Annotated in this window: 49 protein-coding genes and 3 pseudogenes (1 of these 52 running past the window's edge); 15 read left to right on the top strand and 37 right to left on the bottom strand. The window is 61.2% G+C overall.

What is annotated here, in order from left to right; translation table 11 throughout:
• A partial coding sequence (locus tag LB538_RS24390) for an ABC transporter ATP-binding protein (RefSeq protein WP_224532839.1) occupies window positions 1–1,158 on the top strand: 1,158 nt, incomplete at its 5' end.
• Window positions 1,159–1,341: 183 nt separating this feature from the next.
• Here LB538_RS24390 and LB538_RS24395 read toward each other — a convergent pair.
• On the bottom strand, window positions 1,342–1,818 hold the full coding sequence (locus LB538_RS24395; protein WP_140541160.1) for an Lrp/AsnC family transcriptional regulator: 477 nt from the start codon (window positions 1,816–1,818) through the stop codon (window positions 1,342–1,344).
• 224 nt (window positions 1,819–2,042) lie between these two features.
• Between LB538_RS24395 and LB538_RS24400 the strand changes: the two genes are divergently transcribed.
• Window positions 2,043–3,368 carry an NAD(P)/FAD-dependent oxidoreductase gene (locus LB538_RS24400; RefSeq protein WP_224543070.1) on the top strand — a complete coding sequence of 442 codons (1,326 nt, stop codon included), beginning with the start codon at window positions 2,043–2,045 and terminating at the stop codon, window positions 3,366–3,368.
• A 26-nt stretch (window positions 3,369–3,394) separates the two neighbouring features.
• Here LB538_RS24400 and LB538_RS24405 read toward each other — a convergent pair whose 3' ends face one another.
• From LB538_RS24405 to LB538_RS24425, 5 genes are all read right to left on the bottom strand, one after another.
• Complete coding sequence (locus LB538_RS24405; protein WP_224532830.1) at window positions 3,395–4,762, bottom strand: NAD(P)/FAD-dependent oxidoreductase; 1,368 nt, start codon at window positions 4,760–4,762, stop codon at window positions 3,395–3,397.
• A complete protein-coding gene (locus tag LB538_RS24410) occupies window positions 4,759–5,061 on the bottom strand; it encodes a (2Fe-2S)-binding protein (RefSeq protein WP_224532832.1) in 303 nt (100 codons plus the stop codon). The genes LB538_RS24405 and LB538_RS24410 overlap by 4 nt, the downstream gene beginning before the upstream one ends.
• Entirely contained in the window at window positions 5,058–7,043 is a 1,986-nt protein-coding gene (locus LB538_RS24415; RefSeq protein WP_224551618.1) for a hydantoinase B/oxoprolinase family protein, read from the bottom strand. Before LB538_RS24415 ends, LB538_RS24410 begins: the two co-directional genes overlap by 4 nt.
• A gap of 4 nt (window positions 7,044–7,047) precedes the next feature.
• Window positions 7,048–9,126 (bottom strand): hydantoinase/oxoprolinase family protein, encoded by a 2,079-nt coding sequence (locus LB538_RS24420; protein WP_224685867.1) that lies wholly within the window; start codon window positions 9,124–9,126, stop codon window positions 7,048–7,050.
• A gap of 89 nt (window positions 9,127–9,215) precedes the next feature.
• Window positions 9,216–10,121: a LysR family transcriptional regulator gene (locus LB538_RS24425; protein ID WP_224551614.1), complete on the bottom strand. Its 906-nt coding sequence runs from the start codon at window positions 10,119–10,121 to the stop codon at window positions 9,216–9,218.
• A 118-nt stretch (window positions 10,122–10,239) separates the two neighbouring features.
• Here LB538_RS24425 and LB538_RS24430 point away from each other — a divergent pair, with 118 nt between their 5' ends.
• Window positions 10,240–11,358: an NAD(P)/FAD-dependent oxidoreductase gene (locus LB538_RS24430; RefSeq protein WP_224551612.1), complete on the top strand. Its 1,119-nt coding sequence runs from the start codon at window positions 10,240–10,242 to the stop codon at window positions 11,356–11,358.
• Between the two features lie 334 nt (window positions 11,359–11,692).
• Here the strand turns inward: LB538_RS24430 and LB538_RS24435 are convergent, their stop codons facing one another.
• The 3 genes from LB538_RS24435 to LB538_RS24445 form a co-directional block, all read right to left on the bottom strand.
• Window positions 11,693–13,369, bottom strand: a complete 1,677-nt coding sequence (locus LB538_RS24435; RefSeq protein ID WP_224530523.1) for a recombinase family protein — start codon at window positions 13,367–13,369, stop codon at window positions 11,693–11,695.
• On the bottom strand, window positions 13,366–13,641 hold the full coding sequence (locus LB538_RS24440) for a hypothetical protein (protein WP_224530518.1): 276 nt from the start codon (window positions 13,639–13,641) through the stop codon (window positions 13,366–13,368). The genes LB538_RS24435 and LB538_RS24440 overlap by 4 nt, the downstream gene beginning before the upstream one ends.
• A gap of 168 nt (window positions 13,642–13,809) precedes the next feature.
• Entirely contained in the window at window positions 13,810–14,247 is a 438-nt protein-coding gene (locus LB538_RS24445) for a hypothetical protein (protein ID WP_224530516.1), read from the bottom strand.
• A gap of 484 nt (window positions 14,248–14,731) precedes the next feature.
• Here LB538_RS24445 and LB538_RS24450 point away from each other — a divergent pair.
• Window positions 14,732–14,900 (top strand): annotated as a pseudogene (locus tag LB538_RS24450) (helix-turn-helix domain-containing protein).
• Window positions 14,901–14,990: 90 nt separating this feature from the next.
• Here LB538_RS24450 and LB538_RS24455 read toward each other — a convergent pair.
• The 7 genes from LB538_RS24455 to LB538_RS24485 form a co-directional block, all read right to left on the bottom strand.
• Window positions 14,991–15,320, bottom strand: a complete 330-nt coding sequence (locus LB538_RS24455) for a hypothetical protein (RefSeq protein WP_224530515.1) — start codon at window positions 15,318–15,320, stop codon at window positions 14,991–14,993.
• Between the two features lie 25 nt (window positions 15,321–15,345).
• Entirely contained in the window at window positions 15,346–15,879 is a 534-nt protein-coding gene (locus tag LB538_RS24460) for a hypothetical protein (RefSeq protein WP_224530514.1), read from the bottom strand.
• A 560-nt stretch (window positions 15,880–16,439) separates the two neighbouring features.
• Window positions 16,440–16,895 carry a VOC family protein gene (locus LB538_RS24465; protein ID WP_224530513.1) on the bottom strand — a complete coding sequence of 152 codons (456 nt, stop codon included), beginning with the start codon at window positions 16,893–16,895 and terminating at the stop codon, window positions 16,440–16,442.
• A 215-nt stretch (window positions 16,896–17,110) separates the two neighbouring features.
• A complete protein-coding gene (locus LB538_RS24470) occupies window positions 17,111–18,175 on the bottom strand; it encodes a dicarboxylate transporter/tellurite-resistance protein TehA (RefSeq protein WP_140502873.1) in 1,065 nt (354 codons plus the stop codon).
• Window positions 18,176–18,273: 98 nt separating this feature from the next.
• Window positions 18,274–18,984: a sensor histidine kinase gene (locus tag LB538_RS24475; protein ID WP_224530512.1), complete on the bottom strand. Its 711-nt coding sequence runs from the start codon at window positions 18,982–18,984 to the stop codon at window positions 18,274–18,276.
• Window positions 18,985–19,117: 133 nt separating this feature from the next.
• Window positions 19,118–19,699, bottom strand: a complete 582-nt coding sequence (locus LB538_RS24480; protein WP_140502870.1) for a HupE/UreJ family protein — start codon at window positions 19,697–19,699, stop codon at window positions 19,118–19,120.
• An 80-nt stretch (window positions 19,700–19,779) separates the two neighbouring features.
• A complete protein-coding gene (locus LB538_RS24485) occupies window positions 19,780–20,706 on the bottom strand; it encodes a DUF4331 family protein (protein WP_411909055.1) in 927 nt (308 codons plus the stop codon).
• Window positions 20,707–21,046: 340 nt separating this feature from the next.
• Between LB538_RS24485 and LB538_RS24490 the strand changes: the two genes are divergently transcribed.
• Complete coding sequence (locus LB538_RS24490) at window positions 21,047–22,807, top strand: MOSC and FAD-binding oxidoreductase domain-containing protein (RefSeq protein ID WP_224530509.1); 1,761 nt, start codon at window positions 21,047–21,049, stop codon at window positions 22,805–22,807.
• A 72-nt stretch (window positions 22,808–22,879) separates the two neighbouring features.
• Here LB538_RS24490 and LB538_RS24495 read toward each other — a convergent pair.
• Window positions 22,880–23,517, bottom strand: a pseudogene (locus tag LB538_RS24495) (VOC family protein); the annotation flags it as partial.
• 640 nt (window positions 23,518–24,157) lie between these two features.
• Between LB538_RS24495 and LB538_RS24500 the strand changes: the two are divergent.
• A complete protein-coding gene (locus LB538_RS24500) occupies window positions 24,158–24,454 on the top strand; it encodes a hypothetical protein (protein ID WP_224530507.1) in 297 nt (98 codons plus the stop codon).
• A 220-nt stretch (window positions 24,455–24,674) separates the two neighbouring features.
• On the opposite strand, the gene LB538_RS24505 is transcribed toward LB538_RS24500, so the two are convergent.
• The 4 genes from LB538_RS24505 to LB538_RS24520 form a co-directional block, all read right to left on the bottom strand.
• Complete coding sequence (locus LB538_RS24505; RefSeq protein WP_140503445.1) at window positions 24,675–25,292, bottom strand: response regulator transcription factor; 618 nt, start codon at window positions 25,290–25,292, stop codon at window positions 24,675–24,677.
• 92 nt (window positions 25,293–25,384) lie between these two features.
• The gene (locus LB538_RS24510; RefSeq protein ID WP_224530503.1) at window positions 25,385–25,759 is read right to left on the bottom strand and encodes a response regulator; all 375 of its coding nucleotides are present in this window, start codon (window positions 25,757–25,759) and stop codon (window positions 25,385–25,387) included.
• Window positions 25,756–28,815, bottom strand: a complete 3,060-nt coding sequence (locus LB538_RS24515) for a PAS domain-containing protein (RefSeq protein WP_224530499.1) — start codon at window positions 28,813–28,815, stop codon at window positions 25,756–25,758. The genes LB538_RS24510 and LB538_RS24515 overlap by 4 nt, the downstream gene beginning before the upstream one ends.
• Before the next feature lies 1 nt (window position 28,816).
• Complete coding sequence (locus LB538_RS24520) at window positions 28,817–29,473, bottom strand: MEDS domain-containing protein (RefSeq protein ID WP_224530498.1); 657 nt, start codon at window positions 29,471–29,473, stop codon at window positions 28,817–28,819.
• A 246-nt stretch (window positions 29,474–29,719) separates the two neighbouring features.
• Here LB538_RS24520 and LB538_RS24525 point away from each other — a divergent pair, with 246 nt between their 5' ends.
• Window positions 29,720–30,313, top strand: coding sequence for a redoxin domain-containing protein (locus tag LB538_RS24525; protein WP_224530539.1), 594 nt, complete (start codon window positions 29,720–29,722; stop codon window positions 30,311–30,313).
• A gap of 161 nt (window positions 30,314–30,474) precedes the next feature.
• Here the strand turns inward: LB538_RS24525 and LB538_RS24530 are convergent.
• Window positions 30,475–30,748 (bottom strand): annotated as a pseudogene (locus LB538_RS24530) (hypothetical protein); the annotation flags it as partial.
• 727 nt (window positions 30,749–31,475) lie between these two features.
• On the opposite strand from LB538_RS24530, the gene LB538_RS24535 reads away from it, so the two are divergent.
• Both LB538_RS24535 and LB538_RS24540 read left to right on the top strand, forming a co-directional pair.
• Window positions 31,476–34,280: a PAS domain-containing sensor histidine kinase gene (locus LB538_RS24535; protein WP_224530487.1), complete on the top strand. Its 2,805-nt coding sequence runs from the start codon at window positions 31,476–31,478 to the stop codon at window positions 34,278–34,280.
• A complete protein-coding gene (locus LB538_RS24540; protein WP_224530479.1) occupies window positions 34,277–34,651 on the top strand; it encodes a response regulator in 375 nt (124 codons plus the stop codon). The genes LB538_RS24535 and LB538_RS24540 overlap by 4 nt, the downstream gene beginning before the upstream one ends.
• A 235-nt stretch (window positions 34,652–34,886) precedes the next feature.
• Here LB538_RS24540 and LB538_RS29390 read toward each other — a convergent pair whose 3' ends face one another.
• The 5 genes from LB538_RS29390 to LB538_RS24565 form a co-directional block, all read right to left on the bottom strand.
• On the bottom strand, window positions 34,887–35,375 hold the full coding sequence (locus LB538_RS29390; RefSeq protein ID WP_411909058.1) for an alpha/beta fold hydrolase: 489 nt from the start codon (window positions 35,373–35,375) through the stop codon (window positions 34,887–34,889).
• Window positions 35,376–35,503: 128 nt separating this feature from the next.
• A complete protein-coding gene (locus tag LB538_RS24550) occupies window positions 35,504–36,502 on the bottom strand; it encodes an alpha/beta fold hydrolase (RefSeq protein WP_411909056.1) in 999 nt (332 codons plus the stop codon).
• Between the two features lie 180 nt (window positions 36,503–36,682).
• Window positions 36,683–37,459: an alpha/beta fold hydrolase gene (locus LB538_RS24555; RefSeq protein WP_224530469.1), complete on the bottom strand. Its 777-nt coding sequence runs from the start codon at window positions 37,457–37,459 to the stop codon at window positions 36,683–36,685.
• Between the two features lie 109 nt (window positions 37,460–37,568).
• Window positions 37,569–38,210 (bottom strand): VOC family protein, encoded by a 642-nt coding sequence (locus tag LB538_RS24560; protein ID WP_224530538.1) that lies wholly within the window; start codon window positions 38,208–38,210, stop codon window positions 37,569–37,571.
• A gap of 162 nt (window positions 38,211–38,372) precedes the next feature.
• Window positions 38,373–39,647, bottom strand: coding sequence for an epoxide hydrolase family protein (locus tag LB538_RS24565; RefSeq protein WP_224530467.1), 1,275 nt, complete (start codon window positions 39,645–39,647; stop codon window positions 38,373–38,375).
• 1,298 nt (window positions 39,648–40,945) lie between these two features.
• Between LB538_RS24565 and LB538_RS24570 the strand changes: the two genes are divergently transcribed.
• From LB538_RS24570 to LB538_RS24585, 4 genes are all read left to right on the top strand, one after another.
• Complete coding sequence (locus LB538_RS24570) at window positions 40,946–41,782, top strand: enoyl-CoA hydratase/isomerase family protein (RefSeq protein ID WP_224530464.1); 837 nt, start codon at window positions 40,946–40,948, stop codon at window positions 41,780–41,782.
• Between the two features lie 33 nt (window positions 41,783–41,815).
• Entirely contained in the window at window positions 41,816–42,226 is a 411-nt protein-coding gene (locus LB538_RS24575) for a GlcG/HbpS family heme-binding protein (RefSeq protein WP_140502839.1), read from the top strand.
• A gap of 252 nt (window positions 42,227–42,478) precedes the next feature.
• Entirely contained in the window at window positions 42,479–43,573 is a 1,095-nt protein-coding gene (locus tag LB538_RS24580) for an HlyD family secretion protein (RefSeq protein ID WP_224530461.1), read from the top strand.
• Window positions 43,570–45,189, top strand: coding sequence for an MFS transporter (locus LB538_RS24585; protein WP_224530457.1), 1,620 nt, complete (start codon window positions 43,570–43,572; stop codon window positions 45,187–45,189). The genes LB538_RS24580 and LB538_RS24585 overlap by 4 nt, the downstream gene beginning before the upstream one ends.
• Window positions 45,190–45,343: 154 nt before the next feature.
• Here the strand turns inward: LB538_RS24585 and LB538_RS24590 are convergent, their stop codons facing one another.
• The 5 genes from LB538_RS24590 to LB538_RS24610 form a co-directional block, all read right to left on the bottom strand.
• Complete coding sequence (locus tag LB538_RS24590; RefSeq protein ID WP_318012332.1) at window positions 45,344–45,493, bottom strand: hypothetical protein; 150 nt, start codon at window positions 45,491–45,493, stop codon at window positions 45,344–45,346.
• A gap of 162 nt (window positions 45,494–45,655) precedes the next feature.
• Window positions 45,656–48,064, bottom strand: a complete 2,409-nt coding sequence (locus LB538_RS24595) for a PAS domain-containing protein (RefSeq protein WP_224530455.1) — start codon at window positions 48,062–48,064, stop codon at window positions 45,656–45,658.
• Between the two features lie 440 nt (window positions 48,065–48,504).
• Window positions 48,505–49,032 (bottom strand): beta-class carbonic anhydrase, encoded by a 528-nt coding sequence (locus LB538_RS24600; protein WP_224530453.1) that lies wholly within the window; start codon window positions 49,030–49,032, stop codon window positions 48,505–48,507.
• Between the two features lie 311 nt (window positions 49,033–49,343).
• Window positions 49,344–49,748, bottom strand: coding sequence for a hypothetical protein (locus tag LB538_RS24605; RefSeq protein WP_224530448.1), 405 nt, complete (start codon window positions 49,746–49,748; stop codon window positions 49,344–49,346).
• A 3-nt stretch (window positions 49,749–49,751) separates the two neighbouring features.
• Complete coding sequence (locus tag LB538_RS24610) at window positions 49,752–50,588, bottom strand: tyrosine-type recombinase/integrase (protein WP_263482542.1); 837 nt, start codon at window positions 50,586–50,588, stop codon at window positions 49,752–49,754.
• 251 nt (window positions 50,589–50,839) lie between these two features.
• On the opposite strand from LB538_RS24610, the gene LB538_RS24615 reads away from it, so the two are divergent.
• Together LB538_RS24615 and LB538_RS24620 are read left to right on the top strand one after the other, a co-directional pair.
• Window positions 50,840–51,472: a tyrosine-type recombinase/integrase gene (locus tag LB538_RS24615; RefSeq protein WP_224530445.1), complete on the top strand. Its 633-nt coding sequence runs from the start codon at window positions 50,840–50,842 to the stop codon at window positions 51,470–51,472.
• A gap of 386 nt (window positions 51,473–51,858) precedes the next feature.
• A complete protein-coding gene (locus LB538_RS24620; RefSeq protein WP_224530442.1) occupies window positions 51,859–53,040 on the top strand; it encodes a DUF3800 domain-containing protein in 1,182 nt (393 codons plus the stop codon).
• 427 nt (window positions 53,041–53,467) lie between these two features.
• Here LB538_RS24620 and LB538_RS24625 read toward each other — a convergent pair whose 3' ends face one another.
• The 5 genes in view from LB538_RS24625 to LB538_RS24645 are tightly spaced (at most 17 nt apart) and all read right to left on the bottom strand, a layout consistent with a single transcriptional unit that may run on beyond the window.
• Window positions 53,468–54,466, bottom strand: a complete 999-nt coding sequence (locus LB538_RS24625; RefSeq protein ID WP_224530439.1) for an SIS domain-containing protein — start codon at window positions 54,464–54,466, stop codon at window positions 53,468–53,470.
• A gap of 17 nt (window positions 54,467–54,483) precedes the next feature.
• Window positions 54,484–55,440, bottom strand: coding sequence for an N-acetylglucosamine kinase (locus LB538_RS24630; RefSeq protein WP_224530437.1), 957 nt, complete (start codon window positions 55,438–55,440; stop codon window positions 54,484–54,486).
• Window positions 55,437–56,543, bottom strand: coding sequence for an ABC transporter ATP-binding protein (locus tag LB538_RS24635; RefSeq protein ID WP_224530434.1), 1,107 nt, complete (start codon window positions 56,541–56,543; stop codon window positions 55,437–55,439). The genes LB538_RS24630 and LB538_RS24635 overlap by 4 nt, the downstream gene beginning before the upstream one ends.
• A 14-nt stretch (window positions 56,544–56,557) precedes the next feature.
• Complete coding sequence (locus LB538_RS24640) at window positions 56,558–57,406, bottom strand: carbohydrate ABC transporter permease (protein ID WP_224530431.1); 849 nt, start codon at window positions 57,404–57,406, stop codon at window positions 56,558–56,560.
• Window positions 57,403–57,671, bottom strand: the final stretch of a protein-coding gene (locus LB538_RS24645; RefSeq protein ID WP_224530427.1) for a carbohydrate ABC transporter permease. 619 nt of this gene lie beyond the right edge of the window; the window shows 269 of its 888 coding nt (coding positions 620–888); the start codon falls outside the window, past its right edge; the stop codon is at window positions 57,403–57,405. The genes LB538_RS24640 and LB538_RS24645 overlap by 4 nt, the downstream gene beginning before the upstream one ends.

The raw sequence follows: 57,671 nt of genomic DNA on the forward strand, positions 1-57,671 counted from the left end.
GCCATGGCGCTTATCGGCGATCCCAAGCTGGTCATCTTCGACGAGCCGACGACGGCCCTCGATGTGACGACGCAGATCGACGTGCTGAAGGCGTTCAAGTCGGTGATGCGGGCTGGCGGGATAGCAGGCGTGTATGTTTCCCACGATCTCGCCGTCGTCGCCCAGATCGCCGACCACATCGTGGTGCTGAAGGGCGGCGAAGTGCAGGAGACCGGCAGCACGCCTCAGATTCTTTCGGCCGCGCAGCATCCTTACACGCGTGAACTGCTGGCTGCCTTCGAGCCGAAGCCGCGGCAAGCGCATGCGGACGCAGATGCCGGCGCGAAGCCGTTGCTGCGCATCGACAATGTGACGGCCGGCTATGGCGCTTTGCGGGACGATGGACTGCCGCTTATCCGGGCCGTCGATACCGTCAGCCTGGTCGTCGAGAAAGGGCGCAATCTCGGCGTCATCGGAGAATCCGGCTGCGGAAAATCGACGCTCGCGCGCGTCATCGCCGGCATCCATCCGGCGGCGGCCGGCGACATCGTCTTCGAAGGCAAGCAACTGGAGCGCGCCGCAAGCAAACGCAGCCAGGACCAGTTGCGCGAGATGCAGATCGTTTTCCAGTATGCCGATACCGCGCTCAATCCGGCCAAGCCGGTGGAGGACATCATCTCCCGCCCGCTGGCCTTCTATCACCGGCTGAACCGGCAGGCGCGCTCGAAGCGCGTCGACGAACTGCTCGACATGGTCCGCCTACCGAGAGCACTGCGCTATCGTCGTCCGTCGGAACTTTCGGGCGGCCAGAAGCAGCGGGTGAACTTTGCGCGTGCCTTGGCGGCCGGACCCAAGCTCATCATCTGCGATGAAATCACCTCGGCGCTCGACACGGTCGTGGCAGCGGCGGTGATCGAACTGCTCAAGGAGCTGCAGCGCGAGCTTGGCCTTTCCTATATCTTCATCAGCCACGACCTCTCCGTCGTCGAGGCAATCTGCGACGAGATCATGGTGATGTACAATGGCGAGCGGGTGGAGCAGATCACGCCCGACAAGCTGAAGGCGCCCACCCACCCCTATTCGAAGCTTCTGTTCTCCTCCGTGCCGAAGCTCGATCCGACCTGGCTCGACGGGCTCGTCCGAGACCCCGAGCTGGTCAGTCAGTACGGCCACCGCTAAGAGCAAATTCTAGAGCATGATCCCGAAAGGTGGAACCGGTTCGGAGAAGATCATGCTCCAATAAAAAGTTAGATCAGATCAGGATGGCGATTCAACCAAACGTCATCCTGATGTTGGAAGCCTGCAACGCTTTTTGCATCCGGAATGCTTGAAACGAACGCGTAGAGCGACGAAGCGCGGAGCCTACATCGGAAACAGGCTGGGCAGCGGCATGTGCGCCTTGACGATCGGCGACTTCAGCACCACGAAACTGAAATACTTGTCGATGCCGATGTCCATGTCGGTCAGCCGTTCCATGATCGTCTGATACTCGCTGATGCCGGCGGTCATGAATTTCATCAGATAGTCGTAGCCGCCTGAGACAAGGTGGCATTCTATGACCTGGTCGATCTTCTCCACCACGGCGAGAAAGCGGGCGAAGTCGACCTGGCGGTGGTTCTTCAATGTGATCTCAGTGAACACCGTCAGCGTCTGGCCGAGCTTGCCGATATTGACCTGTGCGGAATAGCCCTCGATGTAGCCTTCCGACTGGAGCTTTTTCACCCGCATCAGGCATGGGCTCGGCGACAGATGCACCAGCTCGGCCAGTTCGACATTGGTGATGCGGCCGTTCTTCTGCAGTTCGTGCAGGATCTTGATGTCGATCCGATCCAGCTTCATGGCCGTCTCCACGGAACGCATGCCACAGCACAAAATGCCGTGCTGCCAATACCCAGCGACACTAGCACAGCCCAACGGCCTGTCCATCGGATCGGACACCGCTTTGAAGCGCATCGGCTTCCGAATTCAACCGGATTGCCGGAATAAAATTCTGCCTCGCTCTCAACTGCAGCAGCGCCTGCCTGCGCAGCGCGGTAGATTGAAGCCCCATGGCGGAGATAATCATGCGCGCACCGCTGCAGCAAATTCAGACTTCGCGCGAACTGCCGCAATCCGCGGACGCGGTGGTCATCGGCGGCGGCATCGTCGGCGTCTTTGCGGCCTATTACCTGGCGCGGCGCGGCATGAAGGTCGTGCTCGTCGAAAAGGGGCGCATCGGCGCCGAGCAGTCCTGCCGCAACTGGGGCTGGTGCCGCCAGCAGAACCGTGACGCCCGTGAACTGCCGATGGCGACACGCAGCCTCGATCTGTGGGAGCGTTTCGTGGCGGACAGCGGGGAGGACACCGGCTTTCGCCGCTGCGGCCTGCTCTACCTCAGCAATGACGAGGCGGAACTGGCCAGGTGGGCGCGCTGGCGCGACTTCGCCAGAACGGCCGGCGTCACCACGCTTATGCTCGACGGCGCCGAGGCCAGTGAGCGGGGCCGCGCAACAGGCCGACCATGGAAGGGCGGCGTCTTCTCGCCGAGCGACGGCACCGCTGATCCATCGCGAGCCGCGCCAGCGGTCGCCCGCGCCATCCTGAAGCTGGGCGGCACGGTGCTGCAAAATTGCGCCGCGCGCGGTATCGAAACCGAGGGTGGACGCCTGAGCGCCGTTGTCACGGAAAACGGAACGATCCGGACCAAGGTGGCGGTCCTGGCTGGCGGCGCCTGGGCGTCCTCCTTTTGCCGGCAATTCGGCTTCCGCTTTCCGCAGGCGTCGATCCGCTCTTCGATCCTCTCCGTCTCGCCCGGCGCCGAAGGCCTGCCGGACGCGCTGCACACGGCAAAGATTTCCGTCACGCATCGTGGCAATGGCGGCTACACACTCGCAATCAGCGGACGCGGCCGCGTCGACGTGACGCCGCAGCAGCTGCGCTTCTCGTCGCACTTCGTGCCGATGTTCCTGAAGCGGTGGCGCAGCCTTGCGCCCGGCGGCCTGCAGGGTGTTCGTTCTGGGCACGAAACGCTCAAGCTTTGGCGGCTCGACCAACCGACGCCGATGGAGCGCATGCGCATTCTCGATCCGGTCCCGGACCGGGCGACCATCCGCCTGACCCACGCCCGCGCGCTCGAGCTGTTGCCGGCGCTGCGCCAGACAAGGATCAGCGCGGCCTGGGCCGGCTATATCGACAGCACGCCGGACGGCGTGCCCGCGATCGGCGAGATTGATGCCGTTCCAGGTTTCTTCCTGGCTGCCGGATTTTCGGGACACGGCTTCGGCATAGGATCCGGCGCCGGACACCTGGTGGCCGATCTCGTCACCGGCTCGGAGCCGATTGTCGACCCGAAATCCTACGATCCGCGGCGCTTCGATGCTTCGTCCTGGGGTAAGGTCGCCGATTTCTAAGGCTCGCCACGACTTTCGCACTCGCATCAGCCCTCCTGGAGAAAAGCGCCGACAGGCGCGGGCCGCACAGGCGCCTGTCCGCGAAACCGGCCGACGGCGCCGGGGTTGCAACCAGCCTTCGCCGCGACGAGTTCGACGGCGGCCAATTGGCAGTAGCGCCCTTGGCAGCGCCCCATGCCGACGCGCGAAAGCGATTTCACCCTGTTGGCGTCGCCGCCGCCACGCTCCACGCTCTCACGTATGCTTCCTGCGGTCACGTTCTCGCAGCGGCAGACGATCGCATCGCCGGGGAGTGCCCGGGCCATCGCCTCCGGCCACGGAAAGGCGATGGCCAGGCCGCGTGCAAAGCGCTTGAGCCGCTTAAGCTTGAGCAGCTCGGCGCCGACGGAAGGCATCGGATGTCCCAGATCGGCAAGGCAGGCTGCCGCCGCGAGGCGCCCCGCGATCTCGGCCCCATCAGCCCCGAGCAGGCGAACCCCGTCGCCTGCAAGATAAACGCCGTTGCCGGCCCGCCCCACCTGGTCGGCCTTCGGCAGCCATTGCCGCCACTGTTCGTCATAGGCGAAGGTGCATCCCGCCAGATCGGCGAGATGCGTCTCGGCCCGTAAGTGCCAGCCCATGCCCACCATGTCGCATGACGTGAGGTGCTGCCTTTCGCCAGCGTCGCGCCAGCGCACCGCCACCACCCCCGACCCGTTGGCCTCGATCCGTTCGAGCGTCACGCCCGCATGGTAGCGGCCACCAAGCCGCGCCCGCATAACCAAACCGCGCAACGCGACGGCTGGCCGAGCGGCAAGATCCCACAGGCCTCGCAGTTGCTGGCGCCAGGGGGAGGTGTCGAGCACCGCCACCACATCCGCGCCAGCCTTGACGAGTTGGGCCCCAACCAGGGTCAGCAAAGGCCCGGATCCCATAAGGACGATCCGTCGCCCGAGCGCCACGCCCTGCGCCTTGAGCGCGATCTGCGCAGCACCCAGGCTGTAGACGCCAGCGTTCTGCCAGCCCGGAACGGGAGCGATACGGTCGGACGCGCCGGTGGCCAGGATCAGGCGGTCATAGCCGATCATCTGCACGCCGTGCTCTGCCAATACGTGCAGCATCCCCTGATGCGCGGCGATGACCGAACTGCTTGCGCGATGGGTGAGCCGCCGCTCTTCGACCAGCCGGTCGAAAAGCGAATGCAGGGCGCGGGCCTTGGCCGCCTCCGATCCATAGAGCTGCTGCGGCGTGCGGGTAAACCCGGCTGGCGGGCGGCGATAGATCTGGCCGCCTGCGCGCTGCCCCTCGTCGATCACAATCGGATGGAAGCCAGCATCGACTAGCGTCGCCGCAGCCCTGATACCGGCAGGGCCGGCACCCACGATCACGATGCGCGGCGAGGCAACATCGCTCACGGCCACTTCTCCGACGGCGTCGTGCGCAGTCGCATACCCTCGGCTATCAGGGTTGTGCACGCGCGCAGGCGCGGTCCCTCCTCTTGCCAGACCCAGCAATCCTGGCAGGCACCCATAAGGCAGAAGCCTGCGCGTGGCTCCGATCCGAACTCGGAATTCCGCAAGGCGTGTCCTGACGCCAGCATGGCGGTCAGCACGGTGTCGCCCGCGAGCGCGCCGCGCCTCTCATTGTCGAGAAGGAAATGCACCTCTGCCCGGTCCCGCTCCGCCAGCCGGACGATGCGGCCGCCCGTGATCATTCCGCAGCCTCCCGTATCGGACGAGGACGCGGCAGTTCGGGGAACCGCTCGCAGACCGCATCGAAGGCCGCCTGAACGCCTTCCGGCCCGGAGCGTCCCTTCATGCGGCGGAAGATCTCGGTCTTGGCGAAGAATCGCCAGTGGATCGGCAAGGCGTCCAGGAAGGCCTGGAGGCGGTCATAGGCCGCCGGTGTCCACTGCGCTTCGTAGCCGTCGCGCTCGGGGCCGAAATGGAAATGGCCGACAGGGGGCTTGCGCCGCGCGCGCTGCTGCTCCGTCGCCTCCTCGTCGACCTCGCCAGCGCGCAGGACGACACCGTAGTCGCGCTCGGCCGCAGCCGCCGATACATAGCCGCGCCGCACGTCCTGCGCGACCTTCCACGGCTCGCGCTGATAGGGATCGCCGCGCCCACCGCCCCCGGCCGAGCGGATTTCCAGCACGTCACCGGGCTGCAATACCGCCGTGTCGATGTTGCCCAGCCGCCGCTCGTGCTCGGTCCCTGGATTGACGACCATGTCCGAGAGACCGGCCGCCTTGCCGCCCAGCACGCCCCAGGGTCGGAAGAAGCTGCGGTCGCGGTTGCGCGCAGTGATCCTGGAATCGGGGGCGAAGACACGGAAGGCCATTTCTGTTGCCAGCCCGCCGCGCCAGCGCCCGGCGCCGCCGCTGTCCTTGGCGAGGCCATATCTGACGAATTCGACCGGCGTCTCGGTCTCGGTGATCTCGATCGGCGTGTTCTTGAGATAGGCGGCATCCGCCCCCGAGCCGTTCGTGCCGTCGCGATGCGGCATCGCCCCGCCGCCGCCCACCACCGGGTTCACCGCCGCGATGACGGTCCGGCTGGTGCGCTCATCGACGGTCATGACGTTGACGATGCAATTGTTGCCGGCCGGCGCCGCGGGCAGGCGCTCCGGCACCGCCTGCGAGAAGGCGCCGAAAATGACAGAGCGCAGCCGGGCGCAGGTGAGCGAGCGCATGCCGACGGCCGCGGGATGGACCGGGTTCAGCACCGAACCCTGCGGCGTGATGCAGGTGAAGGGCCGCGTGAGACCCGTGTTGAGCAGGAGCTTCGGGTTGAGCGTATAGAGCACGTAATAGACGCCCACCAGCAGCATGGTGTGACGCGGGTCGCCGCCCGAGGGTACGTTGAGAGATGAGCCGAGCTGCGGGTCGGAGCCGGTGAAGTCGAGCACCGCCTCGTCGCCCTTGATCGTCAGCCTCAGCTTCAGCCGGCAGGGATTGGCTTCGACCGAATCCTCGTCGGCATAGTCGGCGAATTCCCATGTGCCGTCGGGCATGGCGCGCAGCACGTCCCGCGCCTGCGCCTCCGCCTGGTCGAGAAGCGCGGAAACGCCTTCGACGAAGCCGGCCTTGCCGAACTTCCGCACCATCGCCTGGATCTTGCGCTCGCCGGTGTTGAGCGCGCCGACCAGTGCCTTGATGTCGCCGATGTTGAGGTCGGGCTTGCGCACATTGGTGCTCATGATCCGCAGGATGGTCTCGTCGAAGACGCCCTCCCGCACCAGCTTCATCGGCGGGAAGCGGATGCCTTCCTGATGGATTTCGGTCAGCGCCCGGCTGAGCGAGGCCGGCACCGCCCCGCCCATGTCGGTGTTGTGGATGTGCCCGCCGGTCCAGGCGACGATCTCGCCGTCGACGAAGACCGGCTTCCACAGATGCGTGTCGGGCGCATGCGTGGCGACGTGGCCGGAATAGGGATCGTTGGTGAACGCAACATCGCCCGGCCGGTAATCGCCGACCATCGCAATGGCGCGGTGATAAGAAAGCCCCGGATACCAGGTCGCGCCGAGTTCCATCGGCACAGCGAAGGTCGCACCCGACCGGTTCATCAGCATCACGGTGAAATCCTGCGTCTCCTTGACGAAGGCGGAGTGCGCGGTGCGGTGCAGCGTGTGGGCCATATTCTCGGCCGCCGCGCGGGCATGGTTCGCCAGAACCTGCAGGTTTGTCCGGTCAAACATGGCGTCACTCCGGGAAGGTCAGCAGAAGGTTTAGATGGCGGTCGACCCGTGCCTGCGCTCCCGCGGGGATCGCAAATGTGGTGTCTTCCTGAACGACCACGGCAGGCCCATGGAACGTGCTGCCAGGCATGAGGGTCTGGCGGTCGTGAAGGTCGACGGTCTCGACGCCGAGGCCCGTATAGACCGGGAGCCGGCGCGCCGGATTGGCTGGGGCGTCGACCTCATCGGTTTGCGGGAAGGAAAGCTTCGGCCCTGCGCCTATGGCGGACAGCCGGATGTTCACCAGCTCAATATCGCCGTCCGGATCGTGAAAATCGTAGAGCTGCTGATGGGTGAGGTGAAAAGCCCGTACGATGGCGGCCATATCGCCATCCGCCAGCCATTGCGGCGAAAGGACGACTTCGATCTCATAGCTCTGCCCGACATAGCGCATGTCGCAGAAGAGGTTGAGTTCCGCGGCCGCGTCATGCCCCTGCTCTGCGAGCCAATGACGCCCCTCACCCGCAAGCGCTTCGAAGGCCTCGCGGATGGCGGGAAGCGACGCTGCGGACAGCGGGCTGAAGATCGTGCGGATAAAATCGCCGCGCAGATCCGCCACCAACCCGCCGAGTGCCGAGACCACGCCGGGGCGGCGCGGCGCCATCACCCGTTTCATGCCGAGTTCGCGGGCGAGGAAGGCGCCGAGCATCGGGCCGCCGCCGCCGAATGGCATCAGCGTGAAATCGCTCAGGTCGACACCAGCGCGCGAGGCGAGTTTCTCGACCTCGACGAACATTTCCGACACCGCGATATCGAGGATTGCCTGCGCGGTCTGCTCGATCGTGCGGCCGAGCCGGGCGGCAAGCTCGCCGACCGCGCGATGCGCCAATCCAGTATCGATCCGGAGCTGGCCATAGGCCATCTCGCTGTGGCCGAGCCATCCGCACACCACCATGGCGTCAGTCACCGTCGCCCGTTCGCCGCCGCGGCCGTAGCATGCCGGTCCCGGTGCCGAGCCAGCCGATTCCGGCCCGACTCGCAGCACGCCTTGCGCATCGACGCTGGCGATCGAGCCGCCGCCGACGCCGATCGAGCTCACCGACACGGATGGAATGTGGAGCGGGAATTCGCCGATTAGCTCGCCGGTGCCGAACTGCGCCTCGCCGTCTATGATCAGCGCGAAGTCGGCCGACGTCCCACCGATGTCGAGGGTAAGGATCTTGTCTTCGCCGGCTTGACGCGCCAGCCACGAGGCGCCGATGACGCCGGAAGCCGTTCCCGACAAAAGCATGTTCACGCATGCGCGCTTGCCTTCGGCGGCGTTCATCAGCCCACCATTCGATTTCGTCAGCATCGGGCGCGCCGGCACACCGCAGCTCCTCAGCCGCTCTTCCAGCGCTGTCAGATAGCCCGAGACGCGCGGATGGACATAGCCATTGAGAATGGCAGTCGAGCTGCGTTCATACTCGCGGATGACCGGCCACACTTCGGCAGAGGTGAAGACGAAGACGTCCGGTGCCAGGCGGGCGATCGCGGCCTTGACCGAGGCTTCCTGCGCGGCGTTGCGCCAGGCATGGAGGAAGGACACAATAATCCCTTGCGCTCCGCCTGCTTTCGCAGCCGCAACCGCCCGTTCGACGACGGCGATGTCGGGTGCCTGAGTTTCACTGCCATCGGCACGCATGCGGGCCGGAATGCCGAACACCATGTCGCGCGAGATCAGCGGGTCCGGCCGCGCGCAGAACAGCGAATACATGTCCGGCATTCGCAGCCGCGCGAGCTCGATCACGTCCTCGAAGCCGGCATTGGTGAACAGCGCGAGCGGGGCGCCCTTGCGCTGGATGATGGTATTGATGCCGACGGTCGTGCCGTGCACGAAGCGCGTCATATGGATGGGATCGAAGCCTTCACGTTCCGCCAGGAGGGCGAGCCCCGCCATCAGCTCGGCGCCCGGATGGTCCGGCGTCGTCAGCACCTTCAGCGAGGCGACCCGGCCGGAACGGGTCTCCAGCGCGCAGAAGTCAATGAACGTTCCGCCGATATCGACGCCGACCTTCCAGTCGGCTTCGTTCTGCGCCTCGTCCGCCGCGATGGCACCGTCCATGATGCGTCCCTTCCTGTCTGCCGACCAAAACTCGCACGAGCGGACGATCAACGTCCAAGATGGATGAGGGGGAAGGATATAAGTCCTGCTTATGCCTTGGCGCGATGCTCACCGAGAACGGCGGAACAGGCCGTACGGATTTCGTCGCGCATCATCTCGTCGGCGCGCGACAGGGCCCGGGCACGCGACGTGAGCAGCGCGATCGGAAATTCCGGTCCGGCCGCCAATGGCCTGACAGCAAGGCCGGCGAACTGGTGCCAGGGCAGCAGCGCGTCGACCAGGCCGATACCCAGGCCGGCCTGGACGAAACCGATCGCGGAAATAGAGACGTCGATCTCTAGCGATGGTGAAAGCGCCACGCCTTGCGCGCGGGCAGCGTGGGCCAGTTCGTCAGCGGGGCGGGTATTGCCGCGATAGGATATCAGCTCCTCCCCGGCCAGGTCGGCGAGCGTCAGCTCCGTTTTCTTCTGCAGTGAATGCCCGGCAGGCAGCAGGCAGGCGAAGCCGACGCTGCCGATCATCTCCGCCTCGATATCGGGAGGCAGCCGGTCGTCCATGGCTACGCCGAGGCTGGCATCGCCGGCGCGCAGCATGTCGACGATCGCGGCGATCGGGGCGCTATGGGAACGCAGCAAAATGTCCGGATGCTGCGTCCGGAATGCGGTGAAGGCGCGCGGCAATATCGCCATGGCCGGCGGTGGCGAAGCCGCGACCCGCACCAGCCCGGTCCGCCCGAGACGCAGGTCGGTAGTCTTGCGGCGCAAACCGTCCAGTCCCGCCGACAGCCGCTCGGCATCGGCGAAGATCTCGAGCGCCTCAGGCGTCGGCCGCAGCCGGCCTTTGACCCGTTCGAACAGGGTGAAGCCAAGCTCGTCCTCGGTATGAAGCAGTATCTGGCTGAGCGCGGGCTGCGAGATGTTCAGCATCCGCGCCGCGGCGGTCACGGTGCTTGCGCGCATGACGGCGATGAACACTTCGAGCTGCCGGGCCCGCAAATCCCAACTCCATAGGTCGAGCTTATGACTTCCGTCCAAACCCATCTTTGACGCAATGCCGCGGCGCCGACAAGATGGATGCATCCAAGGATCAGCTGCTCTTCGCTAAGGAATGACTATGGATGTGATCGTGCTGGGCGGCGGACTGATGGGGACGGCTTCGGCCTATTTTCTCGCCAGGCGCGGCGCGCGCGTGACGCTGATCGAGCGCAACCAGGTCGGCACCGGGGCGACGGTCGCCTCTTTCGGCAACATCCGGCGTACGGGGCGTCATCTCACTCAGCTTCCGCTGGCCCATCGCTCGCTCAGCCTATGGGGTGAGGCCGAAAAGATGCTTGGCCAAGACGTGGAATTCCGCGCCACCGGCCATATCCGGCTGATCTTCGATGAAGGCGGTCTCGCCGACATGCAGGCCTATGCCGAGGCAGCGCGGCCTTGGGGGCTCGAGCTGGAAGAACTTGGCTCGCGCGAGATTCGCGCGCGTTTTCCCGGCCTCGGTCCCGACGCGATCGCGGCCTCGTTCTCGCCGCAGGATGGCAGCGGCAATCCGCGGCTGATCGCGCCGGCCTTCGCCGAAGCCGCCCGTAAGCTGGGCGCGGAAATCATCGAGGGAGCCCTGGTCGAAAAGCTCGAGCGGACTGACTCCGGTTTTCTTGTCGCCACCTCCAAAGGTTCATTTGCCGCCGAATGCCTGCTCAACGCCGCGGGCGCTTGGGGCGCAGGCATCGCCGCGCGGTTCGGCGAAGAGGTCCCACTCGACGCTCGCGGCCCGCAGATGGGCGTGACCGAGCCGCTGCCGCACCGAATCCTGCCGGTGGTCGGCATCTGGACGCGCGACAAGGATCATGGCGCCTATCTGCGTCAGGTCGAACGCGGCAACATCGTCTTCGGCGGCGCGGCCGAGCGGGTAGCGGTGAACCTCGATCCCGGTTACGCAACCGCCGATCCCATGCGCCTTCCGGTGCAATTGCACGCAGTCGCGCGGCTGTTGCCGGCGATCGCGCGGGTCGCGGTCATTCGCACATGGTCGGGCTGCGAGGGCTATGTGCGCGACATGCTGCCGGTCATGGGACGCTCAATGACGACGCCGGGCTTGTTCCATGCCTTCGGTTTCTGCGGGCATGGCTTCCAGCTCGGCCCGGGCGTGGGCGACGCCATGGCCGAGCTTATGATGACCGGCCGCTGCGAAACGCCGCTCGACGATTTCAGGATCGACCGCTTCGCCCGCGCAGCCTGACGAAGCGAATCGATTGCGATTGGCGTCCCCAGGCCACTAGCAATGACCGTTTTTGGGAAACGCCAGAGCCTACGCGGCGGCCGATATCAGCGCAAAGCTGCCATTCAGAGAAGATAATAAGGTCGTCGAGTGGCTGGATCAGCTTCTTGAATCGACTTTGGCGAACTGCTTCGCAACCCATTGGCGAATAACGATCTTGTTAGTCGCTGAGGGACGGCCTTTACCAATGAAGATCAATAGCTTGCGGGGTGGTTCGCCAATTCATGTCCTTCGTATGATTTTGTGTGGTCCGGCGAACCTCATTTTAGGCACTTGGATTAAGACGTCGGCCGCATCACGAGGCAGAGCATATAGCATCGCAAGTAGGTTGGTTGCGGGGACCCGCAACCCGTTTTGTCATAACACCGTCAGACTCTTGATTTTGGTCGGGTTTGGCGAGTTCCAGGATGCCGAACAACTCGCCACGTAGCTCGGCATGAACCTCGCCGCGCTTGTCGCCGGGCGTGAGGACGATCTCTCCGATCAACGAGCGCAGTGCCTCGGACGCTGGACGTCCGTCCTCGTGGTCGGCGAGGGCTTGCGTGAGTTGCTCGACCCGCTTGCGGTAGAGAGTGGCGACGTTGGGATGCAGGTCCGGCACGTCAGTGGGCGCCACCGCCAGCCTCGCGGTGATCTCCGCCTTCTGCCTCTCCAGGTCTTCCATCCTTGCTTTCATCGAAGGTTGGTATAGGCCATCCTCGATCGCGGCCATGATGCCGGCGATGGCGCGCTCGATCTTGTCGAGTGCCTTGCGATCCTGTTCGCCTTGCGCGCGACGCTCCTGGTTGAGGCGGTTGGTCTCCTGCGCATAGGCTCTGATCGCCTCGGCCACGGCATCGGCCGAGACGAGCCTTTCCTTCAGGCCTGCGAGGACGCGCCGTTCGATCTTCTCGCGGGTGATGGTGCGGCCGTTGGCGCAGATGCCTCGGCGCTGATGATTGAGGCAGGCATAGCGCTCGCGCGTGAACAGGCCGTAGCGTCCGCCGCAGCAACCGCAGGTGAGCAGGCCGGAAAGGAGGGAGACGGGCCGCTTCATCGTGTGCAGCTTCTTGGCCCGGGCCTTGCGCGTGGCTATCGCCACCGCCTCGAACTGGCTGGCGATGGATTTCTGCCTCTCCTTAACGGCCTGCCACAATTCGTCCTCGACGATCCTGAGATGCGGCACCTCGGTGCGAATCCATTTGGCAGGCGGATTGGGCCGCGACACGCGCTTGCCGGTGGCGGGATCCTTGACGAAGTGCAGGCGGTTCCAAACCAGCACGCCGGTGTAGAGCTCGTTGTTGATGACGCCGGTGCCCCGGATGACATGCCCGCGCACGCTGGTATCGCCCCAGTGCCGGCCAAGCGGGCCTGGAACGCTCTCCTTATTGAGGTCGACGGCGATTGCCTTCGGGCTCTTGCCTGCGGCGAATTCGCGGAAGATGCGGCGCACGATGGCCGCTTCCTCCGGCACGACCTCGCGATCGCCACGGACGGGCTCGCCTGTTCCATCCAGCTTCTTCACCACCCGGTAGCCGTAGCACAGGCCGCCTCCGGCCTTGCCTTTCTCCACCCTACCCCGCAGGCCGCGATGGGTCTTGAGGGCAAGGTCCTTGAGGAAGAGGGCGTTCATCGTGCCCTTGAGGCCAACATGCAATTCGCTGATCTCGCCCTCGGCCAACGTGACGATGGCAACGCCGGCGAATTTGAGATGCTTGAAGAGCGTGGCTACATCTGCCTGGTCGCGGCTGATGCGATCGAGCGCTTCGGCCAGCACCACCTCGAAGCGGCCCCGCTGGGCATCGCGCACCAATTGCTGGATGCCCGGCCGCAGCACTGTGCTGGCCCCTGAGATCGCCGCATCCTCATAGGTTCCAGCCACGCTCCAGCCCTCACGCGCTGCCTGCTCGCGGCACAGCCTCAACTGGTCCTCTATGGAGGCATCCCGCTGGCTATCGGAAGAATAGCGGGCATAGACTGCGACACGAGTCATGGCGGCGGATCCTCTCTCCTATTCCCAAGGCGGTCGCCATCAAGCCCCCTGCCCTCTTCCTTTCGGCGGCCCGGCCGATTGTCGTTGGCCACCTGCCCCGCCTCGAATGCCTCCCGCGCTAGCCGCCGGCCGATTAGTCGGGCGATGTCCAACACGACACGATCCAGCTTGGCCGCCGCCATGTTTTCAGGGGGACTCTCGGGGCTGACGAGGTCGCGGTTGTCGTTCGCCGGAAGCAAAGCCTGTGGCCCGGTGCTGGTTTCCTCCGACATGCCGGTCGCTCTCCCAATAGTGGATCGACCTGCCATCGGGGACCTTTGGACGGCGATGAAAAGCACCAAGTTCATGTCGTAGGGCAACAGCGTGCAATCACTTGCGCCGTGCGGGTTCATCTTAATCGTCAGGGTCGGGGTTGCAGGCGACAATTGTAAGCGGGCGAGTCACAGGACCGCTGCATCGCCATAGTACTCCGCGTCTTCTTCTTCTTTCAGCGCCGCGACCAGCTTAACTGCGGACTCCCAATGCCTGGCAACATCGCGCCGCGTCTTTTCCCGGCTGCGGCGACCAACCGGCAAATCTCCCGCGATCGCCTTTAAGTCACGCAATACGGAAGCTATGTGCGGCCACGGGAAGTCGGTTGGGTCACCAATATCCCGATCGGCACCCAGGATTATTTCTAATTTGGCGATGACGCCGACGAGCGATGTAGCCGCGACTTCGGGGATTGAATCCTGAAGCTTCAGAGCTTCGGCCATCGCAAAGACCTCGGCTTGGCAAGCTATGAGATGCTCAGAGTCTAGACCCGTAGTAGACACTGATAGTTGCCACGACATCGGCTCGCCCGCGGTCAATACCTGAATTCCGGTATTGGCGAGCATTCGCGCCTCCATCCGCTGCTGAATTCGACACAACAGCAATGAGGCATATCGAGCTCGTTGCCACTCCCTCCATAGTCCCAAAGCGGAGTCTGTGGCTTGGGACTCCGGCCTCTCGAGCTCATCGCGTTGGCGGCCGATGACGAAAGGCAAAGTCGTGGTATTGTCGGAATCAACCATGATCCGAGCTCCAAACAGCTTGGGTTGTGGTCAGGCCGAGCGACGTGTTCGTGCACGTTGTTCGGCCGCAAATCGAAAACCACAATTTACGTACATACCGTACATTACGGACATACTCATTGTCAAACACGCCGGATGCTATTGATAACAAAACTGAGCGCTTCGAGCTGCGGCTTACGAGCGACTTGCTTGCCCGCGTTGACGAATGGCGCCGAAATCAGCCCGATCTTCCCACCAGATCGGAGGCTTTCCGCCGACTTGTAGAAGCTGGTCTAGGCTCTAAGACAACCGGTAAGCTAGGCGGCACATGACTCAAGAGGAGTTGGCAGAGCGCTCCGGTCTGACCGCCCGCTATATAGGTGCCATTGAACGCGCTGATGTTTCGGCAAGGCACGGTTCTTGGGCGCATCGCCGACGCGCTAGGAATGGAGCCGGAAGCACTCATTCGCAACGCGAAAAGCGGTCATTCTGAATAGGCCCACGCATACGCCGCTCGCGAGCGCGCCGTAAACAGTGCTGTAGCGAGCGAGCGGCGGGTTTGCGCCTCTTTTGGTTGTTCAATTGGTTTATGGCGTTTGCCAAAAGGGGACGTTTCCGATAGGCCGCAATGAGCTCGAGGCGATCGCGGCGAGCACCGCTTGCCGCTTCGGCAAAATCGGTTCATCGGGAGCGAACTGAGCGCAAGCCAAGGGCGTATATGCAACGGTCACCGCCATCACGAGTTCTCTCGCCAGTTCGCTATCAGCCATGTCGTCGGTCGCCGTGCAGGCCAGTTCGCCGATCCTCATGTCATGAAACTCGTTGTTACTGTTTTCAGCTTTTATGATGGCGCGCAGTTTAGCCAGAGCCGTGACCCGATCGACAAGCTGCGTTTCGGGATCGTGCAGCAGTTGCAAGCCGTGAACCTCCTCGAGGCGCTTTTCATCTGGCCATTCCCTTGGCAGCACGCTTTGATCGCGGCATTGCTGGCCGCCCACCAAACTCGGCTGCGGAGTATACCTCCTCCGACGGTTTTCGATCCGGTGGGAAGCCCATGTCGTGCCACCCTTCGACCGCAAACGAGCCCTCTGCAGCTTCCACGGCTTTTATTCGGGCGCGATCCAGCACTTCCTTTGCCGCTGCAATACCGCGCGCCCAGCGCCGCCCGATCACATTATGATTGATTGCGGAATTCACACGCTTGTCGCACTCTTCGCGCTTCGTAGCTTTCGAGGAGGAAAGGCTATGTTGTATCCCGGCCAAGTCGTCACGAGTGACGAACTCGACATGCTCACCCGCGTCTACAAGACCATCAGCCAGGAGCGGCATATTCCGGCTGACAGCCCACGATGCGAGAAAGTGGCGGTTCACATTTTCAAGCTCTTCATGAACGGGCTCACGGACGAGGATGAACTGCTGTTTGCTGTACGTAACCGCGGCCCTCTTGTACCGGCCCACCAGATCGAGCAGGTACACGTGAGCTAGTCGGTATGCGCTCCGGCACCGGCTTCCGCGCTTTATGCAGCAGCGTAATCAGCAATTCGTCCCACTCCCGCTCATAAGCGGCGGGGCAACGCGCTTCATACTCCGTCATTTGCCCACTCCAAGCAGGCCGTTACTGCGGGCTCTGGCGAGCGCAGCCATTCGCTGGCCATGGGCAGCCTGGGATCTGGTTCCAAGAATTGATGACACGCTCAAAACGTCCGCTTTGCGCCTGATGTCGGCCATTGGAGCCAGCTTGCCCCCGCCCGTAAGCAGACATCGCTGCTCAAAAAGTTAGGCATGGGAGCCGCGGGAGGCGAGAAAAAGCGGCAGCCGGCGTTCTGTACGGGCCACGTCTCGCCGATGACGCTCTTGACGTTGGCTCCTCCAATATCAGAACCACGCCGCCGATACTTGACATCGATTTCCCATCGAAGCGCCCGGGCCGCAGATCAGTCGCAGGACCGATAGGCTGCTCGTCACAAGCTTTGACCCAACCACTCGGCAGCATGCTTGCTCTCCTCGTCGTGCAGTCTGGCCTTGCGCCTCCCTGGCTAACCAAATACGACCCCTAGCTCACTTTGACCCACTTCGATGATATAGCCGTCTGGATCGCGAATGTAGCAGCGCGTCTCGCCGTACTTCTCCATCGGCTCGGTAATGAATTCAGCACCTCGGGCTTGCCATAGTTCATGGCAGCCGTGGATATCGGCAACGCGAATGTTCAGAAAGCTGCTGGCTAAATTGGGATCGCCGGGAACATCAAGCATGACGGACGGTTTGTCGGGGGTAGGCCCACCCCCGACGTTTACGATCAGCCAAGTATTCGCGATCTGAATGTAGCCGGGCGCACCACTGCTATCTCCCAGGCTCAGAATGCGGCCTCCGAAGACCTTCTCGTAAAACCGCGCCGAACGACCGATGTCGGCCACTGTCAAAAAATGCGCGACGGTAAAGCCCTTTTGCGGGGGCATTGCATAGATTTGATCCGCTACGATTGCTTGGGTCATCCGGGACTCCCATTGAGACAAGGTTCAAATCTTCGCGACCTTCCTTGGCTGCCGATCCTGCGCGGGCGTCTCCTTTGCAAATCGGCAGTTGTGAGCAGCCCGTGGCAAGGGAACGTCGCAGTGCCGACCGAAGCACCTACCAAGTCGCGGCCCTTCAGACCCACGAAGCACGGCTATACGTGGCCGCTATTGCAGGGCGGAATTTGCACACGGGATCATTTCTCCTCCTGGGCGACAGGCAGTAGAGAACCGGAGATAGCCGAAATGATCGTTCTGACGGTTAGCCACAGGATAAGCAGGTTGACGCCAACAAAAACCGGCAGAGCAAGGACCGTCGCAACATTCGTGTCGCCTCGAACAGCCAGCTTTTCAATTGACGTTGCCAATGCTGTGGCCCCGAAGCTGACACTCCAAAGTCCGGCGGAGAAGCGTCGTAGGATCCGTGAGAGAATGGCGCCAACGACAATTGCTTGCAGAAGCGCGTAACCCACGAGGGAGTGGACGAACACGTCTCCAGCGGTACCCGACAAATCAGCGTAGGCCAGTGAGCACACCGCCGGCGGCGCCAGTTGGACACCCATCGTCGATCGGATCTGGCTGGCTAGCGGCTCACCAAAATAGAGCCGGCCAAACAATAGCGATTCGGTCGCCAGCCATGAGAAGAGTCCCGCCCCTAACGCCAGCTCGGCCCAGTCAAACCAGCCAAATGTCGACAAGCCAATACTCAGGACAAAAGAGGCCGCGGCAACCGGCAAATATAGGGCAGGGGTCGCGTCGGACATCGAAATCGTCCCCCGCCAGATCATTTGGGTCCGCCAGATGCCGTAGCTTGCTGCGAGCACACCTCCCGTAGAAAGCAGCACGACTGCCCCAATCTTGCTGTAGGGCAACATGCTCACTGCAGTGAGCATCATGCCGACGCCCGCCAGACCAGGGAAGCAATTCTGAACGGGATTGGCGAGCTCTGCTCGCAGCGCCATTGGAGCCAGCGACAACTTCAGAATGTAGAGCGTCAGAAGGACTGCCCACAGACACGCCGCAAGCAACACCAATGCCACAACAATCCCCTCCGGAGCCGCCCAGAGCTGATGCGCTAACTGCCACGAACCAGCGAAGGAACTTGTCCCCAGGCCGATCGCAAAGAACGAAGCGGGAAACCGCGCTATCAGAGATTTTTCCATGGGCGGAGGGATCATCCCCTCGTGCGCGGATGCCACCGCTTCGTCCAACGCCAACCCACTCAGTGGTGTGATGCCTTCAGATATGGACGGCTTTTCCATTGTTGCTCCTCACGGTTTCCGGCTCGTGGTGATAGGGGATTGTCACAGCACACCCGGTGCCCGGCCGCAGTCGCGATTGGACCGCTCGCAGTGCTTCGTCAGCTTGTTGCGGGCAATCGCAATGTCACGGTTGTGCCCATCCCGAGTACGCTCTCGATATGGACGCTTCCTCCGGACTCTTCGGCGAAACGTTTCACCATCGGCAGGCCGACACCGCCAAAGCCACCGCCCTTTGTCGTGAAGAAGGGATCAAATGCCCGGACCACTGTCTCGCCGGTCATTCCAATTCCGCTGTCCCGAATGCGAATGGCGACCTGACGAAGGCTTTCCGGGGCAAAGGCGTCGATTGAGATCAAACCGCCGTCAGGCATTGCGTCACGAGCGTTGAACACAAGGTTCAGGACCGCGTTCTGCAAGCCTGCCCGATCGCACCTTACCAAAGGGAGGTTGGAATCTACCCGAAACTCAAAACGAACATTTTCATATCGAGCACTTCGGACAAGAGATTCGATCTCGACCAGGCACACGCTTATGTTCGCATGCTCGACATTGCCCTGAATCTCCCGGGCCGTCTTGATCGTCTGCCTGACAAGGCCGCCCGCTCGATCCAACGCGGTTCTGGCACCGGCAATTACAATATCAATTCCCGGAACCGCTGAGATGCTGGGCTCGCGAGCCAGATGGTTCAACGCAGAGGAAGCCACCTGGATGAGATTGCCGAGGTCATGGACCACCCCCGCCGTGGATAACTGCGAACGCACGCGACCCCCAGGAACGACGCCTGGGCTGAGAGACACGTCATCATCCATCTCTGGTCCTGACATTCCATTCCTCCGTTTGCCCGGTCGACAGTTCTTGCGTCAGTCCCAGCCACACAGCGCCACTTGTGCTGCAATCCAGCAATGAATCTGACGCCAGACACGGCTCTTGCTTGGCCCCGCTTCAAAGAACTCCTGCGTACAGGCCCGCCCCGATCGCGACGCAGAGCGCGCCGCTCGCGCGACTGAGGGGAACTGACGCAGAGCGCTGCAAGGCGAGCGCCAATCCGATTCCGATTGCTTGCAAGACCGCGGTGGCAGACGCAAATCCCGCAACGAATTCAACCCCATTCACGGTCTCAGGCAACTCAGTTCCATGGGCGTGACCATGCAGCAGCGCAAAAAGAGCAATGATGGCAGCTCCGATCCATACCGGCGGATTTACCGCCGACGCCACCATGAGCCCCAGGATGATCACCGAAGCCAGGATGCCGGGCTCCACCAACGGCACAGTGATGTGCGCCAGGCCAAGAGCGCCGCCAATCAGCATCACCACAAGGAAGGTCAACGGCCACACCCACAGCGCACGGTTTCCCTTGGCGGCGGCCCACATCCCGACGGCCACCATGGCCGTGATGTGATCGAGGCCCGTGAGGGGATGACCCAACCCTGCGTTAAAGGAAACGACGGAATCAACGCCGGGGTGGGCAAAGGTTGGCGTTGCCAAGGCGAGGGTTACAGTTATCAAAATCAGGATCAATCGCATGTCTGTCTCCTCAGTGAAGCACACGAGCGGCGTTCGGCCGGGTAGTGGACCGAACAACACCCAGGGAACATCTCCAACCCTCAAAGGTGCGGGTTGTGCGGCGACCCCAGGTACGGGAACTCGGCAAGCAGGTCGCGGTGCGGCCCCACTCCATCCCCCGGAACCCCGCCGTTCGTGAAAATGGCCATAAAGAAATCCGCGGCATCGTCAGTCAGGCTTCTGCCGTTTTCCGGGAATGACGCAGGTCGTGACGGGTCGTAAACGAGAATGTCGGGAAGCAGTGTTCTTGCCACGCGCTCTGCTTCAGCAGGCCGGTATCCTCCCGAGTGCTCAAGGGTGTGCGCGAACGTCTTGATGAACTGGTTGTCGTCTGCCGGCTCGGCAGAGAGATAGTCCTCTCTCTGCTCGCCGGGCAGGAACACTGCCTGCTGGGGTCGAGCACCACGTTCAACCTGTATCCAACGGTCGCCCTGTCTGTCCAAAATGCGGGCCCACAGACCAATGGGCTTGGAACCCAGCGCGGAATTGGCTACTTCCAGCACGATGCTGCAGATATCCTTGTCGGCAAAGAAATCAGCCCCCGTGAACTGCAAATCGGCGACGGCCCCGAGAGTATCGAAGAAAAACGGTTCGCTTCGCCAACCCGCGAAGAAACGGTAATCGCCTGCTTCCGTCACCTCGGCATCGCTTCCTGTCGAGACTGGTGCCGCCATAACGATGACCTCCCCGCCGTCGTCGACCCCAGCCGCCAAGGCGCCTTCCACACGACGCATGGAGGCGATCTGCCTTCCTTCCGATAAGGACGCAAAATTTATTCGATACGCGACATCGGCGACCGCATCGCCGTTTGTGTCGATCTTCAGCTCGTACACCGCGTCGGGGGCGAATGGCTCTACGGTTGTGGAATGTGGATCAATCACCGTCGAGGATGGATGCACATTCATGATGAGGATCGACTTGCTCGCGTCTCCCGGTTTGGGGAAAGCATAAATGTCAGTGAGGTCCAAACGTGCGTCTCCACGAGGAAAGCCAAAGTCAGGGCCTGAATAGTGATGAGACATTATCATGTTCTCCGAATTTTGAACCAAAGCGGAAGCCGAAAGATACATTTATCCCTGACACGAGATTACCATCTGCAAAATCCTGACCACGATAACACCCATCCGTCACTTCAGCAGAACAAACTGTGGCAGCGCCACGAGCCAGAATATATTGGACGATGGTATCTCCAATACTTTGGTCTCGGTCGCATCGGCGGGCCCGCGATGGTACTTTTGGTGGTGAAGGCATCCTCGGTGAAATGTTGGCGAGCGGTGCAGCCCGCGACGCTGACGAAGAAGAGGGAACATGGCTCGCTTGCTATCGGTCAATGTGGGATTGCCGCGCGGCATTCCATGGCAAGGCAAAATCGTCGACACCGCCGTTTGGAAAGCGCCAGTCGAGGGCCCCTGCCAGGTGCGTCGGCTCAACATCGATGGCGACGGGCAAGGAGATATCGCGGGGCACGGTGGCGAACAACGCGCCGTGCTGGTTTATCAAATCGACTCTTATCGGTTCTGGCAAAGCGAGCTAGGTCGAAACGACTTCGTTTACGGGCAATTTGGCGAGAATTTCACGGTCGATGGCTTGCCGGATCGTGAGGTTTGCATTGGCGATCGCTACCGCATCGGCAGCGCGCTGTTGGAAGTGACGCAGCCGCGCGTCACCTGTTACCGTGTTGGCATCCGGATGAATGAGCCGCGTATGGCCGCGCTGCTGGTCGCGCACGGCAGGCCTGGCTTTTACCTGCGCGTACTGGAAGAAGGCCAGGTTCAGGCGGGAGATGAAATCACTCGGGTGGAAGTCGGCCCAGAGGCGATGACGGTCTCCGAGGTGGACGCGCTGCTTTACACGCCCAGCCATCCGCGGAGCCAGCTTGAGCGCGCACTGCGCATTCCCGCGCTGAGTCCTGGTTGGCAAGGATCCTTCCGAGCACTTCTCGCACAAGGGGAGAAGGGAACCACGACGGGAAATGCCGGTCTGGACCCTGTCTCCGGACGGACACCAGCATGGCCGGGGTTCCGGCCGCTGAAGGTGGCTCGCAAGGTCCATGAAAGCGGGACTGTGGTTTCATTGATCCTCGAGCCTACGGATGACTCTCATCTGTACGCCGCCATCCCCGGCCAATTCGTCGTGCTGCGCCTCGCGGTTTCGGCCGACGGGCCGGCTGTTATGCGCAGTTACTCTTTGTCGAGTGCACCCGGGGATCGGTGCTATCGGGTAAGCGTAAAGCGGGAACCGCATGGCGAGGCGAGCACGTTTATAGACGAGAGCGTCCAGGTTGGAGATTTCCTGGACGTGAGCGCGCCACGGGGCAATTTCATTCTCGGGGACGAGGATCGCCCGATAGTGCTGCTGAGCGCCGGAGTAGGCGTTACGCCCATGATGTCGATGCTTCACGCATTGGCAGCCCGAGCGTCGACGCAAGAAGTTTGGTGGTTCCATGGGGCCCATTGCGGTCGCGAGCATCCTTTCGCCGAAGAGGCCCGAAACCTGCTTGAGGCCTTGACGCGCAGCCATTCCCACATACGCTACAGTTCGCCCGATCGCGAGGACAGGTTAGGTGTCGATTTCGACGCTATCGGACGCTTGGATGTGCGCGCACTCCAAGATCTGGGTGTGCCGCCAGATGCCGACTTCTACATCTGCGGACCATCGGTGTTCATGAGTGGCATGACTGCCGGTCTTGCCACATGCGCCGTCGCCCCTGCAAGAATCCATACCGAAGTGTTTGGCCCAGGTCCTTCGACGACGCCCGGGATAGCCAGCGATCCATCGCGATCGCCGCATCCGCTGGTTGAAGCTCCCAACGCGGGCCCCCGTGTTTCTTTTGCCCGGAGTGGCTTGAGCGTCCGCTGGGGATCACGGTTTCAGAGCTTACTTGAACTTGCCGAAGCCTGCGACGTGCCCACGCGATGGTCATGCCGAACTGGCGTCTGCCATGCTTGCGAGACGGGACTCGTCACTGGGACCGTCACCTATAGCCCCGAGCCAATCGACCCGCCGGCGACGGCCAATGCGCTGATTTGCTGCTCGCAGCCCGATGGGGACGTCGTTCTCGACCTTTGATCTGCCCCGGGGAATTTCGACACCGGAGCTATCGCTCGCAGCATTGGAAATCTCCGCGCGTGGCCACTGCGTCGGCAGCGGGCCACCGGTCTGTTCCGCCACCATGAACTGCGCGTAGCAGTCGGGCCAGTTGTTCGTCACGCTGGCCGCCAGTCCGCCTTTCATGCTCGACATGTGCCGAAGCCGCCCGCCGCAACGCAGCGGCAAGCTCCGAAAACTCAAGAATGTCGTGTCCTGCGCGTCCTCGCGACCAGGCAATCGGTGCGTGATCTCCTGCAACAGCCACCATTGCCATCGGGATCGGCGAATGTGGCAAAAGACGAATAGCTGCGCGCCTCTGGATCTCGGCCGCCGATAGGTGGCTGGCCTGGGCCGGCCCGATGATACACCTCGCTAGCGTCGACCCCACGCGCCACGAGTTCAGCGCGTGCCGCTTCGATGTCGGGGACGACAAGGTAAATTACCTTCGCGGACCCAGGCTCGGCCGAAGTCAGGCCCTTGCCGAAGTGCACGCAGCACGCTGAGCCCGGAGGGGTGAATTGAACAACGCGGAATGCATTGCCGACGACAAAGTCCGCATCGAGCCTCCAGCCCAGACGGCTGTAGAAGCTCTTGGAGCGATCGACGTCGGAGACACCGATGACGATGGCCTCCAGCTTCATCTCGATGGTGGCCCTTTTCGCAATTTCAGTCGCAGTTGCAACGCTCATTGCATCATTACTCACGTCAATCTCCTCGGGTTGGGCCTTCGGACACTTTGGACGTGCGAAAACGAAGACCGGTCAACTGCATCAATCGAGCCATGGCGTCGCCGAATGCCATCCTCCGGCCGTCATACCCGCCTAGCCCGGCGGACTGAGCCAACGCCGGTTCGATACGCTGGTCGCGCTCCCATGCTTGCGCCGTGCCTGGAAGCGCACCGACGATTCCGACACGTGCAGTCGCGGCAACCAGCTGGCGCTCCGAGGGAGTCAGCAATCTCGTTCCTGCCACCTTGGGCTCTATCGTTAGGCTCGCTTGAGACACCATCCGACCCCAATGGAGATAAATCCATTGCACGTTGGTATAGGCAACCGCCGGCGACGCCGATTACAGTCGAATCTCGGCAACTCCTGGCGAAGAGGCGCCTTGGACATTAGGGACTCCAAAAGGCCGGTACCCGCACCAATCTGGGCATTTGTCCGGCAGCCCATTCCAAAGTATCGGCGATACCATCGAACAATGGTGAACTCGCAGAAACGTTGATACTTCACACTCCATCTGGACTTGCTCCAGTGAATCCATGGTTGGGTAAACATTGTGGTTACCGATATTGCTGGTGACGCATATCAACAAAGGAAGGAGTTTATCATGAATATCAGAGGTGTGTGCTTGGGAGCGGCGTTTTCTCTTTCGGCGTCCAGCGGGATTGCTGCTGCGGGGGCTCTTGACGTCATTGACCCAATCAACCAGCTGCAGCCCCTTCATACCGGTTCGATCAGGGAAACGGGACACACAAGTCCCGTCATGAGATCGCGGTTCAGGGCGGCGCTGGCCACTCTCCCGAACACGAAGCGCGAGGCGATGATGAGGGAATGCCAGGACGCTGGAATGACGAAGCCCTATGCGGAGTTCTGCGCCGACTTGAATGCGCTTGCCGGCTCGTGATCTTCCAAGCCAGGGCGCGATCCCTGTTCGAGCCGAACGATGGCGGGCCGAGTGCCCGCCATTTGTTTGCGTGGAGGGTTCCATCCAGTGACATTAGGGATGGGACTGTTTACCTCTGCGTCAGCTGGGTAAACGGGGGCAACTGATCCACGTGGCGTTTGAACACTTCCCCATGCGGTAATCGTCCCATGTGAAGCGTGATCTGGCGCAGACAGTTTGGCTATTGAGCACCGCTGAGCCGCGCAGCCATGTTCACCAGGTCCGCGAGCGAGCGAGCTCTCATCTTACGCATGGCCTGACCGCGGTGTGCTTTCACGGTTATTTCGCTGATGCCCAACTCAAACCCGACCTGCTTGTTCAACAGACCGGAGACGACCAGTGCCATGACCTCCTGTTCGCGACGGCTGAGCGACGCGTGCCGATCCCTGAGCTCGTGCAATTCCGAACCAAGAGCGAGTGAGGTCTTGCTCCATTCCAGCGCTGACTCAACCGCCGCCAGGAGCTCTTCGTCACTAAATGGTTTTGTTAGAAATTCCACCGCACCGGCCTTCATTGCCTTAACGCTCATTGGCACGTCGGCATAGCCTGTGACAAAGATGATCGGCATGTCGGTGCGACCGACAGACAAAAGCTTTTGCAGGTCAAGCCCGCTGAGATTGGGGAGATTGATGTCAAGAATCAAACAGTTTGGAACCAGCGCCGGGGGGCAGTTGAGAAATTGCTCCGCCGAGGCGAACGTCTCCGGCCGCCAGCCTGCGGAGCCGATCAGCGACTCAAGAGATTCACGTACCGAGATGTCGTCGTCAACGACGAACACGACAGGCGTTCCTTGTGACATGGATGCCGACTTTGCCCCAACGCCCAGTTCAGTCGCCAAATTCGGATGCATCGCAGAGTATCCTTCTCGCACATCGTTAACAACCACCGCGTTCAAGGTGCACGTAGTGCCGAGCTAAGCGCCGCCTGAAGGGCTCGGTCACTGAAAGGCTTGAACAGACACTCAACCGCACCCTGCTCCATCAGACGCGGCCGGACCGTGCTATCCTTCCACGCTGTTATGTACACAATCGGAATTAGCTGTCCGCGACGCGCCAGCTCAAGTTGCAGTTCAGGCCCCGTCATTTCGGGCATCGCTACGTCAAGAATCAGGCACCTGGTCTCATCAACGCTATCCGATATGAGAAACTCATTTGCTGAAGAGAACGTCTTCACGCTGAAACCGAATTCCTTGAGCAAATCTGGCAAAGATTCGCGCACGGACCGGTCATCGTCGACCACAGAAATTAGTACATGCGCAGTCTTCATCTAACCCCCACTGATTTTTTATCATTATGGGCCACATCCATATCTTGCATCAGCAGGGCCGCGGAAAACTCGGGCACGGAAAAAGAAAACGTAACCCCTGGCCCATCATTTGCGGCTGCCCACAGGCGCCCACAGTGACTGTCGATAATGGATCGACTGATGGACAATCCTATTCCCATGCCGTCACTCTTGGTGGTGTAGAAAGCTTCGAAGAGACGGTGGGAGCCGTCTGGACCGAATCCAGTGCCCGTGTCCTGTACCGACAGCCGCACATGACCGTTCGCCTCCGGCTCGGTCCTGATCATGACCTGCCTGGGACGATCTTCGATCTCGCTCATGGCGTCGGCCGCGTTGCGCAACAAGTTCATGATCACCTGCTGGAGTTGGACTCGATCCCCCGCGACATGCGGTAGCCCTTCGGCCAGTTGGGATTGCAGAACCACGCGACTGTCACGAATGTCTCCTGACGACAGTGCCAGCACCTCGCGCACGGCCTCATTCAGATCCACAGCCTCTATTATCGGAGCCCTCTTGCTAAAAAGCGCGCGCAGCCGAGCGATTACATCCGCCGCCAGGTTGCCGTCGCGTATCGTACGACGCGCCGTCTCGAGCGCGCCGTCGATATTCGGCGGATTGGCGGCCAGCATGCGCAGGCACGTGCTAGCGTTGGTGACAATGCCGGATAGCGGCTGATTGACTTCGTGCGCAATTGACGCCGTCAAGGTTCCAAGGCTTGAAACCTTCGATACGTGTGCAAGTTCAGTCCGGGCCTTCCCAAGCGCCTCCTCTGCGCGTCTGTACTCTGTCACGTCTTGAACCGCGGCGAGGCACTCCAGCCGATCGTCTTGACGACACACGACGCGGCCGAAGGTGCGCAGGAATTTAACACTATGGTCCGGCATTCGTATTCGGATCTCATAGCCCAGATTACCCTCACCGGCGCGAACCCGTGCCATGTGCGTTGATAGGGATGGAATGTCGTCCGGATGGATTCGGTCGAGAATTTGGTTCATCGTCACTGGATGCGCAGGGTCAAACTCGAAAATGCGATAGAGCTCCTCGGAAAACGCGATTTCATCCGTATCCACACGCCATGAAAACGCTCCGGTCGAACTCAGACGCTGAGCTTCGGAAAGCAATGTCTCGGTCCGCCTGAGTGCGGCCTCGGTCAGCGAGCGCTCGATGGCGATGCTGGCTATCTGCGTGGCATGCGCAATAAGATCTTGCTGGTGTGGTGATGGCGACGAGGGCTTTCGCTGAATGATGCAGAAGGTGGCCAGCACTCGCCCTTCCTTGGAACAAACCGGGGTGCTCCAGACCGACCTATATCCGTGTCGCAGCACATGGGACCTAACTGGCGAGTTATACCAGCGAGGATCCCGCTCAATGTCCTCGGTGACGACCTGTACTTTCTCAACGGCCGCTATGCCGCATGGCAGCAAATCACCGCTCAGAGGCGTACCCGCGATCGGATCGCTGTAGGCTGAAGGCAGGGAAGGAGCCACGGCGTAGGCAATTGTCAGGCTATCCTGATCGAACATGTGAACATCACAGAAGCAGTCAGGGGCAGCCTCTTCGACGAATGTGCACAAGGCGCTTAGAACATCACGCAGTGAACTGCCCGACGCGATCATCTCGAGCAGTCGCTTTTCACCCGCCAGAAAGGCTTCTGCCTGTTTGCGACCATCAATATCGTGGCTCACACCATACCAGCGCATCACTTTGCCGGCGTCGTCCCGGATCGGTATGCGACGCGCCATGTGCCAGCGATACGTACCGTCGGCCGCCTGCACTCGGTACTCTAGCTCGAACGGTTCTCCGGTCGCGATACATTCGAGCCATTTGTTCTCTTCAGCTTCGACGTCCTCTGGATGGATTCTATTTCTCCAACCACCATTTGCGATGTCTTCGGAAGAAAGCCCGGTGAAAACGCGTCCCCGCTTGTTGCTGGAAATTTGTGAGCCATCGGCGCGGAAAGCTCCAACCAGCGCCGGGATACCGTCGATCATCCTTTGAAGCTCGCGCTCAGCATCGATGACCTTCTCCTCGGCGCGCTTGCGTTCGTCGATGTCGGTATTGGCACCGTACCACTTGATAATCTTGCCGTATTCGTCTCTCGACGGGTTGGCGCGGATCAGAAACCAGCGATAGGTTCCGTCAGATCGACGCACTCGTGCTTCGGCTTCGCCTGGTACACCCGCGATCATCAACGCCTGCCATTTGGCGGTCAGTTCATCCAGGTCATCGGGATGCATTATGGCGGTCCATCCCCAGCCCTGTGACTGCTCGGCAGACAGACCGGCGTAGTCAAGGTAATGCTGGCTGAAAAACTCGACATAGCCATCGGGGCGGGTCAACCAAGCGAAGGCCGGAATGGTGTCGACAATCAGCTGCAGATCGTGCCGGCTCGTCGCAAGAGCTTCCTTGCTTTCTCGCAGGGCTTCTTCTGTCCGCCGGCGTTCTTCAATTTCCAGCATCAGAGTTCTATTCGCGGCGACGAGTTCGCTCGTTCGCTCTGTAACCCGCTGGTCGAGCTCTTTGGCGAGGCGGTTCTGATCTCTTGCCTGCCGTGCCCCCTGGAGCGCAATGCTCGCCTGGTTGGCAGCAACACTCAAAAGCAGTTGATCGGACTGGCTGGGAAAATCGGCCTTGGCTGAACCCACAACCAGGACTCCAGCTTCCCCCTCAAGCCCCAGTCGCGCCACCGCCAGAAAAACACCACCCACTCCGACATCCATTCTGGCGCTGGACGGCCAATTCGATTCCGTCTCTCCAAGCAGATGATCGAGGGCTTTGCCTATCTCGCTCATCCCCAATGCACAGGCCTGGCCGACCCGAACGATTTCATTCGGGCATGCGCCATCTGTGTCGAACAGCCGTGCATAAACGAAATCAACGGGCAACATGGCGCTTAGCACGTCAAGCAATGTGCTTGCGATGTGAACAGGATCCTCGCCCACCCAGATCGCTGGGAGAGCTAGCAGGCTTACCAAGTCGTTCATCGAGCGCTTGAGCCGTTGATTTTCCTCCCAGGAGGTCTCCACCGGCGGCTCCATGCTAAAGGTCCATTTCTGGCTGAAGCAGCTGTCCGGCTCTGCGTTGGCGCAGTTCCTGAAGGAAATTTTCCGGCGGTACAAAGAATGGATTGTGCTGCAGTATGCCGCCTATGACGATCATGGGATGCGTCCGCATGATATCGACGACCGCGTCGCCGCCGAACTTCGCAAGATCGTACACACAGATGACCGCGTCCTCGTGACGCGACCATACCTCGTTCACCCGCGCTTCGAACTCTACCAGATCGTCAATGTGCGATCTGACCTCACAAGCCCAGTCCATATGGCAGACAATGCGACTAAGTGGAAAATCGCCTCTGACGTTGCCGCTCGCCAGCTGTTCGAAGATCTCCAACATTCGATCCTGATCGAAACGACCGTCCCGAAGGTAGGCTTCGGTATTGGTGCGAAATTCAAGCTGGCCGCTTTGTTCCGCCGCCGTTGTATCAACGCCCGCCGCTGCCAGGCGATGCAAATGCTTGCAGCGCTCGCCCGGATTGACGACGTGGATGACTTTGTCACCGCGCTCGAAGCCATCCTTCATGAAGGGAAGCAACACCCGAGACGCCTCGTCGTCGCCGTTAAAGAATGCGCAGGCGTGCCGCATTTCGCCAAGTTCGGATCCCGCGAAGGGAATGGCTGGCGTCTTCTTATGCATGTTTGCCTCACGGGACGCAGCTCCGCCCCGTCCCACCATGCACGCGGCCAATACCAAGGTCCATTATGCGTTGGTGTCGGTTTGATGAGGGACATCGGGTTGCGACGGTGTCTCCAGCCGTAGCGGTCGGAACCCGCACCGGGGTACTCATTGTTCCATGGTGTCGCCGATACCTTGGAATAATGGATTTTGATTGTTCTTCCGCTCTTGTTGGCCCTGGGTCTCATGTTAGTGAAGGTTTTCGAAATGCGCTCAGACATTGTTCCAGGGTCCAATTTCCCGGATTACGAGTTGCCGGATCACACGGCCGTACGGCGAAAGCTTTCCGATCTGCAGGGAGAAGACCCAATGGTGGTGGTTCTCGGCAGAGGCGGGTTTTGTCCTCGGGACCGTCGGCAGACCGAAGGGCTCGTACGGCTCTATGGTGAAATGGAAGTCGGATATTGCAGGCTCGTGACCATCACGACGGACAATCTTCTGGAAACGAACGAGTATCGATTGGGGGCTGGCGCCCATTGGCCTTTTCTTTCCGACCCGCGGCGCATCATCCAAAAGGACCTTGATATCGCGGAGTACACGGACCCCCTGCACAATCCTATGATTCCTCACGTGGTCGTCTTGGAGCCTGGCCTGGTCGTCTACAAGATCTACAATGGCTACTGGTTCTTCGGTCGACCCACATTGGAAGAGCTCCGCCAGGACATGCGCGCGGTGACTATGAAATCTCGGATGGATTGGGATATTTCGAAACCCGAACTCAGGTCGGCGTGGCAAATGGGCAAAAGGGAGCTTTTCTATCCCTACCAGAAGCCAAGTTCGAAGATTGCGGCAGAGCATTGAATTGCGTTGAAGGCGAGGCAGCGCGCTTTGGCATGGGCTCGGTCGGCCGACGGTCCTCCGGCCTTCGCCGGGCAGCGGCTGGTACATGCGGGACGAAGCCGCCACCCTATGGAGGTCGCGGCCACCCGCCTCGCGGTAGGAGATCGGAAATCCAACTACCGCTATGATGCGGTAGCTGATTGGCGGGCCCGGATCACGTTGCGCTCACGTCGGTGATGGCCCCGAGCAAAGGCCTCCCGCGCTTCCTGAGGCAGGTTGTGACCGATGCCGCCACTGATCAGCCGGTGCTCATATTTGCCCCGAGAACATCCGCGCGTAGGCGCTGGCTTCCGGATGCAGCGCACCGTTGGCGTAGTCTTCGAGCGTGATTGTCGACGCGGCGATCACAGGCGCCTGCGCGAGCCGCTGCTCCAGCGCGTCGCATCGCGTTTCGCCGTTCGAAATGACCTGTTGCCAATTGGGTGCAGGCCCGATTGTCGCTCTCTGCGATCTCAGGGCTGCGTCGGGGTCGGCATTTGCCGAATGCGAAGGTCTGACCCATAGCTGACTTTCGCCTGGACCAGAGCAGGAACTTTTGCGCCGCTCTCCAGTCGCCAATCTTGGCTCACATTCGGGAAAGCGGCCGTTTAGCTGTGTCGGTGGACGATTACGTCCAGAATATTGTGGCCGCTGGCCGCAGAGGGCTCGCCATAAACGCATGTCTTAATTTCCAACGTCATTTTTGGCAAAGCCGATATAGGCATACGGCCCATTCCAGCGCGAAGTGTCGCGTCCAATTAGCAGGCAACGGTCACGCGCGCGCTGGTTTCGAGTGCCATTACACAGAGCCGTGCGCTCGCCACGGCGAGGCCAGTTCAGGCGGGTAGACATGGAACAGAATGACCCTTCCGCGGTTTGCCGGCAGCGTTACAGTGATGGTCGCCGTCCGGTCTCTCTCGCACGTCGGCGAATAGTCGCTTTACGGAGCTGGTTAAGCGCTCTGACGATTTCAGCCTGTTCCTCGGGATCGAACACCCGTAGCACATCAACCATTCAGTCTCACTGGACGGCCCAAGGGAATGGCCGTAGCGTGTTGAAATCCCGGAAACTTCGGCAAACCGATACCAAGGTATAATGCGCGCGAAAGATCGAGTGGCGCATTCTGGGATCGAGGAGATTTTCGATGCTGACAGCAGACGGGCCGATTGCGCCGACCGACCCGCGCATTGCCGAGGAGATCGAACGACGCGTCGCAGAGCGGACGGCCGAGCTCTCCGCCATCAGTGAGGATTTGCGGCGCCAGCTTTCCGTGCGGCACCGTGACAACGAAAATCCGCACCTCCGGGAAATCTTGCTGAAATCCTTCATCGACGGCATTGGGGCACCGGTCACGCTATGCGCGCCAACCGGCGAAATGGTGGCGGTCAACCGGTTCGGCCAGGAATATCACCGCAAATCCGTCGAAGAGATCATGGACTGGACCTCGGGCGAAATGATATTCGCCGCTGATTTGCCGCGTGTGAAAGCGGCATGGCAGCGATCGATCGAGAGCGGCGAGCCCTATGATGTCGAGGTCCGTGCCCGCCGGGCCCACGGACCCTATCGCTGGATGCGTCTCCATGGATTTCCGGTTCGCGATTCCGATGGCAGCATCCTGCGGTGGTGCGTGCTGCATCTGGATATTCATGACAGCAAGTCGGCCGAAGAAGCTCTCGCGGCCAGCGAGCGCAATCTCAAACTGACCATCAACACGATGCCGGCGATGGCCTGGACCGCCGATACGAGCGGGAATGTCGAGTTCTTCAACGACAATTTCCTGGATTATGTCGGCCTGCCGCTCGACCGCATGCTCGACGACAGCTGGAAGCAGGCCGTACACCCCGACGATGTCGATGATCTGCTTGAGACTTGGAAAGTCGTCATGGCCGCCGGCCGGACCGGCGAGACCGAGGCGCGACTGCGGCGCTTCGACGGCACCTATCGCTGGTTCCTGATGCGGGTCAGCCCCCTGCGCGATGAATCCGGAAAGGTCGTGCGGTGGTACGGCATCAACACCGACGTCGATGCTTGGCGGCAGACCGAACGGCAGCGGCAGCAGGCGGAGGATTCGCTGCGCGCCAGCGAATTGATGCTGCGATCGATGCTGGACAGCATCGCTGCGCCGATCGGCTTCTTCAATTCCGACGGCGAACTGGAGGCGGTCAATCATCTGGTCGGCGATTATTTCGGCAAGAGCTTCGAGGAGGTCTCCCAGTGGGAGAACATCGTGCATCCGGATGATCTGGTCGCCTCGCAGGCCGCCTGGCAGCGGGCGATTGACACCGGCGCGGCCTATGAGCACGAGGCCCGCATCCGCCGCGCGGACGGCGAGTATCGTTGGAATGACCATCGCGGCTATCCGATGCGGGACGCCGAAGGCCGCATCGTGCGCTGGTGCGTACTGCAGATCGACATTCACGACCGGAAGCAGGCCGAGGCCCGTCTGGCCGCAAGCGAACGGAATCTCGATCAGATCATCAGCGGGATTCCCGGTTTGGCATGGACCGCTCTTCCCGATGGCCATGCAGACTTCTTGAATCAGCATTATCTCGACTATGTCGGACTTTCACTTGAACAGGCGCGGGGCGTCGGCTGGATGCTGGCCCTTCACCCGGACGATCTGGAGCATTTGATCGCCGATTGGCGCGCCATGATGTCGGAGCGTCGTGGCGGAGAGTCCGAGGCGCGAATCCGCCGATATGATGGGGAATATCGGTGCTTCCTGTTTCGCGCCAGCCCGGTGCTGGATGATGCAGGCAACGTCGTACGCTGGTTCGGTGTTAATACAGACATCGAAGACCTGAAGCGCGCCGAAGCGGCCATGCGGGCGAGCGAGCTCAATCTGCGACAATTGACAGAAACCATTCCCCAGATGCTCTGGAGTGCTACGGCGGATGGCTCGATAGACTACTGCAACAAGCGGCTGCTGGAGTTCACCGGCTTCACCCCCGAAGAAGCGATGGGTACCGGCTGGGCGAAGATGCTGCACCCGGACGACGTCGAGCCAACGGTGAGGGCTTGGCTGCACTGCATCGCAACCGGTGATCCCTATCGGGTCGAGGTGCGGACGCTGCGGGCGTCGGATCAGACCTATCGATGGCTGTTGACCAGTGCGCTGCCGCTGCGCGACGCAGACGGCCGCGTCCTCAAATGGCATGGTGCCTGCGCGGACATGCACGACTGGAAACAGGCCCAAGACGAGCTTCGTGATGCCCAGGCCGAGCTCGCGCATATGACGCGGGTAATGACCATGGGCCATCTCACCGCTTCGATCGCCCATGAACTCAATCAGCCGTTGGCCGGCATCATCACCAATGCCAGCACGTGCTTGCGCATGCTGGCAGCCGATCCACCCAACGTGACAGGTGCGCGAGAGACCGCACGACGAACCATACGAGACGGCAACCGGGCTGCGGATGTGATCGCCAGGCTGCGGTCGCTCTTCAGCAAGAAGGACCCGGTCATCGAAGCGGTGGATGTGAACACGGCCACGCAAGAGGTTATAGCGCTGACGTTGACTGAGTTGAAGAAGGCCAACGTGAGCTTGCGCGTGCAACTGGCCGAGGCGCTCCCATCTGTGGAGGGAGACCGTGTCCAGCTTCAGCAGGTGATCATGAACCTGATCTTGAATGCCATGCAGGCCATGGACGGTATCGCCGACCGGTCCAAGGAGCTGGTCGTGGCGACGGAGCGCGACGGTTGCGACGCCGTGCGCGTCGTCGTCCAGGATGCAGGCGTGGGTTTCGAGGCCGCAATCGCCGAGAAGCTCTTCCATCCGTTCTATACGACCAAGAGGCACGGCATGGGAATCGGTCTCTCAGTCAGCCGATCGATTGTCGAGAACCACCAGGGCCGGCTCTGGGCCGAGCGGAATGACGGTCCTGGCGCTACGTTTATTGTCTCAATCCCGTCCGGGGACGCTGGCGACGGTCCGGAGGTGAACGCATGACGCAACGCCGGAGGTTCATCGCAGTGATCGATGACGACGAGTCGGTACGCGAGTCGGTTCCGGACCTGCTGCGCGAGTTCGGTTACGAGGCGGGCGGATTTTCGTCGGCTGAAGAGTTTCTAGCATCCGATAAGCTCAGGCAGGCTGAGTGTCTGGTGCTCGATATCGCGATGCCGGGAATGTCCGGGCTTGATCTCCAGCGCGAACTGAGCCGGCGGCAGCTGCAGATTCCGATCGTTTTCATCACAGCGCATGGCGATGGGTCGGTACGGCTCCGACTTCATGAGCGCGGCGCTGTCGATTGTCTGCTGAAACCGTTCAGCGATACCGCCCTGATGGAGGCGCTGCAGGGCGTGCTTCGATCGAAGTGATTCGCCTGTCTTGTGTCTGCAAGGAAAGGGAGGCTTAAAATGCATGGGCGCGTGGAGATCAACGTGCCGGGTGCAGCGGCGGTGGACGGCCATGCCGGATGCTACTCAGACAGTCTATATGGTGGATGATGACATCTCCGTCCGCGAGGCACTGGAGGAGCTAAGCGGGTTGGCGGCCGACCGCCTTCAACCCTCATGTCGGCGGTTCTCACCGCTTGGCTGATAATTTTTTAGGTTATCGGGCCCGTCTGAACATCTGCCTGGCCGGGTCGGCTGAGAATCGCGAATTCATCGGTCCACAGATTAGGGTCATAGCGCTCGACGTCCGGATCGCTGCCGAGGTGGCGGCGGCGCGTCGCCCCCAACGACAGGAGCTTCTTGCAGAGCGTCTCTTCATGAGTTGCGCGGTCTGCCCAGAAAGCGAGGCGGGGAGCTCAGGCAGCGCCGAGGCCCGTGTCCTGGGCATGCTGCACGATCCGCGATTGCAGGCGGTCGGGATGAGCCGTCGCCATGCGGAAGCCACCGGACCGCCGTAATCCTGCATGAACAGGCTGTAACGGGAGAGTCCCAGAACCTCGGTGAAGCGGGTAATGACCTCAGCTAGGTGGTCGAAAGTGTAGCCAAACGCGTTCGGGGCAGGCGCAGCGCTATGGCCGAACCCGGGATAGTCCGGCTCGACCAAATGATAACGGTCCGAGAGTCGCGCAAGCAGCGGCTGATACATGCGCGGCGACGACGGCAATCCGTGGAGGAGCAGGATCACCGGCGCATCGCGGTCTCCTGCTTCGCAGTGGAAGATCGGAAGACCATCGACCGAAAATCGTGCGGTAAATGATCGGATGCGCCATCGGATCACATCCCGCTTACGTCGATGATGGCCTGTGTGAAGGCTTGCGGCGCTTCCTGGGGAAGGTTGTGGCCGATGCCGCCCGCGATCAACCGATGCTCGTACTTGCCGGAGAACATCTTCGCATAGGCGCTGGCTTCCGGATGCGGCGCACCATTGGCGTCGCCTTCGAGCGTGATTGTCGGTACGGAGATAACGGGCGCCTCAGCGAGCCGCTGTTCCAGCGCGTCGTATCGCGCCTCGCCTTCCGCCAGCTCGAGCCGCCAGCGGTAATTGTGCATCACGATATCGACATGATCCGGATTGTCGAAGGACGCGGCACTGCGCTCGAAGGTGGCGTCGTCAAAGTTCCATTGCGGCGAGGCAAGCTGCCAGATCAGCCTTGCGAAATCACGCGTGTATTTCTCGTAGCCCGCCCGGCCACGGTCGGTGGCGAAGTAGTACTGGTACCACCATTGAAGCTCAGCCTTGGGCGGCAGCGGCGACTTGCCGGCCTGCTGGTTGCCGATCAGGTAGCCGCTGACCGAGACCATCGACTTGCAGCGCTCCGGCCACAGCGCGGCAATGATGTTTGCCGTGCGGGCACCCCAGTCGCAGCCGCCTATCGTGGCCTTCCCGATGCCGAGCGCATCCATCAGGGCGATGACGTCGGATGCGATTGCCGCCTGCTGGCCATTGCGCGGCGTTTCGCCTGACTGGAACCGCGTCGTGCCATAGCCACGCAGGTGAGGTACGATCACGCGATATTCCTTGGACGCCAGCAATGGAGCGACGTCGACGTAAGTATGGATATCGTAGGGCCAGCCGTGCAGCAGGATGACAGGCGCGCCGTCGGCTGGTCCCAGTTCGACATAGCCGACATTCAGGACGCCGGCGTCGATCTGCTTCGGTGCGCCAACCAAGTTGGGTGTTGTCTGCATCGCTGACGCGGTCGTCTTGTCGGCTCCGCCGGGTGCGGCCTTCGCGGCCGTGGTCACACCGAGTTCGGCGATCGCGAGGGTCATTGCCGCCGCGCCGATTATGTGGCGACGGCGCTCATCGATCCTGTCGGAAACACTGTTCATGGTGATGCCTCTCCTGTGGCAGGACTAATCTCAATTTTCTTGGCATGCGTGATCAAGATGCGAGCCGCTGGTCGCCATCAATGTCGCATGTCGCGCCGGGGCGCCCCATCACGACGGCTTTCATCGTGATGTCTCCTTAGCGGCCTTCTCGATCAGCCGCGCCACGGCTTCAGGGTGCGACACCATCACCAAATGCGAGGCGCCCTTGATGACCACGGTATCCCGTGAGTGGGCCCGAGCAGCCATGAATGCGGAGGCTTCCGCCGGTATGTTCTTGTCGCCGGCCCCGTAGATGAACCAGGTTGGAAACTCTTTCCAGGCCGCTTCAGTTTGGATTTCGTTCAGCGCCGCTTCTTCAATGGGCCTCTGCGCCGCGGCCATCAACTTGGCTTCGGCCTCGGGGACGTCGGCGGCGAACTGCTCGTGGAACCTGTCCTGCCGGATGTAGAGATCCTTGCCTCCGCTGGACAGGCTGACTGGTGGCGAGAGGGCCGGACCGAGCGTGCTGCCGGGATATTGGGCGGCGAGTTGCGCGGCTGTCTCGCCTGCATCCGGCGCGAAGGCGGCGACATAGACCAGCGCCTTGACGTTGGCGTGGCCTTCGGCCGCCTCGCTGATGACCGAGCCGCCGTACGAATGCCCAACGAGAACGACAGGCGATTTGATGGAGCCAAGGATGTCGGCGACGTAGCCGGCGTCGTTTTTGACCCCACGTAGCGGATTGGCGACAGCTACGACGCGATAGCCATCCTTCTCGAGGATTTTGACGACGCCGTTCCAACTCGACGAATCCGCGAACGCACCGTGAACCAGAACGATGGTGGGTTTGTCGGCCTGCGCATATGCATTGCCGAACGAGGCGCTGCCGATCGCCAAGGCTGCGAGCAGTGTTTTCATCTGAATGTCCCTTGATGCTTGAGGTATCGCGCGAACCGCGCGGAGACGTAGCCGTGCCTCCTCGGTGTGGACAAGCCCTGGTGTCCAACCCATGGCCCCAGGGCTTGGCCTATTGCGGCAAGGGCTTCCCGGTCTGCTCCGCCGCCATGTAGGCGGCGTACCAGTCCGGCCAATTCTCATCACGCTGGCCGCCGCTCCGCTGCTCGTGCTCGCCGTGGGCGACCGACGCGCGCCGCATCGCGGCAGCCAGATCCGCTTCAGAGGCGAAGCTTGTCGAATTGCCGTCGATCCGGCCAGGAAGCCGGGCAATGATTTCCTGCAGCACCCAGCCGTTGCCGTCAGGATCGCTGAATGTAGCATACGAGACGTAGCTGCGCCCTTCAGGATCGCGACCGCTGATCGCGGGCTGGCCTGGTCCGGCGCGATGGAACACCTCGCTGACCTCGGCGCCGTGAGCAATGAGGTCGGCACGCGCCGCCTCGATGCCAGAGACGACGAGAAAGAGGCCCTGCGCCGAGCCCGGAGCGGCCGAGGTGATGCCCTTGCCGAAGTGGATCGAGCCTGATGAGCCGGGCGGAGTGAACTGAACGACCCGGAACACGTCGCCGACCACGAAGTCGGCATCAAGCCTCCAGCCTAAGCCGCCGTAGAAGTTCTTGGCACGATCGACATCGGAGACAGGGACAGCGATCACTTCGAGCTTCATATCGAGGGATCGCGCGCTCGCTGTGCGGTCTGCTGTTTCCAGCATTGTCTCGACCTGCCGCGCTTCAACCGTGGATGACATCGTCGTTCCCCTTCTCTTGGTTTTGTCGCAAGGAGTATGTTGCCGCCCTACGCCGCCTCGGCGGACCGACCTGCGGTCCGGCCCGCCGTTTTGAAATGTGGACGACCTGATGGCTGCCCTTCGGCTTCAGATGGACTGGCGCAGCGGGCGGAAGGCGTCTTTGAGCTCTGCGCTAAACACCGTCGGCTGTTCCCAGGCCGCGAAGTGCCCGCCCTTGGCGAGCCGGTTGTAGTGGATCAGCTTCGGATAGGCTTTTTCAGCCCAGCTTTGCGGCGCCTGATAGATCTCGTCCGGGAAGGCGCTCACGGCAACTGGGATCTTGATGCCGCGCGGATCGAAGAAACCCCCCGTCGGGAAATGTGCATTGTCCCAATAGAGGCGGCCCGACGAGATCGCCGTATTGGTCAACCAGTACAGAGTGACGTTGTCGACGATGTCATCCTTCGTCAGCCCTTCGGCGCTCCCATCAAAGACGCGCGTGATGAGCCTGTAACTGCGAATGTCGTGGTCAAGCATCCAGGCGGCCAGCCCGACAGGCGAATCCACGATGCCGTACAGCGTCTGCGGACGGTTGTTCATCTCGATCGCATATCCCAGCCCGTTTTTGTTGAAGTCGTCGAGCTGGCCGTAAGCGCGCTTCTCGTCCGGCGAAAGGTCGGAGGGCGCAGCAGCCCCTGCCGCCAGTGCCTTGGAGATATCGGCGGGCACCGTTGCGGCCATGTTGGTGTGGATGCCCAGCAATCCCGGTGGCTCCTGCAGAGCCATCTCCTCAGAGACGGCGTTCCCCCAATCGCCGCCCTGCGCCACGTATTTCATGTAACCGAGGCGCTGCATCAGCGTTGCCCATGCCTTGGCGATGCGGACTGGGGTCCATCCCGGCGCGATCGGCTTGCCCGAAAAGCCGTAACCTGGAAGCGAGGGGATCACGACGTGAAACGCATCGCCTTCGGTTCCGCCATGCGCGGTCGGATTGGTAAGCGGCTCGATGATCTTCAGCTGTTCTATGACCGAGCCAGGCCAGCCATGCGTCACGACAATCGGCAGCGCGTTCTCGTGCCTGGAACGCACGTGAATGAAGTGGATGTCCAGCCCGTCGATGTCCGTGATGAACTGCGGAAGCGCGTTGAGCCGGGCTTCCACCTTGCGCCAGTCGTAGTCCTTCGCCCAGTGCTGCGCGAGTTTCTGAATCGTCGCCAGTTGCACGCCCTGCGTATCGTCCGTAACGGTCTCCTTGTCCGGCCAGCGGGTCGCCGTCACCCGCCGGCGCAGATCGTCGAGCTCGCTGTCTCCGAAGTTGACAGTGAAGGGACGGATCAACCTTTCCGCCGCTTGGGATATTCCGGGAAGCATGTTGGCAGCCCCGGCGGCGGCTGCGGCGGCAAGTAGTTCGCGTCGTGTCATAAGGTCCTCCTGTCCAAATTGGTTTTTTCGAATGCTCCTAAGAGATCAACTGTCGGTTAAGGCGAATCCATCACACGATGGTATCGGCGATACTTTTGTACTGCTGGACTGCGGGGCGTCTGCTGTCCTTCGTAAGGACAACACCAGCAGCGAGGCCAGGATGCGAGTTCGCTGGCCAACTGATCCGTGCCGCGTATGACCCGGGTCGGGGTTGCGTCCCTACCAGGCCGCTAAACCGGCGCGGCTGCCAGGCAAGCAGCGAACCGATTCCACGCGATGTCTTGCGGTCGGATGGCTAAGAGCAGCTCCTCGCCAGGGTGATATGAACAACGGCTCACCCAGGCATCGTGGAAATGGCAATCCTCGCTCTTCTGGTCGGAGCTCTGTGTCCCGACGCGCGCCAAGCATTTCTGACCTATGCATCAGGTGAAGTCTGCGTTCAGCTGCGACGGCAAATCCTTGGATCGCTGGATCGAGAAATGCAGGCCGGCGAACGATCCGGACTCAGTGAACCACCATTCCACCGATCCGCCGAGTTCCGCTGCCAGGGTTCGGACCCGCCACCGCTCAGGACGCTCCTGGGAGTGCGACGCCGTCGAGCGGCTGTCTCTTACCAGGCACCGCACACTGCCGCCCCATCCACTCAAAGTAACCGCGATAGCTCCTCGCCGGCCCTTTAGATTGTGTCGCGCTGCGCTGCGTACCAGCTCAGATACGATCAGTCCTACCTGCCGGCAACAGGCAGCGTGCAGCCGTATCTCGTCCGTCTTGACGCTGAGCCGAACCCCCAGGTCCTCCGCCAGCGCAGCACATATACTTCCGACGTGAATACCAAGGTCCATGCTTTCGTCGCTAGCCGGGACCATTGGATCTCGGCTGGCCGCAGCTTTCGCGCGTATCCGATCCCCCGCCACTGTCAGCGCAAGGGCGGCAAACGCGTGCCCGCGCAACGCCGTCGCTCGCAACTGACGATGTGTGGTGCGCGTACTGGTCATGACAAAAGGCATGACTTGATCCTCCGCGAGATCTGCGCCACCACGAAATGCCGCGCGACGCAACGCAAAGTCAGAACAGAAGTTGTCCTGCTGATCTATTGCTCCAAGGTGTCGCCGATACCTAAGGCGAATACGCTTTGGCCGGAACATCTCGGGCATCTTCACGGCGGGTTTGGCGAGATAATTTCCCAGGTACTAAATCGCCGACACGAAAGTATCGACGATACTTAGGTCCAATCGAAGTTCATGAACTTGAACGGTAACTGACTGACGTCCCCAGTTTGTGTTCCAAAGGAGGCCTCAATGGACGCCAAGACAGTCGCATCACAGATCCAATTGGTACGAAAAAGTTCCGCCTATTGGCGCGTCACCTTCAACAACGCTCCGCTCAACGTCATGGGACCGGAGATGGTACGGCAATTCCAGGCGACGATCGGCGCCATCGAGGCCGATGAGAGCGTTAGGGTCGTGGTCTTCGACAGCGCGGTGGAAGACTTTTTCCTGAACCATTCAGACTTCATGGCCCCTCTTGAAGAGATGACGTCTATGCCACCCGGACCGACGGGCCTGCCGCCGTGGCCGGATTTCCTCGTGCGCCTTACGCGTGCCCCTGTGGTTTCGATCGCGCTGATCCGTGGGCGCGCGACTGGCAACGGCAGCGAGCTGCTGCTTTCCTGCGACATGAGCTTCGCCAGCAAGGAGAAGACGATCATCTCGCAGTGGGAAGTCGGCGTGGGCATGGTGGCCGGCGGCGGGCCGATGGCTCGGCTGCCTAACCTTATCGGGCGAAATCGCGCCATGGAGGTGCTGCTGAGCTCGGAGGACATTTCCGCCGACAAGGCGGAAGCCTACGGCTACATTAACCGGGCGCTTCCCGACGCTGAACTCGACGCCTACGTTGAAGCGCTCGCCACCCGCATCTCCGGCTTCGACAAGTGGGCCATCGGCCAGACCAAGCGGCTGGTGAATACCAGCTTGCCGCCGGATGTCGAACTCGGCGCCGGATGGGAGGCCTGTATCGCCTCGCTCGGGCGGTCCGCCGCGCAGAATGGCATCAAAGCCCTGACTGCCAAAGGCTTCCAAACGCCCGGCGATGTTGAAAATCGGCTGGGGTTCTACCTCGGCGAACTGGCTCGCTAGGCAATCACCAAACGTTCAGAAAGGATGACTCTCATGGATTTGCTCATGACAGCCAAGAAGCTGGCCGAGCGCGTAGAGGCTGAAGCAATCAAAGCCAAGATTCCGGTAGCCGTCTGCATTGTCGACGTCCATGGCAATCTCGTGCTCCAGCATCGCATGAACGGCGCCCCGCTGTTCTCACTCGAGATATCGGAGCGGAAGGCCTACACCTCGGCCCTGGTGCGGATGCGCACCATTGATCTGCTGACATTGGTGCAGCCTGGTCAATCGCTCTACGTGCTCCCTTCGGTTGGTGGCGGCCGCTTCTGCCCCATGGGTGGCGGCGTCCCGTTGACCGAGAAGGGCGAGGTGTACGCTGGTATCGGCGTCAGCGGCGGAACGGCCGAGGAAGACGTAGCTATCGTTGAAGCTGCTCTGCAGGAGCGCGCCCAGGTGGCTGCTTGATCGAAGAAGGATGAGTCTTGCTCGCCGGCCGCCCGGCGGGCAGACGCGACCCTGTGTGGCTTTTTGGCGGCTAGGCCGTGAAGTTCATAATCATTCGCTGTTCTATGCCCTGCACGTCTGGATTTTGATGGAGACAGGTTTCGTGAAACTCCACTGGCCGCCCACGATCTGCAACATCACCGATCATCTTGCAGTCAGGGGCGCGAACATCTCCATCGACGGCGAGTGCGTCGATTTGAGGCCGAGGCAGCCATGAGCCGAGTTCGCAGGATCGCAATCGTCATCGTTGTCCTTTTTGTGACATCGCTGGCGGCTTCGTGGGGCTGGCAGTGGTTCACAATAGGCCGCTTCGAGGAAACGACTGACAACGCATATCTGCGTGGAGACATCACCAGTATCGCTCCGAAGCTCGCCGGCTATGTGGTGGAGGTCGACGTAGACGACAACGCGAGTGTTTTGAAGGGCGCTGTCCTGTTTCGAGTCGACGACAATGATTATAGGGCCAAGGTGGAGCAGGCGAAGGCCAACGCCGCCGCCAGGAAGGCGGAAGTTGACAACATCGTGGCCACCTCTGCATTGCAGAAGGCCTTGATCGTGCAGGCCGACGCGCAGAGGCAATCAGCTGCAGCCGATCTGCAGTTTGCGCGCTCCAACCTTGACCGCTACGTCACCCTGCAGAGGAACGGGACCGCGAGCGATCAGAAACTGGAAGATGCGCATGCCGCTTATGACAAAGCAAAAGCATCGGTGGATGGCGCAGACGCCAATGTTTTGGCTCAAAGGCTGAAGTTAGACGTACTGGGTGCACAGTTGGCCAGCGCGGAAGCAGCCCAATCACAGGCGCAGGCTGCGCTCGACCTAGCTATGCTCGACCTGTCCAACACGGTGGTGAAGGCCCCGATCGACGGAATTGTTGGCAATCGTCAGATACGTGTCGGGCGGTATGTCACTGCGGGTACTGCGGCGTTGGATATTGTTCCTGTAAAAGACGTTTGGATTGTCGCGAATTTCAAGGAAACGCAGCTAGAGCAGGTAAACATAGGGCAGCGGGTACGTGTGACTGTCGACGAGTATCCAGACCTCGAAATTGACGGCGTCGTCGACAGCTTCTCTCCCGGCAGTGGTGCAGCATTTAGCCTGCTCCCGCCAGACAACGCCACGGGAAATTTTATCCGCGTCGTTCAGCGCGTGCCGGTCAAGATCAGGATAATGCGCAACCCCTTGCCCGGCCGCCTGGTTCCTGGCCTTTCGGCTCGTGTTGCTATCGCCGTCAGCGCCGGAGACGCTTGGGCGGCGGCGCTGAAACCACAGACCGGCGGAATCGCGAACGGACAACCAATACAGTGACCCACCCTGTCGAAAAGCGGTCGGCGCAGCACCTTTTCGACGCGCGGCTGCGCGCTTTATTCGTAACAGGCGCTGTTGTACTGGCCGCGCTCATGGATGCGGTCGCATCCACTGCTCTGTCCATCGGTCGGATCGGCCTGCTTGGCGACACCCACGCAACGCCGGACGGACTGGCGATGATCGATATTGTTTTCATCGCCGCTAAGCTGACTTCCTTCCTTGTCGCTCCACTCCTTGTCAGAGCGGTCAGGCCTACTGCCTGCTTGCGCGCGGGGGCTGTCATCCTTCTTCTGGCCTCGGCTGCAATGACATTGTCGGCCGATCTCGTCTGGATTTGCGTCTGCCGCGTTGCCCAGGGGCTGGCCGGTGGCACAATCCTGGTCGCCGGCCAGACCTTATTGTTTTTCCGGTTTCCGCATCGACACCAGCCGGTCGTTCAGGCTGTTTTTGCTACAGGTGCCGTGATGGCTCCGACGACAGTCACGCCTGCTCTCCAGGGTTGGCTCGTCGACCATCTCACCTGGGACTGGATATTTCTTGCCAACATTCCGCTGGGCCTCGCCTCCCTTATCCTGCTGGCAGCGGAGGGTGACGCGACATTTTGGCGAGATGCCAAGCTTCCTATCCGCAGGGTAATTTTACTTGGTATCGGTACCACGCTTTTGACCTACGTCCTGCTGCAGGGCAGCAGGTTCAATTGGTTCGATGACACCGACATTGCTGTCCTTGCCGCGCTCGGTGTCATGTCTGTCGGCCTTCTGGCTATCTGCGAAATCGGGTTCCGCCCACGAGGCTCTTTGTTGCCGATCTCGCCACTTGGCGATCCGGACTTCCGCTTCGGACTTCTCGCCAGCCTGCTTGCTGGCTTTGCCCTTTCTGGCAGCGCCTATCTCATTCCCACTTTTGCCCTGACCGTCCTCGATTTCACCGCCACGGGCGCGGGAGTGCTTCTCCTGCCTAGCGGAGCCGCGCTTGCGCTGGCACTTCTGCTGTCGGGCCTTCTCATCGAAAAGGCGGGGATACGTGCGATCATGCTTGCTCCATTCGGAATTTTGCTCTTCGCCGGAGCCATGTGGCTGCTGTCTGGTTCGACGAGCGGCAGCGGTTCGGCGGACCTGGCCGTTCCGTTGCTCCTGCGCGGATTCGGTCTTGGTCTTCTGTTCATGGCGTTGACGCTGATCACCCTCCAGGGGCTTGCGGCCGGCGCGCTTCCGTTCGGCATTGGCCTGTTCAATTTTGGCAAGCAGGTTGGTGGTTTGGCCGGCACGGCCCTTCTGCAAACATATATTGATCACCAGAATGCCTATAACCGAACGATACTGGCTGCCCACGTTGTCAGTGGCGATCCCGCGGCTGACCAGCGCTTGAGGGCTGCTGCGAGCGCTTTGGCGTCAAACGGTATCGACAGCACTGCAGCGACAAAGGCCGCGGTCTTATTGTTGCAGCACGCGCTCGACAAGCAGGCCGCCGTTATCTCTTTCGATGAAGCTTTCTTTGCTTTCGTCCTGCTGTTCGCAGTCGTGGCGCCGTTTCTCATTCTGGCCAAGCGATTGCTCAGCCTCGGAGCCGTCAGGCGCAACCGGACAGCCGCGCATAAGCAAGCCATGCTTCGGTGATGCCATATCTACTGCGAAATTCCGGTTTCACACATTCATGGCATCCCGAGCGAAACTCAGAGTTTTGCGATCCTTTCCGCTCCACCTCCGGCGAGACACGGCGTCTTCTAAATTAGCTTTACTCTATCGAGCGCCTCTACCGAGAGCGGCTTCGCTAATCGGCTTGAATAGACATGCAACCGCGTCCCGACCACCCTAACGGGCGGATCGACTCGTCGCGATGTGCCGTAATGAACACCACCGAAATGTCGTGGCAGTGACGCCTGAGCTCGGTTCTCAGTTCGGGCCCCGTCATATCGGGCATTGCGATGTCGAGGATTAGGCATCGCGTCTTTCGAGGTCTTTCGAGCGGAGAAATGCCTGTGCGGAGGGAAAGGCCTGAACGGGGTAACCGAGCACTTTCAGCAGATCAGGCAAAGACTCGCGCACAGACTCGTCATCGTCGATGATTGTCACGAGGGGGCGCTTAGGCATTGGGGCTTCCTTCGTGGGATGCCTTCGCACCTTGTGGCGTGTGCCCCGCGGGCTCGGTTGGAACAACCTGCACCGCAGGCTGCGGGATCGCGAACGAGAAGCTCGCCCCAGTGTCGGCGTTTCGGCTTGCCCAGATGCGGCCGCGGTGATGCTCGATGATTGACCGACTGACAGATAGACCGATGCCCATGCCGGTCGGCTTGGTCGTATAGAACGCGTCAAAGAGTCTATTGATACTCTCCGGGTCGATACCTACGCCGTTGTCCTTCACCGTCAGTTTCACTTGACCGTCTTCGTCCATTCCCGTGCTGAGTGTGACGCGCCTCGGTAGATCCTCGATCTCGCTCACAGCATCAGCCGCGTTAAGAAGAAGGTTCAACACGACCTGCTGAAGCTGCACACGGTCGCCAACGATCTTCGGCAGGTCAGGCGCGAGATCAACCTCGAGGTCCACCCGTCCTCGCCGCAACTCTATGGTCGTCAGGGCGAGCAAATCTCGCACAGCCTCGTTGAGGTCGACTGACTCTGTGGTCTCACTTTTTTTGCTGAACAAGGCGCGCAGCTTGCTGACGACTTCGGCGGCGCGATTGCCATCGCGAATTGTGCGCCGCGCGGTTTCGCGCGCGCCCTCGATGTCTGGCGGATTGGACGCGAGCATGCGCAGTCCGGTGCTGGCGTTAGTAATGATACCCGAAAGCGGCTGGTTAACTTCATGAGCGATCGACGCCGTCATCGCCCCAAGGGTGCTGACCCTCGAGACGTACGCCAATTCTGTGCGCAGCTCGTTGACAGCCTCCTCGGCCAATCTCCGCTCTGTAATGTCCTGCATGGTGCCAACGAAGATCTTCTGCCCGTCAACTTGAGTGTCCGGGCGCGATTCTGTGCGCAGGTATTTGACGCGGCCGTCGGGCATGCGGAGTCGAATGTCGTAATCGTGATCCACAATACCGGCCTGCGCCTCTGCAAGCTTAGTCGTCAGCAGCGGGATGTCGTCGGGATGGACCCGGGTGGCGATCTGCTCAACCGTAATCGGCACGCTCGAATCGAGCTCGAAAATCCGGTAGAGTTCTTCCGAAAAGAACGTGATCTCCCTTGTCGCTAAGATCCACACGAAACTTCCGGTGGAGCTCACGCGCTGCGCATGCGCGAGCGAGGCTTCGCTTTTCACCAACTCGTCTTCGGCGCGTTTGCGATCCTCGATGTCAGTATTGATGCCGTACCACCTGACGACGGCTCCGGTTTCGTCGCGTAGTGGGCTCGCTCGGAAGATGAACCACCTGTATTTGGCGTCGGCACCGCATAGCCGCGTCTCGCACTCGGCGCTCGAGCCGGTCTCCCGGGCTTTCTCCCATGCGGCACCCAATCGCTGCAAATCCTCTGGATGCACTCCCGACGTCCAGCCCCAGTCCGCTAAGTCGTCGAGCGATCGCCCAACATAGTCGAGATAGTGCTGATTGAAGAAGTCGGCCGCGCCGTCTGGATGTGCTGACCAGGCCAATGCCGGGATGGCATCGACGGTGACTTGCAGGTTGCGCTCGCTGGCCGCGAGGGCTTGCTCAGCATGCTTGCGATCGTCGATGTCATTCATCAGGCAGTACCAGCGGATGATGCGTCCATCGGCATCTTTGGCTGGGAGACCACGGACCTGGAACCAGCGATACGCCCCGTCGAAGCGCCGCAGTCGCGTTTCCGTGTCGATCGGACGTCCTGAATGGAAAGATCCCCTCAGGACTTCGACGTGGTGTTCGACATCGGCGGGATGGACCGTGCCGTTCGTCGGCCAATTCGAAAATTCCTCGAGCGTCTGGCCGAGATATTCAAGGAACTGAGCATTGACGTCTTCGGCGGCACCGCTCGGCGCGAAGGTGGCGATCAGGCCGGGGGTGGTGTTCACCACTAGCCGGAGTTGACCCTCGCTTTCGCGCAGCGCTAGCTCCGCCTTTTTCTGATCATCGATGTCGGTCAGCACCCCATACCAGCGGAGGATGCGGCCATCGGCTTCTCGCAACGGATTGTTGCGGACCTGGAACCATCGATAGACGCCATCGAACCGTCGTATCCGAGTTTCGAACCGGCTTTCTCGATCCAGGGTCATGAACGTTCGGAAGTACTTCAACGTCCCACCGAAGTCGTCGGGATGGACCATATCGGTCGTCGTCCATTGCTTCAGTATCTCAAGCGTGCGCCCGAGATATCCCAGAAGCCGTTTGTTTGCGTCCGTGATTCCGGTCTCTGGAGAGACTACGATAATGCCCGCTGGAAGGGTGTCGAGCGTCAGGCGCAGCTCACTTTCACTGGCCCGAAGCGCGTCCTCCGCAAACCGTCGCTTGGCCACTTCGCGATGGAGTGCTTCGTTAGCGCGAGCGAGCTCCGCCGTAAGTTGAGGTATGTCCATTTCCATTTGGCCGCCTGTCTCCCGTCGAAGCCTTCGGCCGCGTAGGATTCCAGGCTGCTCCTGGGCGGCAGTCGCCACAAATGCCGACCCCGGCATGACCGGCCAATTCGGTACACCCGCCAGCAGCGCTAGGCAACTTCAGGAAGCTCCCGCCTTGAGCAGACCAAATCAAATTACATTGGTGGCACTCGTCGCACGACCGTCGGTCGCTGGACCCGAGGTGCTCGAACACGGTATGCCCAACCGGCACGACAGAGTTAGCAGAGCGCAAGACTACTGCTTCCTCCGCGGGCCCGGCTCACCAACGACCGCTCTCACGCGGCGCTTGAACGGATCGGACGGCGGGGATGCGGCGCAAGTCAAATCCACACTAGCCGCGACCTGCGGCACCATTCACTCCACACTCGGACGGGATGGGCCCTCTCCACCACCGCTGGCGAATATATTCATTTCCGCTCTGACAACTCCTCGCTTTCCACCGTCACTTCCGTCAAACCACCGGTGTCGACATCAAAAATAAAGCCGCGCACGGGAACGTCTTTAGCAATCCATGGGTGCGACCTAATTTTCGTTATTTGCTCTTTCGTGTGGTTTTCAGGATCTTTATATGAGAAGAATCGCATAGGGGCCGGCGTTGCGTCGCCAGTCTGCGCGCTGAACTTTGTGTTCAAATCCTCGTCTGTAAAGCTCGTGAATCCACAGCCCGTGTGGTTGAGCAGCATAATCTCTGCTGAGCCCAGTACCCGGGTGGACACAATAAGTTCCCCCATCACATCATCTGTTACAGCCGGACCGCCAGTGCGAATTACGTCCATGTCGGCATTGTTCAAACCTAAGATTCCCTCTAGATCAGAGAGCCGCGGATCCATGCAGGTTACGACGGCAATCTTGGGCCGAGGGTGCGCCCCCAGCTTTGAATCATACCCCTGAGCATACCGCTCATTGGCCTCTAGAGCCTTATCGATGAGACTCATGATCTTCTCCTTGTTTAGCAATCCGCTTCAATTGCGGCAGTCATAGTCCGCTGGAGAGCTGCCGCTGTCGATGAGACCAAGGTGTCGGGTGGACCGACAAATTGCCGACTGAATGTCGGCCATTTCCGAGCAACGGGCAGAAGCCAGGAAGCGGACATCGCCGGCCGACAACGACACAGGCCGAGTCGGCAGCAACTCCTCTTTCCTGCTTTGGGCCGCTGAAGCGTACCGGCGGGGTTTCGGTGTCTTTTCACGGCTCGTACTTCGGCGCCACGTGAAGAACGTTCGAACTCACACGTGGGAATTCGAACTCACACGTAGAACTTGAACGGTTGGCGTTCCTCTCCCTTCGCCGAGCCCATCGTGAGGACGTCTCCAACCATCCGTGCGAATCGCACGGTGACGGGCAGGCCATCATTGAAGTTGCACGAGTTGTAGTTGATCTTGGTGAGACCCATAATGTCTCCCAAGACCGCGCGGATGTCGGACTTCTCGTTCTTGTTGCGCATCACTGTGATGTGCAGCGGATTGGGTGTTTCCGGCCCGATATAGGTGTCGAGCTGCGGTACGTAGCCCGTCGTCCAGAGATAGGCCGTCTGATCATCGAGCAGGAGGGCGGTCCCACGCAGCACAGGATAGTCGCCATCCCGAAAGAGCTTCGCAACTTCCGCCCGCCGTGCCCTTGCTGCGGCGGACGCATGATCGAGGTTGCGCACGGCTCAGCCATCGGGCGAGGTCTCTCCCGGTTTGAACAGCCCAAGCTTGTCAAGCGGGCTCGTGACCGTGCGCACCGTCCGGGTCGCGACCTTAGCGTAGAGGGCGGTGTTGTTAAGCTTGGCGTGCCCGAGCAGGACCTGAATGATACGGATGTCGGTGCCGTCCTCCAGCAAGTGGGTGGCGAAGGTGTGGCGCAGCGTGTGCGGCCCGACCCGCTTGGCGATGTCGGCGGCATGTGCCGCCTCGACGACGATGCGATAGAGCTGACGCGTGCTGATCGGCTTCATCGCGTGCTGCCCCGGGAACAGCCAGCCGTCGCGGTGCATCACGCCCTGCTGCCGCCCAACCTTCCACCACTCATGCAGAAGCGTGAGCAGATCCTCCGACAGCATGGCGTTGCGATACCGCCCGCCCTTGCCGCGCTCGACGCGCAGCAGCATGCGCTCGCTGTCGACGTCGGCGACCTTCAGCATCGACACCTCCGCTACACGCAGGCCGGCGCCATAGGCGACCGAGAGCGCCGCCTGGTGCTTGAGGCAGGTGGTGGCGTTGAGCAGCCGGGCAACCTCATCGCGGCTCAGCACCACGGGCAGGTTACGCGGATGCGCAAGCCGGACGAGCCAGCGCGCCAGGTCTGGGCGGTCGAGCGTCTGGGTGAAGAAGAAGCGTAGCGCCGACACAATGCTGTTCATCGTCGGCACGGGGACGCCATCCTCCTGCTGCTCGATCTGGAACCGGCGCAGGTCGTCGGCGGTCGCCGTGCCCGGTGAACGCCCGAGGAATGTCGCCAGGCGTCCGATGTTGCGCTGCGTCTCCCGCGAGAAACGCCGCATGTTCATGTCGTCGATCAGCCGCTGGCGCAGTGGGCTGATCGGTGCATCGAGAGCGGTGGGTCATGGTCAGGCTCCTTGTTGAAGAAGCCCGTCATGCTCTGCCGCTGCCGGACGACGCTCAATGCGAGCGCGACGCCCGGCCCGTAACCGCTACCTCAAGCGTAGGCGCCCTCCCGCGCAGCGGGTTCGTTCTCCGGCCCCAGAGCGGTGACCCGCACCGTTTCTCCTTCGGCCAATCAAGGCCGAGGAGAACTCAAATGGGCCATTCTCAGTTCGATGATGCTAGCCGCGAGCGCGCAGCTTGGAATACTGGAAAGAAGGTGGGAACCAAGCGTCCGCTCACGCAGAAACAGATCTGGGCCGTCCGCTTCTTCCTCGATCGCGAGCGCCGCATTCGTGACCGTGCGCTGTTCGATCTTGCGATCGACAGCAAGCTTCGCGGCTGCGACCTGGTCAAGATCAGGATTCGTGATCTGGTCGCGGGGCCGGAAATTAGGACCCGCGCGATCGTAGTTCAGCAAAAGACGGGCCGTCCAGTCCAGTTCGAGATTACCGGCGACGTGCGAGCCAGCCTTCTGGCTTGGCTTGAAAGGCGTGGCGGCAAGATCGACGACTATGCATTCCCGAGCCGGATCAATCACGCCCGCCACATGAGCACGAGGCAGTATGCCCGCTTGGTTGACGAGTGGGTGACGGCGATCGGTCTGCGTCCAGAGGAGTATGGCACCCACTCACTGCGTCGCACGAAGGCATCTACGATCTGCAAGGCGACAGGAAATCTTCGAGCCATCCAAATCCTGCTTGGGCATTCCAAGCTCGAGAACACCGTTCGGTACCTTGGCGTAGATGTGGAAGACGCACTGCTCTTAGCAGAGCGAACTGAAATCTGACATTTGAGCGGTCACCCGATGCACCACGGATGACCGCTTCAGCCTCCCGGATACGTTCTTGTTCTGGCTGTCCCGGGGTGGATTGCTGACCGACCGCTTTTGGCCATCAGTATTGGGAAGCGGCCATTCAGGTGACCGTCGTACATCGACGGCAACAGCCCTATCGGCCGTACAAGCAATCCTAATCGCGCCAGAAACAGATGTTCTGCGGCGCCAAGCCAATGCGCACGCACTGCGCCACAGAATGGCAAGCGCGCCTCGTTTTGCACAACCGACGGTGGTCGCTTGCGGTACATGGGCGATGTACGGAAGTGTATCATGAAAGGAGTTGGTGAATCTGCCTCATGTTATGCTACAAGCCGTGCCCCTCTGACTGGAGAAAACGAATGTGGGCGTACGTAGATGAGACAGGCAACACGCTGAATAACGTCTTCGACGAAGAGCAGCCGTTGTTTATCACCGCAGCCTTCATGACGAAGACAAATTTCGATCTCGTTGCGAAGGCGAGCATCGCTGCCATTGCCAAGAAGGTTGGTACGAACGCCTTGCATGCGAACGTCCTCGGTGTAGCCAAGATCGAACAGATCGCGCCCGACCTCCTGAAGCTCCTGAAAAAGACGGACTGCCGCTTCTTCGTCTCCCGCGTCGAGAAGAAGTACCTCGCCGCCTGCAAGGTGATCGACTTCGATCAGGGTGAGAACAAGGCGGTGCCGTGGTCGGCTTACTGGCTCCGCCATCTGCGCCTTCTGCTTACGTTCAAGATGGCGAGCTTCGTCATTACGCCGGAAATCGCGTCGATCGTTTGGGACTGCGTGACGGCCAAAAGTGAGTTTACCTCGAAGAAGCACTTCGTTCAGGGCGCAGAAGCTATGCTGGATAATGTTCAGTTCGTACCTGATGCCCGCAGCCGCGAGATCATCACTGACGCGCTTGAGTGGGCGATCGCCAATCCGGAGGAGTTCTCGACCCATATGTCAGAGAAGGCTCGGCGGTATCAGCATTCGCCGAATTTCGTAGCGTTCACGAGCCTGCTGGAGGGTCTGCAGAATGCGTCGGAGCATTGGAAGCGGCCTGTTCGCGAGATCGTCCACGACAAGCAGGCTGAGGTCGAAGAGGTGTTTGCGACCTGGCATGCGACCGTCTCCAAGCCCGAGCTTGCGAATACAGAGGGACTTTTATGGCCAGGCGAAAGCAAGCCGTTGATGGTCCAGAAGGTGACCGGGAGCACGTTCCGGACGGCCACTGAAGAGGAGAGTGCAGGTCTGCAGGTGGTCGATGTCGTTCTGTGGTGCTTCAAGCGCGTCTTTAGCGGAAAGGAAATCGGACAGGACACTGCAAAACTGGTGAACTGGGTTATGCAGCGCGCTTACCAGAACGATTTCTCGTTCGAAGGCGTCGGTAGGCAGGTTGAAGCCGAGTTCGGCAAAATTATGGATGCCGACATGCCTGAGGAGCAACTCGCTGAAGGGCGCAAGCTGTCGGCGGACATGGAAGCACAGCGTCAGGCTCTCGTCGCCGCTCACGGCATCGAGAAGGCAGGGAGGCGAACTGAGGGTGTGGTCACTTGACGGCAAATAGTTGTGGCCGGTCACCCGATTACGCCGACAGTCGGGCGTATCGGGAACGGCGGCTTTCGCGAAACCGTCGATGACCTTGGAACGACCGCAATGGGGTCGTCAGTCGAATGACCGCATTACCGGATTCCTCGGCCAAAACCGGACTGTCGGCAAGCGGCCCCAGTCACGCCATCGAGGCGGCACTATGATCGCGGCTGCGACGACGATCAAGCCGCGGTCCGGATCTCCACGGCTTGCTTCCAATGTGTTGATGACCCTTGCCGACATTCCGGTGGCTCAACCGTAGGCGACCGGATTGCGCTCAACATCGGTCGCCGCGCCTTGCACTAGACTGGCTGTGGTTCCTTTGATGCTTGCCCCGCCCTTTCGGGCGAAGGCAAAAAACAGTGGGTGCCTCGATCTCGTGAATTAACGAGAGTCAAGCCGCTTCAGGCACCTTGGTGTCGGACATGCGATAGCGAAACTTGGTGTCCGTGAGTCCGGCCGCATCCGAAAGCGTTGCTGCAAGAAGTTGGGCGATGATGATATCCACGATCGCCTGCGCTATCAGATTGTCGCATCGCGGCACCTTGATGACCGTCAAAAGCCTGCCGTCATCGATTCCCTCTGCCGTCGTGACGAGAAGCGCGGGGCAGCCGATGCTTTCCAGATATTGCGCCAATTCGACCTCGCGCCCCCCACCAAACAGAACCACCGCAGTGGTCTCGTCCATCGACTCCATCGGTCCATGCAGGTAGTGGCGGGTATCGTAGGCCGAGGCTGGGATCCGCGATGCCTCGCGAATCAAAAGCGAAGCCTCATCGGCCGTGCCGAGCGAGGCACCGGCGCCGACGCAGTCAATGGCGCGACGGGCAGACAACAGCTTCCCCAGTCGATCCATCTTCGCGGCCGCGGCGCTCAAAAGCTGGCCGACAAGGGACGGAATCTCAGCGAAGGCCTCATCACGCACGCCCATGAGTTTCTGCACTGCCATACCAGCGGCCAGCAACGTGGCGGTGTAGCCGGTGCTCGATGGTGTGGCATCAGAGCCGTTCGCCAGCCGTAAATGCAGGTTCGCTGCGCGCGCCAGGGGACTCTCGGGATTGTTGGTGATGGCCAGGCGGCGGGCCCCTAGCAGCTTTTCCAGCGCGGCGACCGTCTCGACGCTGCGGCCACGATGGGACAGGCCGATCAACGCATCACAAAGGTCGTTGCCTTTGGCCATGTCCACCGAGCGAATCGCGAATGCGCGTCGGTTGCGTGTCTGAAGCTCGGCTGCCACGACGACGGCCGCAGCATAGCTTGCGCCTATGCCGGTCACGCCGATGACCGTCCGATCCAAGGACGACATGTCTATCTCTGCTAGCTCGTCGCGCACGGCGGCATAAGTATCGGCAAGGGCTTCGGGCTGGCGAGCGATGGTGGAACGATAACTCACAGTTTTTCCTTTCTTGGTCACAAAAATACCGGTGCGAAGGCTATTCCGCGCGCGGAAGGTATCTCGATCAGGCAGCTGGCGAGACGACAGGCGCCCTCGACGGGTTGCCCGGTGAACAGATGCGGCGCTATGCGCCCTGCGGAAGCCTCGGCCAGTCCTTCCGCGAAGGCATTCCACAACAGGGGCTGCCCCGCGATAACGCTACCTCCGGCCACCGCATGAACGGCACCCGCGCCGCGAACATCCAGTAGCGCGGCCATATGAGCGAGAGCCCGCCCACCTTCGCGGATGACGCCCGCGGCAAGGGCCGATCCCGCTTCCGCCGCCTGGAAGATTACTGCGGCATGGCTTCCCACTGCCGTCGCCGACCGCATTTCCGACAGAGAGCTGCCCAGACGCGGAACCGAAGGAACCCGCAACGCGTCGAAAATTGCCTCGACCAGAGGCTCACCGCGGCCGCCGCCAGCATCGAAATGGTGTGCAACGGCGCGCACGGCCTCCCGCACAAGACCGGCGGCGCTGCCCTCATCACCGACGATCCAGCCCCACCCTCCGGCAACCAACATGCGATCGGGCGCGGGCCGACAAACCGCGATCGAACCTGTGCCAGCCACCACGCCGATCTGCCCGGTGAGGCCGAGCGCAAGGGGCATCAGCTCGGCGTCGTTGACCACTGCGACCGGGGTGTTGGTGCGCGTCGACAAGGCTGCATGAAACGCCTGGCATTCCGCCGCGTCGTCGCAGCCATGGGCGCCAATGCCTATCGCGCCAAGCGGAGTGCCCTCGGCCAGACCCGCCGCCAAATCCAGTAGCCGCTCGGCATCGCGATCCCAGTTGCGCACCCGCCAGTCGCCGGTCGGCAGCACCATGTCGCGTGCCGCGCCGCCTGCCGTGGATTTGACCCGCAGATGGGTCTTGGTGCCCCCAATATCGATTCCGACGATCACGGCAGTCTCATCCTTGGACCGGTTCATCCGCGAGATCCATTCCCACCCCGAATGCGTCGGCCGTCCGACGTGAAGACAAGTGCATGACGAAGGTCGGCTTTGGCCCGCAAGGTTCCGTTGATCGACGCGCTGCCCCGTGCAGCCCGCACGACCACCGGGGTTCCATCGCCCAAGTCCATGTGGACGTAGCTCTCCGAACCGACTTCCTCGACCAGCTTGACCTTGCCTTCCAGCTCAAGACCGCCTTCATCGGCGCGCTCAGGCACGGCCAAGAAATGCTCGGGGCGCAAGCCCAGTTCGACCCGGCCCGCGAGCTCGGGCACCGAAAGGGGAAGAATCACCTCAATCGAGTTGGTAACGGCAAGGCGCAAGCTGCCGGGTGCCGCGTCGACAACGCGGGCGGGCAGAAAGTTCATTTTGGGCGAGCCGATGAAACCAGCGACGAACCGGTTGTCCGGGTCGTCATAGAGGTCAAGCGGCTTGCCCGCCTGCTGGACTCGGCCGCCATTCATCACCACCATCCTGTCGGCCAGCGTCATGGCCTCCACCTGATCGTGCGTGACATAGATCATCGTCGTGCCGAGGCGCTTGTGCAGATCCATCAGTTCCGCGCGCATCTGCACGCGCAATTCGGCGTCGAGGTTGGACAGCGGTTCATCGAACAGGAACACCCGCGGTTCGCGGACGATAGCGCGGCCGATGGCGACGCGCTGCTTCTGGCCGCCCGACAGCTGCGCAGGCTTGCGCTCCAGAAGCGTGTCCAGGCGCAGAATCGCCGCCGCACGGCGTACCTTCGCTGCGATCTCGTCGCGCGGTCGATGGGCCATGCGCAAACCGAACGAAATATTCTGGAAGACCGTCATATGCGGGTAGAGCGCATAGGACTGGAACACCATCGCCGCGCCGCGCTGCGCGGGCTCCACATCGTTGATGATCTCGCCTTCGATCGAGATCGTGCCGGATGTCACCGTCTCCAGCCCGGAGATCATGCGCAGAAGCGTCGACTTTCCACAGCCCGAAGGCCCCACGAAAACCACGAACTCCCCGCGTTCTATCGAAAGGTTCACGTCCTCCAGGACACTGTGCGCGTCGAACGACTTCGAGACCGAGGAGATATCCAAAAATGCCATGGGTCGTTCTCCGCTCAGCCCTTGGTTCCTGACATCGCGATTCCTTCGACGATCTTGCGCTGGAAGATCAGGAAGAAGAGCAGCGGCGGGATTGCGGCAAGAAGATTCGCGGTCATCACCATGTCGACCGTCTGGTGCGACAGTGGCGAGTTGAACAGGCCCACCACCTGGCCCACCGTGTAAATTTCCGGCTTCGTCCCGACGATCAGGGGCCACATATAGTTTCCCCAGGTCTGCATGAAGGTGAGGATCGCCAGGGTGACGAGGGCATTGCGGCACAAGGGCAACGCGACGTGCCAATAGATCTGAACATGGCTGGCGCCGTCGAGCCGCGCCGCTTCGATCATGTCCTTGGGGACGGCGCGCATGAACTGCACAAGCATGAACAAGCCGAATGCCGAGGCAAGGCCAGGTACCACCAGACCCCGCATCGTGTTCAGCCATCCGAGCTGCGAGGTCAGCAGATAGGTCGGGATGATTGTGACCGCGGTCGGCACCATAAGCGACAGCATGACGACGCCGAACAAAAGGCCGCGCCCCGGAAATTCGAACAACGCAAACTCGAACGCGGCCAACGAGCCGATAAGCAGCACGCCCGCAATCGTCAGCAGCGCGTATAACAGCGAGATGCAATAGGCGTGGAGGTAGTCCGTCTCGGTGAAAATCAGCCTTATCTTCTCGACGCCGGCCGGAATCGAGGTCGGCCACAGGCGCGGATTGATCGATACCGGCTCGCCCGGCAGGGCAAAGACCACATTGATCATCCACCAGATCGGAAATAGCGCTATGGCAGTCACGACCAGGGCGAGCGCCCATTTCAAAACGGTCCAGACCGAGATGTGGCGGTTGAACAGAGCGGTCATGCCCACCCCTTCAAGCGGCGCAGACCGAACATGGCGGCCGTCACCAAGACAATGGCGAGGGTCAGCAGGAAACCGTAGGCCGCGGCTTCGCCAAAGCGAACGCCCCCGAAAGCGCGGCCCATCATGTCCATCACCGGAAAGAGCAGCGCGTTGCGACGCCCGCCATAGCTGGTGAAGGACGATCCCGTCAGCAGCCACGGCTTGTCGAAGACCTGCATGGCTGAGATCAGGCCGTAGGTCACGACGAAGAACAGCACCGGTCTCA

This window comes from Mesorhizobium sp. Ca11 (assembly GCF_020165275.1).
In the GTDB taxonomy this organism is placed as follows: Bacteria; Pseudomonadota; Alphaproteobacteria; order Rhizobiales; family Rhizobiaceae; genus Mesorhizobium.

Excerpts from the sequence above, each read along its gene's own strand:
- LB538_RS24395 (WP_140541160.1), bottom strand. The coding sequence starts at position 1,818 with ATGAAGCTGGATCGGATCGACATCAAGATCCTGCACGAACTGCAGAAG.
- LB538_RS24400 (WP_224543070.1), top strand. The coding sequence starts at position 2,043 with ATGCGCGCACCGCTGCAGCAAATTCAGACTTCGCGCGAACTGCCGCAA.
- LB538_RS24410 (WP_224532832.1), bottom strand. The coding sequence starts at position 5,061 with ATGATCACGGGCGGCCGCATCGTCCGGCTGGCGGAGCGGGACCGGGCA.
- LB538_RS24415 (WP_224551618.1), bottom strand. The coding sequence starts at position 7,043 with ATGTTTGACCGGACAAACCTGCAGGTTCTGGCGAACCATGCCCGCGCG.
- LB538_RS24420 (WP_224685867.1), bottom strand. The coding sequence starts at position 9,126 with ATGGACGGTGCCATCGCGGCGGACGAGGCGCAGAACGAAGCCGACTGG.
- LB538_RS24430 (WP_224551612.1), top strand. The coding sequence starts at position 10,240 with ATGGATGTGATCGTGCTGGGCGGCGGACTGATGGGGACGGCTTCGGCC.
- LB538_RS24435 (WP_224530523.1), bottom strand. The coding sequence starts at position 13,369 with ATGACTCGTGTCGCAGTCTATGCCCGCTATTCTTCCGATAGCCAGCGG.
- LB538_RS24440 (WP_224530518.1), bottom strand. The coding sequence starts at position 13,641 with ATGTCGGAGGAAACCAGCACCGGGCCACAGGCTTTGCTTCCGGCGAAC.
- LB538_RS24445 (WP_224530516.1), bottom strand. The coding sequence starts at position 14,247 with ATGCTCGCCAATACCGGAATTCAGGTATTGACCGCGGGCGAGCCGATG.
- LB538_RS24465 (WP_224530513.1), bottom strand. The coding sequence starts at position 16,895 with ATGACCCAAGCAATCGTAGCGGATCAAATCTATGCAATGCCCCCGCAA.
- LB538_RS24470 (WP_140502873.1), bottom strand. The coding sequence starts at position 18,175 with ATGGAAAAGCCGTCCATATCTGAAGGCATCACACCACTGAGTGGGTTG.
- LB538_RS24475 (WP_224530512.1), bottom strand. The coding sequence starts at position 18,984 with ATGGATGATGACGTGTCTCTCAGCCCAGGCGTCGTTCCTGGGGGTCGC.
- LB538_RS24480 (WP_140502870.1), bottom strand. The coding sequence starts at position 19,699 with ATGCGATTGATCCTGATTTTGATAACTGTAACCCTCGCCTTGGCAACG.
- LB538_RS24490 (WP_224530509.1), top strand. The coding sequence starts at position 21,047 with ATGGCTCGCTTGCTATCGGTCAATGTGGGATTGCCGCGCGGCATTCCA.
- LB538_RS24500 (WP_224530507.1), top strand. The coding sequence starts at position 24,158 with ATGAATATCAGAGGTGTGTGCTTGGGAGCGGCGTTTTCTCTTTCGGCG.
- LB538_RS24505 (WP_140503445.1), bottom strand. The coding sequence starts at position 25,292 with ATGTCACAAGGAACGCCTGTCGTGTTCGTCGTTGACGACGACATCTCG.
- LB538_RS24510 (WP_224530503.1), bottom strand. The coding sequence starts at position 25,759 with ATGAAGACTGCGCATGTACTAATTTCTGTGGTCGACGATGACCGGTCC.
- LB538_RS24515 (WP_224530499.1), bottom strand. The coding sequence starts at position 28,815 with ATGGAGCCGCCGGTGGAGACCTCCTGGGAGGAAAATCAACGGCTCAAG.
- LB538_RS24520 (WP_224530498.1), bottom strand. The coding sequence starts at position 29,473 with ATGCATAAGAAGACGCCAGCCATTCCCTTCGCGGGATCCGAACTTGGC.
- LB538_RS24525 (WP_224530539.1), top strand. The coding sequence starts at position 29,720 with ATGCGCTCAGACATTGTTCCAGGGTCCAATTTCCCGGATTACGAGTTG.
- LB538_RS24535 (WP_224530487.1), top strand. The coding sequence starts at position 31,476 with ATGCTGACAGCAGACGGGCCGATTGCGCCGACCGACCCGCGCATTGCC.
- LB538_RS24540 (WP_224530479.1), top strand. The coding sequence starts at position 34,277 with ATGACGCAACGCCGGAGGTTCATCGCAGTGATCGATGACGACGAGTCG.
- LB538_RS29390 (WP_411909058.1), bottom strand. The coding sequence starts at position 35,375 with ATGTATCAGCCGCTGCTTGCGCGACTCTCGGACCGTTATCATTTGGTC.
- LB538_RS24550 (WP_411909056.1), bottom strand. The coding sequence starts at position 36,502 with ATGACCCTCGCGATCGCCGAACTCGGTGTGACCACGGCCGCGAAGGCC.
- LB538_RS24555 (WP_224530469.1), bottom strand. The coding sequence starts at position 37,459 with ATGAAAACACTGCTCGCAGCCTTGGCGATCGGCAGCGCCTCGTTCGGC.
- LB538_RS24560 (WP_224530538.1), bottom strand. The coding sequence starts at position 38,210 with ATGCTGGAAACAGCAGACCGCACAGCGAGCGCGCGATCCCTCGATATG.
- LB538_RS24565 (WP_224530467.1), bottom strand. The coding sequence starts at position 39,647 with ATGACACGACGCGAACTACTTGCCGCCGCAGCCGCCGCCGGGGCTGCC.
- LB538_RS24570 (WP_224530464.1), top strand. The coding sequence starts at position 40,946 with ATGGACGCCAAGACAGTCGCATCACAGATCCAATTGGTACGAAAAAGT.
- LB538_RS24575 (WP_140502839.1), top strand. The coding sequence starts at position 41,816 with ATGGATTTGCTCATGACAGCCAAGAAGCTGGCCGAGCGCGTAGAGGCT.
- LB538_RS24580 (WP_224530461.1), top strand. The coding sequence starts at position 42,479 with ATGAGCCGAGTTCGCAGGATCGCAATCGTCATCGTTGTCCTTTTTGTG.
- LB538_RS24590 (WP_318012332.1), bottom strand. The coding sequence starts at position 45,493 with ATGCCCGATATGACGGGGCCCGAACTGAGAACCGAGCTCAGGCGTCAC.
- LB538_RS24595 (WP_224530455.1), bottom strand. The coding sequence starts at position 48,064 with ATGGAAATGGACATACCTCAACTTACGGCGGAGCTCGCTCGCGCTAAC.
- LB538_RS24600 (WP_224530453.1), bottom strand. The coding sequence starts at position 49,032 with ATGAGTCTCATCGATAAGGCTCTAGAGGCCAATGAGCGGTATGCTCAG.
- LB538_RS24610 (WP_263482542.1), bottom strand. The coding sequence starts at position 50,588 with ATGAACATGCGGCGTTTCTCGCGGGAGACGCAGCGCAACATCGGACGC.
- LB538_RS24615 (WP_224530445.1), top strand. The coding sequence starts at position 50,840 with ATGGGCCATTCTCAGTTCGATGATGCTAGCCGCGAGCGCGCAGCTTGG.
- LB538_RS24620 (WP_224530442.1), top strand. The coding sequence starts at position 51,859 with ATGTGGGCGTACGTAGATGAGACAGGCAACACGCTGAATAACGTCTTC.
- LB538_RS24630 (WP_224530437.1), bottom strand. The coding sequence starts at position 55,440 with ATGAACCGGTCCAAGGATGAGACTGCCGTGATCGTCGGAATCGATATT.
- LB538_RS24635 (WP_224530434.1), bottom strand. The coding sequence starts at position 56,543 with ATGGCATTTTTGGATATCTCCTCGGTCTCGAAGTCGTTCGACGCGCAC.
- LB538_RS24640 (WP_224530431.1), bottom strand. The coding sequence starts at position 57,406 with ATGACCGCTCTGTTCAACCGCCACATCTCGGTCTGGACCGTTTTGAAA.